58 protein-coding genes and 3 tRNA genes (2 of these 61 only partly in view) are annotated in these 55300 nt (G+C 71.4%); 38 read left to right on the top strand and 23 right to left on the bottom strand.

Features of this window, described 5'->3' with window-relative positions; translation table 11 throughout:
• The 4 genes from AOA12_RS16635 to AOA12_RS16620 all read right to left on the bottom strand — a co-directional run.
• Positions 1 to 2779, bottom strand: the 5' portion of a protein-coding gene (locus AOA12_RS16635; RefSeq protein ID WP_054685302.1) for an ATP-binding cassette domain-containing protein. The gene continues 518 nt to the left of window position 1, outside the view; only the first 2779 of its 3297 coding nucleotides appear in the window; the start codon lies at positions 2777 to 2779; its stop codon lies off the left edge, out of view.
• Positions 2776 to 3297 (bottom strand): hypothetical protein, encoded by a 522-nt coding sequence (locus AOA12_RS16630; RefSeq protein ID WP_054685299.1) that lies wholly within the window; start codon positions 3295 to 3297, stop codon positions 2776 to 2778. The genes AOA12_RS16635 and AOA12_RS16630 overlap by 4 nt, the downstream gene beginning before the upstream one ends.
• Positions 3298 to 3389: 92 nt before the next feature.
• Positions 3390 to 3671: a winged helix-turn-helix transcriptional regulator gene (locus AOA12_RS16625; RefSeq protein ID WP_054685296.1), complete on the bottom strand. Its 282-nt coding sequence runs from the start codon at positions 3669 to 3671 to the stop codon at positions 3390 to 3392.
• Positions 3668 to 4072 carry a VOC family protein gene (locus AOA12_RS16620; protein ID WP_054685294.1) on the bottom strand — a complete coding sequence of 135 codons (405 nt, stop codon included), beginning with the start codon at positions 4070 to 4072 and terminating at the stop codon, positions 3668 to 3670. The genes AOA12_RS16625 and AOA12_RS16620 overlap by 4 nt, the downstream gene beginning before the upstream one ends.
• Before the next feature lie 171 nt (positions 4073 to 4243).
• On the opposite strand from AOA12_RS16620, the gene AOA12_RS16615 reads away from it, so the two are divergent.
• The 3 genes from AOA12_RS16615 (at position 4244) to AOA12_RS16605 (ending at position 7599) form a co-directional block, all read left to right on the top strand.
• Positions 4244 to 5143 carry a 1,4-dihydroxy-2-naphthoyl-CoA synthase gene (locus tag AOA12_RS16615; protein WP_054685291.1) on the top strand — a complete coding sequence of 300 codons (900 nt, stop codon included), beginning with the start codon at positions 4244 to 4246 and terminating at the stop codon, positions 5141 to 5143.
• A 102-nt stretch (positions 5144 to 5245) separates the two neighbouring features.
• A complete protein-coding gene (locus AOA12_RS16610) occupies positions 5246 to 6391 on the top strand; it encodes an AMP-binding protein (RefSeq protein ID WP_054685288.1) in 1146 nt (381 codons plus the stop codon).
• A gap of 221 nt (positions 6392 to 6612) precedes the next feature.
• Positions 6613 to 7599: a 1,4-dihydroxy-2-naphthoate polyprenyltransferase gene (locus tag AOA12_RS16605; RefSeq protein WP_054685284.1), complete on the top strand. Its 987-nt coding sequence runs from the start codon at positions 6613 to 6615 to the stop codon at positions 7597 to 7599.
• Between the two features lie 409 nt (positions 7600 to 8008).
• Here AOA12_RS16605 and AOA12_RS16600 read toward each other — a convergent pair whose 3' ends face one another.
• Positions 8009 to 8278, bottom strand: coding sequence for a DUF4229 domain-containing protein (locus tag AOA12_RS16600; RefSeq protein WP_054685281.1), 270 nt, complete (start codon positions 8276 to 8278; stop codon positions 8009 to 8011).
• Between the two features lie 23 nt (positions 8279 to 8301).
• Between AOA12_RS16600 and AOA12_RS16595 the strand changes: the two genes are divergently transcribed.
• The 3 genes from AOA12_RS16595 (at position 8302) to AOA12_RS16585 (ending at position 11570) form a co-directional block, all read left to right on the top strand.
• Positions 8302 to 8697: a PLD nuclease N-terminal domain-containing protein gene (locus AOA12_RS16595; RefSeq protein WP_054685279.1), complete on the top strand. Its 396-nt coding sequence runs from the start codon at positions 8302 to 8304 to the stop codon at positions 8695 to 8697.
• Position 8698: 1 nt separating this feature from the next.
• Positions 8699 to 10603, top strand: coding sequence for a 2-succinyl-5-enolpyruvyl-6-hydroxy-3-cyclohexene-1-carboxylate synthase (gene menD, locus AOA12_RS16590; protein ID WP_054685275.1), 1905 nt, complete (start codon positions 8699 to 8701; stop codon positions 10601 to 10603).
• Positions 10604 to 10706: 103 nt separating this feature from the next.
• Positions 10707 to 11570, top strand: a complete 864-nt coding sequence (locus tag AOA12_RS16585; RefSeq protein ID WP_054685273.1) for a polyphosphate kinase 2 family protein — start codon at positions 10707 to 10709, stop codon at positions 11568 to 11570.
• 452 nt (positions 11571 to 12022) lie between these two features.
• Here AOA12_RS16585 and AOA12_RS16580 read toward each other — a convergent pair whose 3' ends face one another.
• Positions 12023 to 13282 (bottom strand): isochorismate synthase, encoded by a 1260-nt coding sequence (locus AOA12_RS16580; RefSeq protein WP_442922292.1) that lies wholly within the window; start codon positions 13280 to 13282, stop codon positions 12023 to 12025.
• A gap of 92 nt (positions 13283 to 13374) precedes the next feature.
• On the opposite strand from AOA12_RS16580, the gene AOA12_RS16575 reads away from it, so the two are divergent.
• Genes AOA12_RS16575 through AOA12_RS16560 form a run of 4 tightly spaced genes read left to right on the top strand, consistent with a single transcriptional unit; the run spans position 13375 to position 16995 of the window.
• Positions 13375 to 13914, top strand: a complete 540-nt coding sequence (locus AOA12_RS16575; RefSeq protein WP_054685266.1) for a DUF402 domain-containing protein — start codon at positions 13375 to 13377, stop codon at positions 13912 to 13914.
• A complete protein-coding gene (locus tag AOA12_RS16570; RefSeq protein WP_054685264.1) occupies positions 13911 to 14627 on the top strand; it encodes a demethylmenaquinone methyltransferase in 717 nt (238 codons plus the stop codon). The genes AOA12_RS16575 and AOA12_RS16570 overlap by 4 nt, the downstream gene beginning before the upstream one ends.
• Before the next feature lie 38 nt (positions 14628 to 14665).
• The gene (locus AOA12_RS16565) at positions 14666 to 15727 is read left to right on the top strand and encodes a polyprenyl synthetase family protein (RefSeq protein WP_054685261.1); all 1062 of its coding nucleotides are present in this window, start codon (positions 14666 to 14668) and stop codon (positions 15725 to 15727) included.
• A gap of 50 nt (positions 15728 to 15777) precedes the next feature.
• A complete protein-coding gene (locus AOA12_RS16560) occupies positions 15778 to 16995 on the top strand; it encodes an alpha/beta hydrolase (RefSeq protein WP_054685257.1) in 1218 nt (405 codons plus the stop codon).
• Positions 16996 to 17152: 157 nt separating this feature from the next.
• On the opposite strand, the gene AOA12_RS16555 is transcribed toward AOA12_RS16560, so the two are convergent.
• Positions 17153 to 17590, bottom strand: coding sequence for a VOC family protein (locus AOA12_RS16555; protein WP_054685254.1), 438 nt, complete (start codon positions 17588 to 17590; stop codon positions 17153 to 17155).
• Between the two features lie 77 nt (positions 17591 to 17667).
• Here AOA12_RS16555 and AOA12_RS16550 point away from each other — a divergent pair, with 77 nt between their 5' ends.
• Positions 17668 to 18201, top strand: coding sequence for a DUF1697 domain-containing protein (locus tag AOA12_RS16550; RefSeq protein ID WP_197280954.1), 534 nt, complete (start codon positions 17668 to 17670; stop codon positions 18199 to 18201).
• 22 nt (positions 18202 to 18223) lie between these two features.
• Here AOA12_RS16550 and AOA12_RS16545 read toward each other — a convergent pair whose 3' ends face one another.
• Complete coding sequence (locus tag AOA12_RS16545) at positions 18224 to 18712, bottom strand: YajQ family cyclic di-GMP-binding protein (protein ID WP_054685249.1); 489 nt, start codon at positions 18710 to 18712, stop codon at positions 18224 to 18226.
• Between the two features lie 66 nt (positions 18713 to 18778).
• Here AOA12_RS16545 and AOA12_RS16540 point away from each other — a divergent pair, with 66 nt between their 5' ends.
• The 11 genes from AOA12_RS16540 (at position 18779) to AOA12_RS16490 (ending at position 25858) form a co-directional block, all read left to right on the top strand.
• Positions 18779 to 19264 carry an FBP domain-containing protein gene (locus AOA12_RS16540; protein ID WP_054685246.1) on the top strand — a complete coding sequence of 162 codons (486 nt, stop codon included), beginning with the start codon at positions 18779 to 18781 and terminating at the stop codon, positions 19262 to 19264.
• A 90-nt stretch (positions 19265 to 19354) separates the two neighbouring features.
• Positions 19355 to 19436: transfer RNA gene (locus tag AOA12_RS16535), tRNA-Tyr, on the top strand.
• Positions 19437 to 19573: 137 nt separating this feature from the next.
• Complete coding sequence (locus AOA12_RS16530; protein WP_082406533.1) at positions 19574 to 20482, top strand: hypothetical protein; 909 nt, start codon at positions 19574 to 19576, stop codon at positions 20480 to 20482.
• A complete protein-coding gene (locus AOA12_RS16525; protein WP_054685240.1) occupies positions 20479 to 21294 on the top strand; it encodes an inositol monophosphatase family protein in 816 nt (271 codons plus the stop codon). The genes AOA12_RS16530 and AOA12_RS16525 overlap by 4 nt, the downstream gene beginning before the upstream one ends.
• 217 nt (positions 21295 to 21511) lie before the next feature.
• On the top strand, positions 21512 to 22579 hold the full coding sequence (locus AOA12_RS16520; protein WP_054685237.1) for a M23 family metallopeptidase: 1068 nt from the start codon (positions 21512 to 21514) through the stop codon (positions 22577 to 22579).
• Between the two features lie 63 nt (positions 22580 to 22642).
• Positions 22643 to 22714 (top strand) — tRNA-Thr (locus AOA12_RS16515).
• A 45-nt stretch (positions 22715 to 22759) separates the two neighbouring features.
• Positions 22760 to 22833: transfer RNA gene (locus AOA12_RS16510), tRNA-Met, on the top strand.
• 171 nt (positions 22834 to 23004) lie between these two features.
• A complete protein-coding gene (locus AOA12_RS16505; RefSeq protein WP_054685235.1) occupies positions 23005 to 23241 on the top strand; it encodes a helix-turn-helix domain-containing protein in 237 nt (78 codons plus the stop codon).
• Positions 23242 to 23309: 68 nt separating this feature from the next.
• The gene (locus AOA12_RS16500; protein ID WP_197280953.1) at positions 23310 to 24464 is read left to right on the top strand and encodes a tyrosine-type recombinase/integrase; all 1155 of its coding nucleotides are present in this window, start codon (positions 23310 to 23312) and stop codon (positions 24462 to 24464) included.
• Positions 24464 to 24718, top strand: a complete 255-nt coding sequence (locus tag AOA12_RS16495; protein ID WP_054685229.1) for a hypothetical protein — start codon at positions 24464 to 24466, stop codon at positions 24716 to 24718. Before AOA12_RS16500 ends, AOA12_RS16495 begins: the two co-directional genes overlap by 1 nt.
• A gap of 81 nt (positions 24719 to 24799) precedes the next feature.
• The gene (locus AOA12_RS16490; protein WP_054685226.1) at positions 24800 to 25858 is read left to right on the top strand and encodes a hypothetical protein; all 1059 of its coding nucleotides are present in this window, start codon (positions 24800 to 24802) and stop codon (positions 25856 to 25858) included.
• Here the strand turns inward: AOA12_RS16490 and AOA12_RS16485 are convergent.
• A complete protein-coding gene (locus tag AOA12_RS16485; protein WP_054678492.1) occupies positions 25855 to 27102 on the bottom strand; it encodes an IS256 family transposase in 1248 nt (415 codons plus the stop codon). The genes AOA12_RS16490 and AOA12_RS16485 overlap by 4 nt on opposite strands.
• Before the next feature lie 299 nt (positions 27103 to 27401).
• On the opposite strand from AOA12_RS16485, the gene mobF reads away from it, so the two are divergent.
• Both mobF and AOA12_RS16475 read left to right on the top strand, forming a co-directional pair.
• Positions 27402 to 31169 (top strand): MobF family relaxase, encoded by a 3768-nt coding sequence (mobF, locus tag AOA12_RS16480; RefSeq protein ID WP_054685223.1) that lies wholly within the window; start codon positions 27402 to 27404, stop codon positions 31167 to 31169.
• Positions 31170 to 31349: 180 nt separating this feature from the next.
• A complete protein-coding gene (locus AOA12_RS16475) occupies positions 31350 to 31748 on the top strand; it encodes a hypothetical protein (protein ID WP_054685220.1) in 399 nt (132 codons plus the stop codon).
• A 105-nt stretch (positions 31749 to 31853) separates the two neighbouring features.
• Here the strand turns inward: AOA12_RS16475 and AOA12_RS16470 are convergent, their stop codons facing one another.
• From AOA12_RS16470 to AOA12_RS16435, 8 genes are read right to left on the bottom strand one after another with little or no spacing between them, the layout of a single operon-like run.
• Positions 31854 to 32393 (bottom strand): hypothetical protein, encoded by a 540-nt coding sequence (locus AOA12_RS16470; RefSeq protein WP_054685217.1) that lies wholly within the window; start codon positions 32391 to 32393, stop codon positions 31854 to 31856.
• A complete protein-coding gene (locus AOA12_RS16465) occupies positions 32390 to 32788 on the bottom strand; it encodes a single-stranded DNA-binding protein (protein WP_054685214.1) in 399 nt (132 codons plus the stop codon). Before AOA12_RS16465 ends, AOA12_RS16470 begins: the two co-directional genes overlap by 4 nt.
• Before the next feature lie 5 nt (positions 32789 to 32793).
• A complete protein-coding gene (locus tag AOA12_RS16460) occupies positions 32794 to 34605 on the bottom strand; it encodes a type IV secretory system conjugative DNA transfer family protein (RefSeq protein WP_054685211.1) in 1812 nt (603 codons plus the stop codon).
• Complete coding sequence (locus AOA12_RS16455; protein ID WP_054685207.1) at positions 34605 to 35081, bottom strand: hypothetical protein; 477 nt, start codon at positions 35079 to 35081, stop codon at positions 34605 to 34607. Before AOA12_RS16455 ends, AOA12_RS16460 begins: the two co-directional genes overlap by 1 nt.
• Positions 35078 to 36547: an ATP-binding protein gene (locus AOA12_RS16450; RefSeq protein ID WP_442922291.1), complete on the bottom strand. Its 1470-nt coding sequence runs from the start codon at positions 36545 to 36547 to the stop codon at positions 35078 to 35080. Before AOA12_RS16450 ends, AOA12_RS16455 begins: the two co-directional genes overlap by 4 nt.
• The gene (locus AOA12_RS16445) at positions 36532 to 37980 is read right to left on the bottom strand and encodes an SCO6880 family protein (protein WP_054685201.1); all 1449 of its coding nucleotides are present in this window, start codon (positions 37978 to 37980) and stop codon (positions 36532 to 36534) included. Before AOA12_RS16445 ends, AOA12_RS16450 begins: the two co-directional genes overlap by 16 nt.
• Before the next feature lie 18 nt (positions 37981 to 37998).
• Positions 37999 to 39306 carry a conjugal transfer protein TrbL gene (locus AOA12_RS16440; protein WP_054685196.1) on the bottom strand — a complete coding sequence of 436 codons (1308 nt, stop codon included), beginning with the start codon at positions 39304 to 39306 and terminating at the stop codon, positions 37999 to 38001.
• 23 nt (positions 39307 to 39329) lie between these two features.
• Positions 39330 to 39638, bottom strand: coding sequence for a DUF6112 family protein (locus tag AOA12_RS16435; RefSeq protein WP_197280951.1), 309 nt, complete (start codon positions 39636 to 39638; stop codon positions 39330 to 39332).
• A 297-nt stretch (positions 39639 to 39935) separates the two neighbouring features.
• Between AOA12_RS16435 and AOA12_RS23660 the strand changes: the two genes are divergently transcribed.
• Positions 39936 to 40190 carry a ribbon-helix-helix protein, CopG family gene (locus AOA12_RS23660; protein WP_054685191.1) on the top strand — a complete coding sequence of 85 codons (255 nt, stop codon included), beginning with the start codon at positions 39936 to 39938 and terminating at the stop codon, positions 40188 to 40190.
• Entirely contained in the window at positions 40187 to 40474 is a 288-nt protein-coding gene (locus AOA12_RS16425; RefSeq protein ID WP_054685187.1) for a type II toxin-antitoxin system RelE/ParE family toxin, read from the top strand. Before AOA12_RS23660 ends, AOA12_RS16425 begins: the two co-directional genes overlap by 4 nt.
• Positions 40475 to 40663: 189 nt before the next feature.
• Here AOA12_RS16425 and AOA12_RS16420 read toward each other — a convergent pair whose 3' ends face one another.
• From AOA12_RS16420 to AOA12_RS16395, 6 genes are all read right to left on the bottom strand, one after another.
• On the bottom strand, positions 40664 to 40942 hold the full coding sequence (locus AOA12_RS16420) for a DUF6112 family protein (RefSeq protein WP_156366547.1): 279 nt from the start codon (positions 40940 to 40942) through the stop codon (positions 40664 to 40666).
• An 8-nt stretch (positions 40943 to 40950) separates the two neighbouring features.
• Positions 40951 to 42090, bottom strand: a complete 1140-nt coding sequence (locus AOA12_RS16415) for a M23 family metallopeptidase (RefSeq protein WP_054685180.1) — start codon at positions 42088 to 42090, stop codon at positions 40951 to 40953.
• Between the two features lie 8 nt (positions 42091 to 42098).
• A complete protein-coding gene (locus AOA12_RS16410; RefSeq protein ID WP_156366546.1) occupies positions 42099 to 42662 on the bottom strand; it encodes a hypothetical protein in 564 nt (187 codons plus the stop codon).
• A gap of 135 nt (positions 42663 to 42797) precedes the next feature.
• Entirely contained in the window at positions 42798 to 43838 is a 1041-nt protein-coding gene (locus tag AOA12_RS16405; RefSeq protein ID WP_054685174.1) for a ParB/RepB/Spo0J family partition protein, read from the bottom strand.
• The gene (locus AOA12_RS23655; protein WP_054685171.1) at positions 43835 to 44650 is read right to left on the bottom strand and encodes a hypothetical protein; all 816 of its coding nucleotides are present in this window, start codon (positions 44648 to 44650) and stop codon (positions 43835 to 43837) included. The genes AOA12_RS16405 and AOA12_RS23655 overlap by 4 nt, the downstream gene beginning before the upstream one ends.
• Positions 44647 to 44991: a hypothetical protein gene (locus tag AOA12_RS16395; protein WP_054685168.1), complete on the bottom strand. Its 345-nt coding sequence runs from the start codon at positions 44989 to 44991 to the stop codon at positions 44647 to 44649. The genes AOA12_RS23655 and AOA12_RS16395 overlap by 4 nt, the downstream gene beginning before the upstream one ends.
• Positions 44992 to 45280: 289 nt before the next feature.
• On the opposite strand from AOA12_RS16395, the gene AOA12_RS16390 reads away from it, so the two are divergent.
• The 12 genes from AOA12_RS16390 to AOA12_RS16335 form a co-directional block, all read left to right on the top strand.
• Positions 45281 to 46084, top strand: a complete 804-nt coding sequence (locus AOA12_RS16390; protein WP_054685165.1) for a hypothetical protein — start codon at positions 45281 to 45283, stop codon at positions 46082 to 46084.
• Between the two features lie 121 nt (positions 46085 to 46205).
• Positions 46206 to 46883, top strand: coding sequence for a hypothetical protein (locus tag AOA12_RS16385; protein WP_156366545.1), 678 nt, complete (start codon positions 46206 to 46208; stop codon positions 46881 to 46883).
• 6 nt (positions 46884 to 46889) lie between these two features.
• Positions 46890 to 47741, top strand: coding sequence for a hypothetical protein (locus tag AOA12_RS16380; RefSeq protein ID WP_054685160.1), 852 nt, complete (start codon positions 46890 to 46892; stop codon positions 47739 to 47741).
• Positions 47734 to 49323 (top strand): CpaF/VirB11 family protein, encoded by a 1590-nt coding sequence (locus AOA12_RS16375; protein ID WP_054685157.1) that lies wholly within the window; start codon positions 47734 to 47736, stop codon positions 49321 to 49323. Before AOA12_RS16380 ends, AOA12_RS16375 begins: the two co-directional genes overlap by 8 nt.
• Entirely contained in the window at positions 49320 to 50198 is an 879-nt protein-coding gene (locus AOA12_RS16370; protein ID WP_054685154.1) for a type II secretion system F family protein, read from the top strand. Before AOA12_RS16375 ends, AOA12_RS16370 begins: the two co-directional genes overlap by 4 nt.
• Positions 50199 to 50206: 8 nt before the next feature.
• The gene (locus AOA12_RS16365; protein ID WP_156366544.1) at positions 50207 to 51079 is read left to right on the top strand and encodes a hypothetical protein; all 873 of its coding nucleotides are present in this window, start codon (positions 50207 to 50209) and stop codon (positions 51077 to 51079) included.
• Between the two features lie 178 nt (positions 51080 to 51257).
• On the top strand, positions 51258 to 51680 hold the full coding sequence (locus AOA12_RS16360) for a TadE/TadG family type IV pilus assembly protein (protein WP_054685147.1): 423 nt from the start codon (positions 51258 to 51260) through the stop codon (positions 51678 to 51680).
• Positions 51681 to 51730: 50 nt separating this feature from the next.
• On the top strand, positions 51731 to 52129 hold the full coding sequence (locus AOA12_RS16355) for a TadE/TadG family type IV pilus assembly protein (protein WP_156366543.1): 399 nt from the start codon (positions 51731 to 51733) through the stop codon (positions 52127 to 52129).
• Positions 52126 to 52500 carry a pilus assembly protein TadG-related protein gene (locus AOA12_RS16350; protein ID WP_054685141.1) on the top strand — a complete coding sequence of 125 codons (375 nt, stop codon included), beginning with the start codon at positions 52126 to 52128 and terminating at the stop codon, positions 52498 to 52500. The genes AOA12_RS16355 and AOA12_RS16350 overlap by 4 nt, the downstream gene beginning before the upstream one ends.
• 170 nt (positions 52501 to 52670) lie before the next feature.
• Entirely contained in the window at positions 52671 to 53123 is a 453-nt protein-coding gene (locus tag AOA12_RS16345) for a hypothetical protein (RefSeq protein ID WP_054685137.1), read from the top strand.
• Positions 53117 to 54064 (top strand): hypothetical protein, encoded by a 948-nt coding sequence (locus tag AOA12_RS16340; protein WP_156366541.1) that lies wholly within the window; start codon positions 53117 to 53119, stop codon positions 54062 to 54064. Before AOA12_RS16345 ends, AOA12_RS16340 begins: the two co-directional genes overlap by 7 nt.
• Before the next feature lie 28 nt (positions 54065 to 54092).
• Positions 54093 to 55300, top strand: the 5' end (the start) of a protein-coding gene (locus AOA12_RS16335; RefSeq protein ID WP_054685130.1) for a hypothetical protein. 1618 nt of this gene lie beyond the right edge of the window; 1208 of the gene's 2826 nt are visible here — the first part of the coding sequence; its start codon is at positions 54093 to 54095; its stop codon lies beyond the right edge, outside the window.

Here is a 55300-nt window from a genome sequence, read left to right as displayed (position 1 = left end):
CGATGCGGATGGCCGCGCCGATCGCCGCGAGCACCGCGAGCAGGGCGAGCGTGTGCGCCGATCGCACCGATCGGTCGAGCGCCGCGATCACCAGCACGGCGGCCATCGGCGCGAGCGACAGCGCGATGTACGGCACGGCGGCCTGCGCCTGTGCCGGCACCGCCGAGGCGACGAGCGGCCACAGGAACGCCGCGGCGGCCGCGAGGTTCGCCGCGACGAGGGCGAGGGAGCGGGACAGCGTGGCGCCGCGGGGCGTGCTCCTGCTCGCGGTGCGGACCGCGCGCGAGGGTGCACGCCGCACGTCGGCGCCCGGAGCGGTCGCCGTGCGCGTGCCGGCATCGCGCTCCGGTGTCCGCTCGAGCGCCGGAGCGGGGCGCGTCGGCACGGGAAGCGCCGATGCGGGAAGGACGGATGCCGGGAGCGCGGCCGGCGACGTCGAGGGCTCTGCGGCGGGCGGCCGCGATGCCGACGGGTCGGCCGCGCACAGGCGTCCGGCATGCATCGGCAGCTCGCGGTCGCAGAGGGCCGCGGCGAACGTCCTGTCGTGCGTCGCGAGCAGCACGGCCGTGCCCTCCGCCGCCTGCGCGGCGATCGCTCCGGCGACGAGGGCACGCGCGCGGGGGTCGAGGCCGCGCGTCGGCTCGTCGATCAGCAGCGCGCGCGGGCGGTGCGCCGTCTGCAGCGCGATCGCGAGGCAGCGCCGCTCGCCCGCCGACAGATCGCGGGGATGCCGCGTGAGCAGCGCACGCGCGGCATCCCCGCCCGGGACGAGGCCGACGAGGGCGGCGAACCGGTCGGCCGTGCGAGCGGTCTCGGGCGAGGCGCCGTACGGCTGGGCGCGGCCGGCGGCGGCCGGCAGGGGCGCGCCCGGACGGGCCGCAGCGGCGTTCGTCGCCGCGGGGGTCACGGCATCCGGCATCCTGACATCCGGTGTCGCGGCGTCCGGCAGGTTCGCGCCCCGATGGGCCGCTGGGACGGCATCCGGCACGGTCGTATCCGCGCCTTCCGTCGCGCCGGCCTCCCGGCGGTCGTCGTGCCGCGCGCGGTCTTTCGCGGCTCGACGGTCGGCGGCGCGGCACTCGGCGGCCACGGTGTCGCGCACGAAGAGGTCGTCGGAGACGTCGGGCACGAGCGCGACGGCGCGCCGTCCTCCGTCGCGCGCGAGCGTCGTGAGCAGCGTCGACTTGCCCGCGCCGTTCGGGCCGGTCAGCGCCACGATCTCGCCCGCCGACAGACGCAGCTCGGCGTCGTCGACCGCGACGCGGTCGCCGTGCCGCACCGTGACGCCGGATGCCGCCAGCGCCGGCCCGCCCATAGGCACGGGCCCGTTCGCCCATCCGCCCGCCGCCCGGCTCTCCCGCACCGCCTCGAGGAGCAGGTCGTCACCCGAGCCCGGCTCCGCAGCGCTGTCGCCCGCCGCACGCCCGCCGGTCACAGCCCCGTCCGCGACGCGCACCACGACGTCGGCGACGGGGGCGAACTCGGCGATGCGGTGCTCCGCGACCACGACGCACGCGCCGCCCTGTGCGAGCTCCGCGAGCAGCGCGACGATGCGACGGCGGGCCGCGACGTCGAGGTCGGCGAGCGGCTCGTCCACGAGCAGCAGCGCGGGGCCGTCGACGATCGCGGCGGCGATCGCGACGAGCACGGCCTCGCCCGCCGACAGCTCCCGGATGCGCCGGTCGACGAGGTGCGCGATGCCCACCCGCTGGGCGACCGCGCGCACGCGATCGTGCCGGACGGATGCCGCGAGCCCGCGCAGCTCGAGGGCGAGGCCGATCTCGTGCGCGACGGTCTCGGCGACGAACGCCTCGCGCGGCTGCTGCAGCACGACGCCGACGGTGCGGGCCGTCTCACGCGGCGGCGTCGTCGCGCGGTCTCGTCCGGCGACGCGCACGAGACCATCGAGACGGCCGCCGTCCACGTGCGAGTGCAGGCCGCTGAGGGCGCGCAGCACCGTCGTCTTGCCCGAGCCGGTCGCGCCCGCGAGCAGCACGAGGGTCCCGGCATCCAGTCGCAGCGCGTCGATCCGCAGCGCCGCACCCGCGAACCCCACGCGCGCCCCGTCGCACACCACGATGCCCCCCGCGCCGAGCCAACCTCCGCTCGCCGAGTCAATCCCCGGGCGGCGCGTATCGAGGATTGACTCGGCGAACGGGGATTGGCTCGCCGGTGCCGGTGCCGGTGCCGGTGCCGGTGCCGGTGCCGGTGCGGGTGCGGGTGCGGGTGCGGGTGGGGATGCGGGTGGGTGCGGGCTGGCGGGGGAGTGCGCGGCGCCGTACCCGCGCACCTCCAGCGAGGCGGCGACGGCGGTGGCGCGCTCCAGGGTGCGCTCGAGCACGGGGGCGAGCACGCGCACGCCCGCGCGCTCGCCGCGCAGGTGCCGGGCGAGGCGCGCGGCGCGCACGGCGTCCGCGAGCGCGGGCAGCGTCGCCCAGGCGACCGAAAGTGCGCGGGCGACGCCCTGCAGCGGCCCGCGTCCCGCGGCGCGCGCGAGCAGCGCCGGCAGATCGAGCACGGCGTTCAGCAGCCCGAACGCGAGGATCGTCAGGGCGATCGGCAGCGCGCTGAGCGCGGCCGCCCACAGCCCGTCGAGCGTCGCGGGCCCGAGCATCCGCACGTGCCCGAACGGCGGCGGCAGGCGCAACAGGGGCAGCGGCAGCACCACGGCGCCCGCGCCGTCGGCGCCGTGGAAGAGGACGCGGTAGACGACCCGGACCGCGATGAAGCCGACGGCGAGCGCCGCCGCCGACCTCAGCGGCCCGGGCCGGAGCCTCACGAGGCGGGCGCGGCGGGCTCGCCGTTCAGCGAGAAGAGCAGCTCGAGGCTGTCACCGGGGTCGAGGTCGAGCGTCGAGAGCCCCTCCTGGGCGTAGTCCCACTCGCCGCCCGCCGGCTTGACCCACAGCGACCAGTAGGCGAACGCGGCCGGCATGGCGGCGCACTCCTCGACGTAGTCGCCGCCCTCGGGGTTCGGCAGCTTCTGGTCGGCGGCGGGCACGCCGTCGACGCGGCAGACGACCTGGTCGCCGTACTCCTCGGTGCCCTCCGTCGTCACGCCCGCGAGGCTGAGCACGTCGGATGCCGCGATCGTGTCGTCCGTGGGGATGCACCACTGCTCGGGCGCGGCGTCGATCGCCGAGGCGTCGACCGAGAGGGTCACGCCCTCGGCGTCGGCGCACGCGCCCTCGCTCACGCCGCTGCCGGCCGTGTCGTCGGCGGGCGCCTCCGAGGGGCTGCACGCGGTGAGCGAGAGGAGCAGGGCCGCCGCGGCGGCCAGGGGGAGGAGTCGCGTCATGGTCACGGTTCCAGGGTAGGGGGTCGCCGGGAGCGGGCCGGCGGGGTCGGGTAGCGTGAACGCGTGGTGAAGAAGCGAGTGACGCTGCCAGGCTAGACGTCGCCCTCGCCCCAGCGCCCGAGCGCGACGATCGCCTCGCGCAGGGCGAGCCCGCGATCGGTCAGCGCGTAGGCCCGGGTGTTGTGCCGGAGGGGCAGACGCGACAGCACGCCGGCCGCCTCGAGCTCGCGCAGGCGGGTCGCGAGGATGTTCGTCGGCACCCCGAGGTCGCGCTGCAGATCGCCGTACCGCTGGGGCCCGTCGAGCAGACGCTCCACGATGAGCAGGGCCCACCGCGCCCCGACGACGTCGAGGGCCGCGGGGAGGCCGCTCACGCGGTCGTGTCGGCGTCCGGCTTCATCCAGAACGGCGAGTAGTGATAGCCGTCGGGATCGTCGAACTGGCGCTGATACATGAAGGGGTAGTCGTCGGTGTCGCCGATCCGCCCGCCGGCGGCGCCGGCGCGCTCGACGAGATCGTCGACCGCCTCGCGGCTGCCGAGGTCGAACGAGACCGTGACCTTCGAAGGGGTGTCGGGCCCGCCGACCAGCTCTTCGACGCCGCCGACGCTCGCGTACATCTCGCGGCTGCCGAGCATGACGTACTGCTCGGGCGCGATCGCGAAGCAGGACACGTTCTGGTCGGACATCTCGGCGTTGAGCGTCCAGCCGAGAGCGGTGTAGAAGGCGGTCGCGCGCTCGACGCTCTCGACGGGGCAGGTGATGAAGAGGCTCATGCGGGCAATGCTTGCAAAATACAAGTGCGGTGTCAACGATCCGGCTGCGCCTCGGCCGCGCCGTGCCGACAGAGAGCTGTCGTCTTCGGATCGGCAAGCGGCGGGCGGCATCCCTCCCCGGCATCCTCTCGCCCGTCGGCCCGCCCGGCCGGTTCGCCCTAGGCTGGCGGCATGGTCTCTGAACTGTTCGATCCCGCCGAATGGATGCCGGCGCCGGGCGCCGACGCCTACACCGACATCACGGCGCACGTCTCGACCGACGGGCGGATCGCCCGCATCGCCTTCGACCGTCCGGAGGTGCGCAACGCGTTCCGGCCGCACACCGTCGACGAGCTGTACCGTGCGCTCGACACGGCGCGGCAGGACCCGCGCATCGGCGTCGTGCTGCTCACGGGCAACGGGCCGAGCCCCAAGGACGGCGGCTGGGCGTTCTGCTCGGGCGGCGACCAGCGCATCCGCGGCCGCGACGGCTACAAGTACAGTGAGTCGGAGACGACGGTCGAGAACCCGGCGCGTGCGGGGCGCCTGCACATCCTCGAGGTACAGCGGCTCATCCGGTTCATGCCGAAGGTCGTCATCGCGGTCGTGCCGGGCTGGGCGGCCGGCGGCGGGCACTCGCTGCACGTCGTGTGCGACCTGACCATCGCCTCGGTCGAGCACGGCCGGTTCAAGCAGACCGACGCCGACGTCGGCTCGTTCGACGCCGGGTACGGCTCGGCGTACATGGCGCGGCAGGTAGGGCAGAAGCTCGCGCGCGAGGTGTTCTTCCTGGCCGAGGAGTACTCCGCGCAGCGCGGCTACGAGATGGGCACGGTCAACCGGGCCGTGCCGCACGCCGAGCTCGAGCGCGAGGCGATCGCGATGGCCCGCACGATCCTCGGCAAGTCGCCCACGGCGATCCGCATGCTGAAGTTCGCGTTCAACGCGATCGACGACGGGCTCGTGGGCCAGCAGATCTTCGCGGGCGAGGCGACCCGCCTCGCCTACGGCACCGACGAGGCCGTCGAGGGGCGCGACTCGTTCCTGCAGAAGCGCGATCCCGACTGGTCGTCGTTCCCGTATCACTACTGACCCGGCGCAGCGGCGCCCGAACTCCTCCAATTCGAGCGCCGCGCACCGCGAAACGCCCGTTTCGGCCTGGTTTGCTGAGAAAAGTGAGGAGTTCGGGAGGCGATGAGGCTCGAACCCGTCGACGGCGGCGACGCGCGCGCCGTGCTGCGCGCGCTCCGGGGCGCCGTGCTCGGCGCCGGCCCCGCGATCGCGCTGGGTGCGGCATCCGGTCCGCGTGTCGCACTGCCCGCGGAGATGCCCGCGGGCACGGCGCTCGTCGTCACGACGTCGGGCTCGACGGGCTACCCCAAGTCGGTCGTGCTGAGCCGCTCGGCGCTCACCTCGTCGGCGCTTGCGACGGCCGCGCGCCTCGGCGAGGGCGCATGGCTGCTCGCCCTGCCGGCGCACTACATCGCCGGCGCCCAGGTGCTCGTGCGCTCGCTCATCGCGGGACGCGAGCCCGCGATGCTGTCGGGCTCGTTCTCGGCGCAGGCGTTCGCCGCGGCCGCGCACGGCATGGCGTCGAGCGTGGGCGGCACCCGCGTGCCGACCTACACGTCGCTCGTGCCGGCGCAGGTGCAGATGCTGCTGGATGCCGGGGAGCACGCCGCGCTCGCCTCGTTCGAGGCCGTGCTCGTGGGCGGCCAGGCGCTCGCGCCCGCGCTCGCCGAGCGAGCCGCCGCGGCGGGCGCCCGGCTCGTCCGCACGTACGGATCGAGCGAGACCGCGGGCGGCTGCGTCTACGACGGCGTGCCGCTCGACGGCGTCCGTGTGCGCGTCGTCGACGGCGAGGTGCAGCTGTCGGGGCCCATGCTCGCGGAGGGATACCTCGCGGAGCCGGAGCGCACGGCATCCGTCTTCGTCGACGACGGGGGAGCCCGCTGGTACCGCACGGGGGACGGCGGCAGCTTCGACGGCATCCTGCGCATCACGGGACGGCTCGACAACGTGATCGTGTCGGGCGGCATCAACGTGTCGCTCGACCGCGTCGAGCAGACGGTGCGCGCCGTGGCGGGGTTCGAGAGCGCGGTCGTCGTGCCCGTGGCCGACGAGCGCTGGGGCGAGGCGTCGGTCGTCGTCGCGCCGCGCGCGGGGGTGCCTGACGCCGATGCCGCGCTGGCCGCCCTGCGCGACGCCGTCGGGGCCGCGCTGGGCGCTCCCGCCCGGCCCGCCCGCCTCGTGCTCGTGGAGGCCGTCCCGCTGCTGCCGAGCGGCAAGCCCGACCGGCAGGCTCTGCGAGCCCGCGTACGCGGCGAGGGCGGGGCGTAGGGGCGGGACGACGGGCCGGCGCGGTGGCTTGGCGTTTGTCCGGCGCGGCCAGGGTCCGGTGCGTCCCGCGGGGTGGCGAAGCGCGGACTCGCCGCGGCGCGCACCGTTCACAACTCAGGAGAACAGCACGCCGGATGCCGGACTCCGTGGCATCCGCCCGGTTCTTCCTGAGTCGTGCACGCTTCCTGAGCTGTGCGCGGTCGCTCGGCTAGCATCGGGGCGTGGCAGCCACCCGACCCAAGAAGCGCAAGTCCCCGAGCGGAAAGCCTCAGAGCGGCAAGTCCGGCCGCCCGCGCGGCAATCCGCAGAAGCGTCCCGCCGCCGCGCCGCCCGAGCCCGCGCGGCTCGGCGACTGGATCGGCGCCGCGCGCCTGCGCACGCTGCCGCTGGCGATCGCGCCCGTGCTCATCGGCACCGGTGCGGCGCTGCTCGTCGACCGGGCGCTGCACTGGGTCATCGCCCTCGCGTGCCTCGTGGTGGCCCTCGCGCTGCAGATCGGGGTGAACTTCGCGAACGACTACTCCGACGGCATCCGCGGCACCGACGACTTCCGCGTGGGCCCGCAGCGCCTCACCGCCTCGCGCAAGGCGTCGCCGCGCGCCGTGCTCACGGCGGCGCTCGTGTTCTTCGGCGTCGCCGCGGTCGCGGGCCTCGCGATCGTCGTCCGCACGCAGCACTGGTGGATGCTGGCGGTCGGTACCGCGTGCATCGTCGCCGCGTGGTTCTACACGGGCGGCAAGCGTCCCTATGGCTACGCGGGCCTCGGCGAGCTGTTCGTGTTCGTCTTCTTCGGGCTCGTCGCGACGGTCGGCACGACGTTCGTGCAGGTCGGCTACGTGCCGCAGGAGTCGTGGTTCGGCGGCGTCGCCGTGGGCCTGCTCGCGGTCGCCGTGCTGCTCGCGAACAACCTGCGCGACGTCGAGCAGGACCGCGCGGCCGGCAAGCGCACGCTCTCCGTGCGCATCGGCGCGCGCGGCACCCAGGTGCTGTTCACGGTGATCGTGCTCGTGCCGTTCGTGATCCTCGCGCTGTTCGCGCTGTTCTATCCGCGGGCGTGGGTCGGCATGCTCACGCTCATCCCGCTCGCCGCCGCGACGCTCATCGTGTGGACGTTCCGCCAGCCGCGCGAGCTGGTCGTCGCCCTGAGCCTCACGTCGCTGTCGGCCCTCGCCTACGCCGCGTTCGTGTTCTGGGCCTTCGCCGCGTAGGAGCGGGCGACCGGCTGGATGCCGGTGACGCCGCCGGCCGCGGCATCCTCAGGCAGTGGGCGGTTGTGGCCGCCTCGGCCGCCGGCATCCGGCATCCACTGTCCACGACTTCGGGGCGCGCGAAAGCAGTGGGCGCTCGTCGTCGGGTCGCGCGTCGCGAGGCGACGAGAACTGCCCACGATCGTGGGGGCGGGATCGATCGGGCACGGGGCAACCGGGCGCATACCCACCGGCCGCCGGACCCACCGGCCGCCGGACCCACCGGGCGCCGGACCGGCCGGGCATGAACTGACCGATCGGGTGACGATGGCGTGCGGGATCGCCCAGGTATGGGGTGGCCGCGCGCCGCCACCGACGGCGGTGCTCAGCCGATCCTGCCGGCGAACTGCCGGCGGCCTCTGCCGGTGCCTCAGCTGCCGTCGGCGAGGGCGTCCTCGACGTCCTCGTCGGTGACCTCGCCGGCGCGCTTGGCGTCGCGGCGCGATGCGAGCCCGGCCGAGACCTCGCCGAGCGGCTTGCTCAGGAAGAGCACCGACAGGCTCAGCCCGATGAGGGCGGCGAAGACGGCGGCCAGCCAGAAGAACTCGCGCATCACGGGAAACAGCATCATGATGCCGAACGGCACGAGAAAGACGAGCAGGCGCAGCACCGAGTAGACAACGATCGACCGCGTGCGCATGGCATCCAGCTTAAACTGGATTGATGGTTCGCGTTCTGATCCCGGTGGCTTTGCTGCTGCTCGCCTTCTGGGTCTACAGCATCGTCGACTGCGCACTGCAGCCGCCGGTGCGGCACCGCGGCGTCAGCAAGCCGTCGTGGATGCTCATCGTGATCCTCATCCCCGTGCTCGGCGGCGTGCTGTGGTTCGCGCTCGGACGAGTGCGGGCGAGCGAGCTCGCCGCACCGCGCGCGCCCGACGACGACCCCGAGTTCCTGGGACGCATCGGCCACATCAGCGATCAGGACGAGCGCATCCGACGCCTCGAGGCGGAGCTCGCCGCCCTCGACGCCGAAGACCAGGAGAACCTCGATCGTCCCGGCGGCCGCGACGCCACCGAGGGCGACGACGACGCCGACCGGCACGACTCGACGCGCTGACATGACCGTCTCCCGCGCTCCGGCGACGGACGCCGCCGTCGCCCTGCTCGCCCGCCTCGTCGCGCGCGGCGTCTCGCACCTCGTCGTGAGCCCCGGCTCCCGCTCGCAGGCCCTCGCCCTCGTCGCCGCCGAGCTCGAGGCGCGCGGGGCCGTGCGCGTGCACGTGCGGATCGACGAGCGCGTCGCGGGTTTCACGGCGCTCGGCATCGCCCGCGAGACCGGCACGCCCGCGGCCGTGATCTGCACCTCGGGGACGGCCGTCGCCAACCTCCTGCCCGCCGTGCTGGAGGCGCACCACTCGGGCGTGCCGCTGCTGCTGCTCACGGCCGACCGGCCGCCCGAGCTGCGGGGCGTCGGCGCCAACCAGACCACGCGGCAGCCGGGGCTGTTCGCGCCGTTCGTGCGGTTCGACGCGGACCTGCCCGTCCCCGACGCGCTCGACGACGGCGAGGGACCGCAGTCGACCATCGTGACGGATGCCGCGGATGCCGCGTTCGACGCCGCGAGCGGCACGAGCGGCACGGCGGGACCGGCCCACCTCAACCTCCCCTACCGCGAGCCGCTCGCCGGCGCTCTGCCGCCGTGGCTCGCCGCCGCGGCCGGTGAAGGCACCGTCGCGGTGACAGGCAGCACCGTGGCGGTGACAACGGGCACCGTCGCGGGAACAACTGGCACCGTCGCGGGGACACGTGGCACCGTCGCGGGAACGAAGAGCACCGTCGCGGGGAGAGCAAGCACTCTCGCGGGAACAAAGAGCACCTTCGTGGGGAGAACAGGCACTCTCGCGGGGTCAACTGGCACCCTCGCGGGAACAACTGGCACCGCGGAGCGCGCGGACGGTGAGGGCGCGCCGCCGGTGCGGCTGGCGCGGGGGCCGCGCACCATCGTCGTCGCAGGCGCCGATGCGGGACCGGCCGCGGAGCAGGTCGCGCACGACGGCGGCTGGCCGCTGGTCGCCGAGATCGTCAGCGGTGCGCGGTTCGGCCGTCAGGTCGTGCACGGCTACCGCGAGCTGCTCGACCGCCCCGAGCTGGGGGGCCGCGTCGAGCGCGTCGTCGTGCTCGGGCATCCCACGCTCAGCCGCGAGGTCGCGGCGCTGCTCGCGCGCGCCGACGTCGAGGTGATCGCGCTGCACGGCCCCGGCGAGCCGCTCGACCTCAACGGGCGCACCCGCCACGCGCGCGCCGTCGACATCGCACCGGGCGCCGCCGACCGCGAATGGCTGGGCGCATGGATGCGCGCGTCGCGCGCGGCATCCGTCGACCTCAGCCCCGCCGCGCCCGACGGCCGTGCGCTCGCCTCGGCCGTGCCCGCCGAGCGGCTCGGGGCGATCAGCGCCGAGCTGGAGGCCGTGCGCGCTCCCGTCGACCGCGAGGCCCTCGTCGACGCCGTGTGGCGGGCGACGTGGCCGCACGACCGGCTGTTCTTCGCGTCGTCGCGGCTCGTGCGGGTCGCCGACCGGGTGCTCGGCGGCAAGAAGGTGCCCGTGCACTCCAACCGCGGGCTCGCGGGCATCGACGGCACGATCGCGACGGCGACGGGCATCGCCCTGGCCAGCCAGGCCGCCGGCGCTCCGGGGGTCACGCGCGTGCTCGCGGGGGACCTCGCGTTCCTGCACGACATCGGGGCGCTGCTGCTGGCGCCGGGCGAGCACGAGCCGCGCATGCAGGTGATCGTCGGCAACGACGGCGGCGGATCGATCTTCGACGGGCTCGAGGTGGCGTCCGTCGCGGGACGCGCCGCGATGGACCGTGTGCTCTACACGCCGCACGCCGCGCGGCTCGCCGACCTCGCCGCCGCCTACGGCTGGGACTACCGGCGCGAGACGACCCGTGCGGGCCTCGACCAGGCGCTAACGTCGCCGGTCGCGGGTCGCCAGATCATCGAGGTCCCGCTCGACCGCTGACGGGAGTCCGCCGACGGATGCCGCCGACGGGCCGCCGACGGATGCGGCGAACGGGCCGCCGCGGGATCCGGCGTGCCCGCCGTGGTCACGGCATGATGAGAGCATGACTGCGAAGAGCCAGAAGGGCTGGGACGGCGAGCCCGGCGAGCTGCTGCGCGTGCGCGAGGGCTTCCGCCTGAGCGACGTGGATCCCGACGCGACGCCCGGATACGACGGACGCAAGAAGCACGGTCAGGCCGACCTCGAGGCCGGCGAGGCGCAGTTCGACGAGCTGCAGGAGCGGCTGTACGCGCAGAGCCGCGTGGTGCCCGGCTCGCCGTCGGTGCTGCTCGTGCTGCAGGCGATGGACACGGCGGGCAAGGGCGGCATCGTGCGGCACGTGATCGGTGCGACCGATCCGCAGGGCATCCGCCTGACGGCGTTCAAGAAGCCGACGCCGGAGGAGCTGCAGCACGACTTCCTGTGGCGCATCGAGCGCGCGCTGCCCGGGCCGGGATACATCGGCGTCTTCGACCGCTCGCACTACGAGGACGTGCTCATCGGGCGCGTGCGCGCGCTCGCCCCGCCCGAGGAGATCGAGCGCCGCTACGACGCGATCAACGACTTCGAGAAGCGCGTGACGGATGCCGGGACCCGCATCGTCAAGGTCATGCTGCACATCTCGTACGAGGAGCAGAAGACGCGGCTCATGGAGCGGCTCGAGCGCCCCGAGAAGCACTGGAAGTACAACCCCGGCGACGTCGACGAGCGCGAGCTGTGGCCCGCCTACATGGATGCCTACCAGACGGTGTTCGAACGCACGTCGACCGCGCACGCCCCGTGGCACGTCGTGCCCGCGAACGCGAAATGGTACGCGCGCCTCGCGGTGCAGGAGCTGCTGCTCGAGGCGCTGGAGGCCATCGACCCGCAGTGGCCCGCCGCCGACTTCGACGTCGAGACCGAGAAGGCCCGCCTCGCCGCCACCTGAGCGTGCCGCCCCACCCGCCCACCCCGCTGGTTGAGTAGCCGCCGCGCAGCGGTGGCGTATCGAAACCCGTCCCACGGTCCGTTACACGGGTTTCGATACGCCCGCTTCGCGGGCTACTCAACCAGCGGGGGTGGGGGCGGGGTGGGGGCTTCGGGGGTTCGTCGGCGAGTCGGCGGGCGTCCGGTGGCGTATGACCCGTGCTCCGACTCCCGCTGATCGAGTGCTCGCGGCGGAGCCGCGGGTGTATCGAGATCCTTGTAGCGGGCCGTGGGAAGGGTTTCGATACGCGGCCTGCGGCCGCTACTCAACCAGCGGGGGTCAACCAGCGGGGGTCAACCAGCGGGGGTCGACCGGCGGGGGTCAACCAGCGGGGGTCGACCGGCGGGGTTCGACCGGCGGGGTTCGACCGCCGGGGGGCGACCAGCGGGGTGGTGCAGCGGGGTGGGCGGGGATCAGGCGATGGCGTCGACGATGGGGCGGAACTTCACGCGGGTCTCCAGCAGCTCGGCCTCGGGGTCGCTGCCGGCGACGATGCCGGCGCCCGCGTGCGCGACGACCGGCACGGTGTCGCTGTAGGCCGCGAACTTCCGTGCGGGACCCGTGCCGACCTGCACGCAGCGCAGCGCGATCGCCCACTCGCCGTCGCCGCGATGGTCGACCCAGCCGACCGGTCCGGCGTAGCGGCCGCGGTCGAACGGCTCGACGCGGCGGATCACGTCCATCGCGGCCGCGGTCGGCGTGCCCGCCACCGCCGCCGTCGGATGCAGCGCCGCGACGAGGTCGAGCGCCGACGCGTGATCGAGCAGCGCGCCCGCCACGTCGGTCGCGAGGTGCCACAGGTTCGGCAGCTCCAGCGTGAACGGCTCGGCGTCGGCGCGCACGTCGCGGGCGAACGGCGCGAGGGCGTCGAGCACGCTGCGCACCGCGTAGCGGTGCTCGTCGAGATCCTTCGCGCTGTGCGCGAGCGCGTCGCGAGCCGTGGCGTCGGCCGCGGCATCCGTTCCCCGCGCCACGGTTCCCGCCAGCACGCGCGCCGTGACGCGGCCGCCCGACACGGTCACGAGGGTCTCAGGGCTCGCGCCGATGAGCCCGTCGACCGCGAACGTCCACGTGTCGGGGTAGTCGGCGGCGAGCACGCGCACGAGCCGTCGCAGGTCGGCGCCGACGGGGATCGTGCCGACGACGTCGCGCGCGAGCACGACCTTGCGCACCTCGCCGGCGTCGATCGCGGCGAGGCCGGCGCGCACGGCATCCTGATACCCCTCGTGCGACAGCGTGCCGGGGCCGAGCGTCGCGGGCCAGTAGGGCCCGTACGGCTCGGGCGCGAGCTCGGCGCGGGGCGACGGGCGCGTCAGGTTCTCGATGCGCGTGACCCACGCGCGGCCGCCTCTCCGGCCGACGACGAGCGACGGCACCGTGAGCACGCTCGTGCGCGCCGAGCGCGGGTCGAACGTGAACGCGCCCAGAGCGACGATGCCGGTGCCGGGCAGGTCCACGTCGTCGTCGACCTCGGCATCCTCGACGATGAGACGCCACAGCTCCGCGATCGGGATGCCGGATGCCGGGTTGCCGCCGCCGAGCTCGAGCGGCAGCAGGGGGCGGCCCGCGCCGACGATCCCGTCGCCGCGTCGCAGCCACACGAGCGGGTCGGTCGCGGAGGCGAACACCAGCGGATCGTCGTCGGGATGGATCTCGCGGGTCACCGCGCGCAGCCTCGGGCGATGCGACGGCGGAAGATGCACGTCCCCAGGGTAGTCCGCCGCCGCTGCCGCACGTGCCCGGTGCCGGGGCGTAGGCTCGCAGCGTGACCGATCGGCCTGCACCCGGGACCCGGCTGACCTTTCGCTGGCGCAAGTGGAACGGCGCGCCGCACTGGGAGCACGACTGCGTGTACCTCGGCGGCGACCGTTGGGGCGACTGGTTCGGCCAGAGCGCGGGGTGGCGCAGCCACCGGCCCGGACGCGACATGCGCGCCGAGACCGCGAACGTGACGCTGCTGCCGCCCAGCGGCGACTACGCGCTCACCCTGAACCGTGATCATCCGCGCCGGGTGTTCGTGTACATCGATCTCGCGTGGGACCTGCGCTGGGCCGAGAACGGGGAGCCCGAGGGCGTCGACATGGACCTCGACGTCGTGCGCGCCGACGACGGCCGCGGCATCTGGATCGACGACCGCGACGAGTGGGACGAGCATCGCGTCGCCTACGGCTATCCGCCGCACGTCGTCGCGCACCTCGAGGCGCTCGCCGTCGACCTGGAGGCCCGCGTGCGCGCCGCCGAGGCGCCCTTCGACGAGACCACCGCCGGTGCCTGGCTCGCGGTGCTGTCTAGACTCGAACCGTGACCGATCAGCCTCGCCGTGCCGACCTCGCCAAAGAACCCGCGCGCGTCAGCGGGATGTTCGACGAGGTGGCCGCCGGCTATGACCGCACGAACACGGTGCTCAGCCTCGGCAACGACCGGCTGTGGCGGATCGCCACCACGCGCGCCGTGGCGCCGCGGCCGGGGCAGCGCATCCTCGACCTCGCGGCCGGCACCGGCGCGAGCTCGGTGAGCCTCGCGCGCAGCGGCGCCGAGGTCGTCGCCGCCGACTTCTCGCCCGGCATGATCGCCGAGGGGCGGCGCCGTCACGGGCACGTGCCGAACCTGAGCTTCGTCGAGGCCGACGCCACGGCGCTCCCGTTCGACGACGCGGAGTTCGACGCCGTGACGATCTCGTTCGGCCTGCGCAACGTCAACGAGCCGAAGAGGGCGCTCGCCGAGATGCTGCGCGTCACGGCCCCCGGCGGGCGGCTCGTGATCTGCGAGTTCTCGCACCCGCCGGCGCCCGCGTTCGCCGCCCTCTACCGGTTCTACAACGACCGCGTCCTGCCGGTCGTCGCCAAGGCCGTCAGCTCGAACGCCGACGCGTACGAGTACCTCGACGAGTCGATCCGCGACTGGCCCGACCAGCGCACGCTGGCCGCGTGGATCCGCGAGGCGGGCTGGGCCGAGGTCGCCCACCGCAACCTGTCGATGGGCATCGTCGCGCTGCACCGCGCACGCAAGCCGAACTGACGGGCGCACCCCGTGCGGTGCCCAGGTAGGGTGGGAGCGTGATCTCCCGACCCCCCGCGACCGGCCCTCGGCTGGTGAGTCGCCTCGGTCTCACCGAGCGCGTGTTCGCCGGCCCTCGCGCTCGCCGCCTGGCGGACGAGATCGAGGCGGGGCTCGAGCGGGTCGAGCAGAACCTCGCGGTGGAGCTGCGCGTCGCCGACGTGCTCGCCGACACCGCGACGCGCTATCTCTACGAGGCGGGCGGCAAGCGCATCCGCCCCATGCTCGCGCTGCTCACCGCCCAGCTCGGCGACGGGACGACGGATGCCGTCATCGCCGGCGCGACCGCCCTCGAGATCACCCACCTTGGATCGCTGTACCACGACGACGTCATGGACGGCGCCGACATGCGCCGCGGCGTGCCGAGCGCGCACGCCGTGTGGGGCAACAACGTCGCGATCCTCGCCGGCGACCTGCTCTTCTCGCGCGCGAGCCAGATCATGGCGACCCTGGGCACCCGCGCGATCGCGGTGCAGGCCGACACGTTCGAGCGTCTCGTGCTCGGGCAGATGCACGAGACGGTCGGCGCGCAGGCGGGCGACGACCCCGTCGAGTTCTATCTGCAGGTGCTCGCCGACAAGACGGGCTCGCTCATCGCGGCATCCGCGCGCTTCGGCGTGATCTTCTCCGACGCGCCCGCCGAGTTCGAGACGCCCCTCGTGGAGTACGGCGAGCAGGTCGGCGTCGCGTTCCAGCTGCTCGACGACGTCATCGACCTGTCCGCCGATCCCGAGGAGACCGGCAAGGTCCCCGGCACCGATCTGCGCGCGGGCGTGCCGACCATGCCCTATCTGCTGCTCGCCCGTGCCGGCGACCCGGCGTCGCGGGCGCTCAAGGCCGCGATCGACGACGGCGTCGCGCGCATCGCCGACGGCGCCGACCCCGGCATCCTCGACGACGAGCTGACGCGCCTGCGCGAGCACCCCGTCACCGAGGCGACGCGCGCCCTCGCCGTGGAGTGGTCGGACCGCGCGATCGAGCGGCTCGAGGTGCTGCCGCACGGCGTCGTGCGCGAGGCGCTGGAGCGCTTCGCGCAGTTCGTGGTCGACCGCTCGCAGTAGGCCGCCGCGGGCACGCCGGCACTGTCGGCGATGACCGGTAGCCTGCCGGTATGGAGTGGATGCCGGACGTTCTGGGCGACGAGTTCGAGCAGCTGACGCTCCCGCTGGGGGAGGACGACGAGGGCGAGGTCGTCGCGACGCTCGTGCGCGCGCTGCCGCCCGAGCACCAGTGGTGGCAGCAGCTGAAGGGCGAGCGTCCCGAGCTCGACGACGTCGACGTGCTCTACGTGCACGGATGGTCGGACTACTTCTTCCAGAAGCGGCTGGCCCGCGTGTTCACGGGGCGCGGGGCGCGCTTCCACGCCCTCGACCTGCGCAAGTACGGGCGCAGTCTGCGGCCCGGGCAGACGCCCGGCTACATCACCGATCTCGCGGAGTACGACGCCGACATCGCGGCGGCGCTCGCCGCGATGGGGCAGCCCGAGCCGGCGCTGCGCGACGACGGCGGTGCCGACGTGCTGCACGAGGCGCGCGAGCGGCTCGCGGCGGAGGAGAACGCGGCCGCGGGCGGGCTCGCGGGGGCGTCGGCCGAGGGCGGAGCGCCGGAGCCGCACGAGGAGTCGTGGATCCGCACGTGGCCGCTCTGGCGCTGGGCGTCGCAGGAGCGCACCGAGCAGGGGCACGCCGGGCAGAGGCGCCGCCGCCGGCTGATCCTCGTGGCGCACTCGACCGGCGGGCTCATCCTGAGCCTGTGGGCGCACCGGCATCCCGACGCGGCGGATGCCGTGATCCTCAACTCGCCGTGGCTGGAGTTCCAGCTGCCGCGGCGGGGCCGCGAGGCGTTCGCGCCGCTCGTCGAGCTGAGCGCGCGGTACCGTCCGTACGACCGGGCGCCGCAGATCGACCTCGGCTTCTACACGCGCGCGCAGCAGGCCGTCGCCGATCCCGACGATCCGGTCGAGGTGAACCTCGAGTGGCGTCCCGAGCAGACGATGGCCGTGCACGCCGGGTGGCTGCACGCGGTGCTCGCCGGGCACGCGGCGGTCGCGGGCGGGCTCGACATCCCGGCATCCGTCTGCGTGCTGCTCTCGTCGCGCTTCGCGCCGCCGACGGCGTGGTCGGACGAGCTCACGCGCGTCGACAGCGTGCTCGTCGTCGACGACATCGCCCGCGCCGCGCTGAAGCTCGGCCCGGTCGTGACGGTCGTGCGCGTCGACGGCGCCCTGCACGACGTCTTCCTGTCGCGGCACGAGGCGCGGGAGGAGGCCTACCGTCGCCTCGGCGACTGGCTCACCGGCTGGGCCGCCACGAACCCCGCGCCGGAGTAGGGGCGGTCGGCCCCGCCGCACGTCGCCCACGCGCGATCCACGCGGATCGTGGGCGCTCGTCGTCGCCATGCGGCGACGGAGGCGGCAAAGAGCGCCCACGATTCGCCGTCGCCGTCGCCGTCGGTGTTGGCGGACGGTGATCCCGGCCGACGGGCCGTCAGCCGACGGCCTGCGCGAGGCCGACGAGGATGCCTTCGGGGCCGCGCAGATAGCAGAGCCGGTAGGCGTCCTCGTAGCGCACGACCTCGGCGCTGACCAGCTCGGCACCGAGCGGTGCGAGCCGCGCGAGGGTCGCGTCGATGTCGTCGACGGCGAACATGACGCGCAGGTAGCCCAGGGCGTTCACGGGCGCCGTGCGATGGTCGGCGATCACGTCCGGCGCGAGGAAGCGCGAGAGCTCGAGGCGGCCCTGGCCGTCGGGCGTGCGCATCATCGCGATCTCGACGCTCTGGTCGCCCAGGCCCGTGACGCGTCCCGCCCACTCGCCCTCGACCATCGCCCGCCCCTCGAGCTCGAGGCCGAGCGCACGGAAGAACTCGATCGCGGCGCCGAGGTCCTCGACGACGATCCCGACGTTGTCCATTCTGACCGTCATGTCGCGATCGTAGTGCGGCGGGTGCCTCGTGAGAACGGGGCTGCGAGAATGGGGGCACTCGATCCGCGGGGATGGCCATGCACGTCGCGTTCTACCGAAACCTGAACCTGGGGCATCCCGGGTCGCCCACCCGTGCGCAGCTCGAGGGAGCGCTGCGGGATGCCGGGGCCGACGGGGTGCGGTCGTTCCAGACCAACGGAACGGTGCTGATCGTGGCATCCGATCCCCTCGCCGTCGTGCGCGCGGCCGCCGACGGCCTCGCCGCCGCGTGCGGCTACGGCGACGCGGTGCAGGTGCGCACCGTCGCCGGGCTCGAGGCGCTGCTCCATGCCGGGCACTTCGACGGCCACGTCGACGAGCGCACCTACCGCGAGACGTTCACGTTCTTCGAGGGCGGCCGCACACCCGAATGGCCGCTGCCGTGGACGAACCCGCGCGGCGACGTCGACATCGTGCACATCGGCGACGGCACGGCGCTGGCCGTGGTCCGCAAGCCCGGGAACACCGCCGGCAACCCCACGGCCATGCTGGAGCGCGAGACGGGCGGCGTCGCCACGACGCGCACGCGCGGATCCATCGAGCGGCTGCTCGCCGCGGCCGCGTCGTGGTGACCGGCGGCGCGCGGGGACCGTCCTACCGGTAGTTGACGAACTGCAGGTCGACGTCGAGGTCGGCGGCCTTGAGCAGGCGCTGCACCTCCTGCAGGTCGTCGCGGCTCTTCGACGTGACGCGCAGCTCGTCGCCCTGGATCTGCGACTTCACCGACTTGGGGCCCTCGTCGCGGATGATCTTGCCGATCTTCTTCGCGCTCTCCTGCGAGATGCCCTCCTTCAGCGTCGACGTGATGCGGTACTCCTTGCCGCTCGCGACGGGCTCGCCCGACTCGAGCGACTTGAGGGAGATGCCGCGCTTGATGAGCTTCGACTGGAACACGTCGAGCACCGCCGCGGCGCGCTCCTCGCTGTTCGCCTTGATGAGGATCGCCTCGCCGCTCCAGGCGATCGAGGCGTCGGTGCCCTTGAAGTCGTAGCGCTGCTCGATCTCCTTGCGCGCCTGGTTCAGGGCGTTGTCGGCTTCCTGCCGGTCGATCTTGGAGACGATGTCAAAAGAGGAGTCGGCCATGACGACAGCCTAGCTCGGGGCCGCTCGGCGGCGCCGCCCGCGGCGGCGCGAACGTAAACTGACCGGATGCAGCCGCTGACAGAGGACCGCGTCCGCGACGTCCTGGTCAACGCGAAGCACGACGAGCGCGAGCGCCTGGCGGTGCCGCTGGAGTTCGTGCTCGCCGACTGGGACCATCTCGACTTCTTCGCCTGGCGCGACCCGCGCACCCGCAGCCGCGGGTACATCGTCGCCGAGCTGAGCGGCGAGCCGGTCGGCATCGTGCTGCGCGCGGGCTCGGGGTCGGGCGGCGGGCGCCCGGCGATGTGCAACCTGTGCCACACGATGCAGCCCGGCGATCAGGTCGCCCTGTTCACCGCGCAGCGGGCGGGGGATGCCGGTGTGCGCGGCGACTCGGTCGGCACGTACGTCTGCGCCGACCTGTCGTGTCACGAGAACGTGCGGCTCGCCGCACCGCTCGCCCCGAACGAGGTGCGCGCCAGCGTCGATCGTCGTATCGACGGCACGCGGCGCCGCGTGGAGGCGTTCGTCGAACGCGTCGCGGGCGGGTGAGGCACGCCTGGTTTTTCGTGTGGGCGGAACGAGGGTAAGATAGACAATCGCGCCTCTGGTCGACTGTACAAGCCGGGCGGGTGCGCACTCGGCGAGTTACCCAAGCGGCCAAAGGGATCTGACTGTAAATCAGCCGTCTTCGACTTCGGGGGTTCGAATCCCTCACTCGCCACCCGTCGTGAAAGGGCCCCGCGCAAGCGGGGCCCTTTCGTTTCGCGGCGTCGTATTGCGGCGAAGGATCCGGGCATCCGCGGCGCGGGCGTGTGAGGATGGAGGCAGGCGACCGGCACCCCGACGGGAAGGATGCTCATGAGCGAGCCCATCACTGCACCGAAGTCCGCACGACTGCTGCGTGCGGCCATCTGGGTCGCGATCGGGGCGCTGATCGCGGCCGCGCTCGTCAGCGTGTTCTGGGTGCTCTTCGACGACGACAACGGCGTGGTCGGCCGGGCGTTCACGACGATCCTGCTGCTCGCCGGCTTCGCGGGCATCGCGATCCTCGAGTCGAGCCTCGCCGATCGCCGACCGGCCTGGCTGGCGCTCGCCAGCATGGTGACGTGGGTCGTCGCCCTGCTGGTCGGCGCGTTCCTGATCTGGATGCCGTCCGACGGCGCCTACCGAGCGGTGGAGCGCACCTTCGACTTCGTGCTCATCGTGCTCATCCTGCAGGGCGCCCTGCTGCATGTGCGCCTCTTCACGAGGGCGTACCTGCGGCATCGCACGACGTTCACGAGCATCGTCACCTACGTGACGATCGCGCTCGTCACGATCCTCGCCCTCATGCTCATCGTGCCGCTCATCATCGACGAGTTCGTCGACTTCCGCGACATGTACTGGCGCGTCGTCGTCGCCCTCGCGATCCTCGCCGCCGTGGGCACCGCGCTCGTGCCGCTCGTCAACGCGCTGTTCGCGCCGCGCAGGCCGCGTCCCGTCGCGGCGGCGCCCGCGGTGCCGCAGGCCTGGCCGACCTACGCCGACGGCCGCACGCCGCTGCCCGTGCTCCCCGACGGCACGCCCGACTGGAACGCCTACTACACGGGTCAGCCCACCTACGCGCAGGCCCTTCCGCCCGTGCCCCCGGCTCCGCCGGCCGCCCAGCTCCCGCCGCAGCCGCCGCTTCCGCCGGCCCCGCCCGCGGCGCCCGTGCCCCCGGCATCCGCGCCGCAGCCCCCGGCACCCGGCACGATGCCCGGCTATCCTCCGGCGCCGCCGCAGTGAGCGCCGCCGCGGGGGCCGGCGACGCCGAGACGGCCGAGCTGCTGCGCCTGGCCCGCGAGATCGCGCTCGAGGCGGGCGCTCTCGCGCGCCGCCGCCGCGAGCAGGGCGTGTCGATCGCGGCGACCAAGTCGGCGATCGCCGACATCGTCACCGAGGCCGATCGCGAGGTCGAGACCCTGATCCGCGCGCGACTGGCCGCGGCACGTCCCGATGACGGGTTCCTCGGCGAGGAGTCGGGCGCCGAGCGCGGCACGAGCGACATCACGTGGGTCGTCGATCCGATCGACGGCACCGTCAACTATGCGTACGGCATGCCGCACTACGCCGTGTCGATCGCGGCCGTCTCCGGCGATCCGCGACCGGCATCCTGGCGCGCGCTGGCCGGCGTCGTCTACAACCCCGCCGTCGGCGAGCTGTTCGCCGCGTCGGCGGGCGGCGGCGCATGGCTCGACGCGCGGCGTCTCGCCGTGAGCCGGCCGACGGATGCCGGAGCCCTCGTCGCGACGGGATTCGGCTACGACCCTGCGACCCACGCCGCCGACCTCGACCGCGTGCGGCGGGTCATGCCGCTCGCGCGCGACCTGCGGCGCGGGGGAGCGGCATCCCTCGACCTCGCGTACGTCGCGGCGGGACGCCTGGACGGCTACTTCGAGCGCGGCCTGCACCCATGGGACCACGCGGCCGGCGCGCTGCTCGTCGTCGAGGCGGGCGGGCGGATCGGCGGCGCGCCCGACGGGGCGCCCGGGCGGACGATGACCGTCGCCTCGGGGCCCGAGCTCTTCGACCGTCTCGTCGAGGCGTCGGGAGTGTGACGTCCCGGGTCCGGCTTTCGTCATTCTCCCAGCGAGCGATACGTTAAGGTTTACTCATTCGTTACCTTCGGCCCCCGAACGAAGGTGACGGCGGAGCCTTGATCATCGCCGCGTCCCGAGCGGCCAAACGAGAGCGTGCAGTTTGACCCTCGAGACGACCGTGGCTGGTGCCGCGCGCGCAACGCGCGCCGACAGCCCCGCTGGTGCCGGTGCGGGCATGACGCGCGCCGAGTACCGCCGGTTCCTCGCAGCGCAGGCCGAGGCGTCCGCCGTCGTCGACGTGGCCGCCGTGGGTGAGGCGTCCCCCGCTCCCGGGACCGCTGCTCCCGCGGCATCCGTCGTTCCCGACGTCGCCCCGCCGAACGACGCCGCGCCCCGCCGCGAGACACCCGCCGCGAGCGGGATGCCGCCGACCGCCCGCAGCGGCGGCACCGACCTCTTCGAGGCCGCGACCCGGCTGTTCGCCGCGGCCGCCGAGCTGCCCTCGGTGGCACCGCGGCCCGTCGCAGCATCCAGCGCGGCGCCCGCCGTCGCTCCTGTCGCGGCTCCGCGTCGCGGCCATTTCTCCCGCCAGTTCGCGACCGGCTCGCTGTCGGTCGGCGCCATGTCGGTCGTGGGCCTGCTCGCGTTCTCGACCATGGTGCCGATGTCGGCCGTCGCCTCGGCCACGCAGACCGACATCGGCGTCGTCGCGCCGGCCGCCAAGAAGGCGCCCACCGAGATCCAGGCCTTCGTGTCGTCGGCGGTCGAGACGGATGCCGCCCTCGACCGTCCCGAGCAGTACGGCGTCGCGTCGATGACCGACCTCGCGCGGGAGTCGGGCATCACGAGCTTCTCCGGCACGTGGGTCAACAACCCCTCGGCCGAGGTGCAGTGGCCGTTCCCCGTCGGCGTGCCGATCTCGGCATCCTTCGCCGACCCGTCGTACGCGCAGGAGTTCGGGACCTTCCACAAGGCCACCGACCTGACGCCCGGCAACGGCGCGGAGGTGCACGCCGTCGCCGGCGGCACGGTGCGCATCGCGACGGAGTCGGGCGGCGAGTTCGGCGTGACCGTGCTGATCGACCACGTCATCGACGGCGAGCTCGTCTCGACGCGCTACGCGCACATGCAGTACGGCTCGCTGCAGGTGTCGCAGGGCGACACGGTCAAGGCCGGCCAGGTGCTCGGCAAGGTCGGATCGACGGGCAAGTCGACCGGTCCCCACCTGCACCTCGAGGTGCTGCTGAACGGAACCACGCCGACCGATCCGATGGTCTGGATCGCGGAGCACACGACCGGCTGACCTCGATTTGTGAGATGCCGCGTGGATGGTATTCTCTTCTAGTTGCCCGCGTGCGGGCAGCACGCCCCGATAGCTCAGTGGCAGAGCACTTCCATGGTAAGGAAGGGGTCGTCAGTTCAATCCTGACTCGGGGCTCGCAGCATCTCGCGTGAGTCTCTCGCGTGAGTCGTCATGCGACGCGGCGGAGTAGCTCAGTTGGTGAGAGCGCACGACTCATAATCGTGAGGTCGCGGGTTCAAGCCCCGCTCCTGCTACAGAAAAGCCTGATCAGGAGCGTTTCTTCGATCCCGAACAAGGGACGAAGAATGATCAACTCGGCGCAGACTCGGCGCATTGCTGCCCGTCCGCGGATCCGCGCACTCCGGCTCCGCCGGGGACTCGCGGCATCTCGACGCGGCTGGGACCGGCTCGCACACCCGGTGTGCATGGACACCACCACCACCCTGACCGGCCTGGAGCCGGTGCTGACCACCTCGCAACTGGCCGCCCACCTCGACGTGCCGGTGCAGACCCTGCACGACCTGCGCCACGCTGGCCGCGGTCCCCGCGGCTTCCGCGTCGGCAAGGAGCTGCACTACCGGCTGTCCGAGATCGAACGCTGGATCACGACTCTCGAGGACGCCTCCGACACACCCGCCGTCCAGAACGGCACCGACCGATGACCGGGCGGAGCCGACTGGAGATCGGCACCTACGGCGACATCCACACCACGCGCACGCGCGTCGGCACGATGCGCGCCGAGGCCCGCTACCGCGACGGCGACGGCATCATCCGCAAGGTCACCGCCACCGCGGCGACCGACCACGCCGCCCGTCAGGCGCTGCGGAATAGGATCAAGCAGCGCAGCACCGCGACGGGATTCGGGGCGGCGCTGTCACCGGAGAGCACCGTCACGCAGCTCGCGGAGGCCTGGCTGGAGGATATGCAGATCCGCCTCGACCTCGCCCCCGGGACGAAGGACACCTACCGGCGCGAACTGAACAGCCTGGTCCTGCCGACCTTCCGCGCTTTCCTGCTGCGGGAGGTCACCGTCGGCCGGGTCGACCAGTTCCTGAAGCGTCAGGCCACGATCTCCTACGCCCGCGCAAAGCACAGCCGGGTCGTGCTAAGCCTGATGTTCGGCTACGCGCTCCGTCACGACGCGATCCACCGCAATCCGGTGATCGGGACATCCCGGCTGCGTCAGCCCAAGCGCGCACCCCGCGCGCTCACGCTCGATCAGCTCGAGCGAGTGCGACACGCGGCCGCGACGTGGCGCACGGGCGAGCACGTCCTGGGTCGGCGGCCGGACGGTCAGGTGAAGGACCTCATCGAGGTGATGGTTGGCACCAGCGACCGCATCGGCGAGGCGCTCGCGCTGCGGGCGTGCGACATCGACGACACCGTCACGCCCATGCGGGTGACGGTGTCGGGCACCATCGTCGTCATCAAGGGCACGGGCGTGTACCGCCAGGACTACCCGAAGACGTCCTCGTCGCGGCGCACCCTGGAGGTCCCGGTGTTCACCGCCGAGGTGCTCCGTGCCCGGCTGGCACTCATCCCGGGCGACGAACCGGACATGCTGCTGTTCCGCACCCGTCACGACACCCCGCTGGCTCCCTACAATGTGCGCCGCACGCTGCGCAGCATGCTCGCTGCAGCCGGGCTGCAGGATCTCAAAGTGACACCGCACACGTTCCGACGCACAGCGGGGACGGTGATCGCTCGCGCCACGGACGTGAAGACCGCCGCCGACGTGCTCGGCAACAGCCCTGACATCGCGCAGAAGCACTACATCGAACCCGAGCAGCCGGTGCCGAATCCCGTCCCGGCCCGTCACCTGCAAGCCCTTGCTCCGCGTTCGCCGGAATCGGATGGGCAGCAGTCCGAAACGGAGGAACCGTGATGATAGACCGCGACAGTGTCGACGACGCGCTGCAACGCGTCGCCCTCGCGGCGTTCATCTACTATCCCGATGTGCGTCTCGACGAGCCGAGCTACGACATCGGGCGGGACGTCGCCTGGTGTCTGCAGCCCCTCGCCGACCTGCCCCGCGAGGAGCGCGAGCGGTTCGGGGACCTCGTCGGCTGGGCGATCACGGATCCGACCGCGCACCGGCAGGAGACCATCGCGGCGCTCAGCGCGCTGGCCACCCCGTAACTAGCACACGCAGCCGACGCTTCCTCGTCGCGTCTGGCCTTCCGCACCTAGTGGGCAGGCCGGACACGGTGAGGAGCGGGTGTGGATCAGACGCCTGAGCAGCACGGCAGAGATCGGCATGCAGCGAGGCGGCGCCTCTCTCCGGAGGAGCGCAAGGCGCGGGACAGCGCGGCGAGGAAAGCGTGGAACGAGGCTCACCCGGACTACTACCGCGACTATCGGGAGCGGAACCGGGAGAGCATCCGCGCGAAGGGCCGCGAACGTGAGCGGCAGCGGCGCGTGCGGATGAAGGCTGAAGCTGAGCAACGACTTCTGAAGATGGAGCAGGACGCCGAACGACGACGTCGCGACATTGAGCGCGCACGCGAGTGGGCACGACGCAACCCCGACAAGAAGCGGGCGCAGCGGCAGCGCTATGTCGAGAACAATCGGGACCGCATCCGTGCAATGCAACTCGCGTACTACTACCGCAATCGGGAACAGATTCTGCAGAAGACTCGCGAGCGCAGGCTGGCCGATCCGCAGAAGCGACGCGAACAGCAGCGACGGTGGCAGCAGGCTAACCCGGAGAAGGTCCGAGAGAACCAGCGGAACTACCGCTCCAATCCGGAGACCGCCGAGAAGGCCCGTGCGTACAACCGGGAGTGGAAGCGACGGGAGCGACGCCGGCAGCTGGCCGGTCTCCCGCCACGACGGCTTCACCTAGTTTCCGAGTCCGAGCGGGCGGCGAATCTCGCCGCCGCGACCGATTTCTTCACCCGTCGGCGTCGCGTTGCTGAACGGCGGCGACTGATGGAGCACTTCGAGAGGACTCCGCGGCCGGTTCTCGAAGAGTGGATGCGGGAGTCTGCCCTCGCGCGGCGGCGGCAGATCGTCCCCGACTACCTCGTAGAGCACGGCGATCGGCTGCGCGACGAGGTGACTCTGGACTCTCGAGCACGGCAGGCGCGTGGCGCCGCGCCGTACGACGTCGAGTCAGAGGTGCGCAGGCGCGCCGTTGACGCGGTGCGGCGGGCGCTGGAGGACGTTCGGTTGGCACGTTCGGGCGGCACCATCTGGCGGCCGGGCGCGGTGGCACAGGGTCAAGCCCCGGGACGTGGTGTAGCGGACGGTGATCCTTCTGTTGTTGATTTCGGTTAGGCGCTGAGCTCGAGGACGGTGTCGGTGTTCACCTCCTCTCCGGTGTCGGCGACGAGGGTGAGGCGGGACTTGGCAAGGATCTCGAGGCCGAGGTAGCGGCGGCCCTCGACCCATTCGTCAGTCTGCTCGGCGAGGACCGCGCCGACGAGGCGGATGATCGCGTCGCGATTGGGGAAGATGCCCACGGAATCGGTGCGGCGGCGGATCTCCCGGTTGAGGCGCTCGTTCGGATTGTTCGACCAAATCTGCTGCCAGAGCCCGTCGGGGAACCCGGTGAACGCGAGGATGTCCGCCCTCGCGGCGTCGAGGTGCTCGAACGCGTCGGGGAGTTTCCCGTCGACGTAGTCCAGCAGCCGGTCGAACTGGGCGTGCACGGCGTCCTTGTCGGGCTGGTCGTAGACGGAGTGCAGCATCGCTTTCACCGCCGGCCACATGGCCTTCGGTGTCACGCTCATCAGGTTCGCCGCGTAGTGGGTTCTGCATCTCTGCCAGACAGCTCCGGGCAGGTTCGCCGAGATCGCTTCCACCAGCCCGGCGTGCGCGTCGGAGGTGACCAGGCGGACCCCGCCGAGGCCGCGGGCGACGAGGTCGGCGAAGAACGAGTTCCAGGCCGCCCCGGTCTCGCTGGTCGCCACGCGCAGGCCGAGGACTTCGCGATGCCCGTCCCCATTCACGCCGGTCGCGATGAGCACGACCGCGTTGATCACGCGGCCGCCTTCGCGGACCTTCATGGTGAGCGCGTCGGCGGCGACGAACGTGAACGGGCCTGCATCATCGAGCGGGCGGTGACGGAACTGGTCGACGTGCTCGTCGAGGTCCGCCGCCATCCGCGAGACCTGCGACTTCGACAGCGAGTGGATCCCGAGAGTCTTCACGAGCTTGTCCATCCGTCGGGTGGAGACGCCGGCGAGGTAGCAGTCCGCGACCACGGTGATCAGCGCCGTCTCGGCCCGCTTACGGCGCTCCAGCAACCACTCCGGGAAGTAGGTTCCGGTGCGCAGCTTCGGGATCTGAACGTCGATCGTGCCGACACGAGTGTCCAGGTCGCGGTGCCGGTAGCCGTTGCGTTGGGCGGTGCGGTCGGGGCTGGGCTTGCCCCATTCGGCGCCGACAACAGCGTCCGCGTCGGCGGACAGCAGCGCGTTGATCATCGTCTGCAGCAACTGCCGCATCAGATCGGGAGATCCGTCGGCAAGGGCTTCACCGAGCAGGCGGGCAGGGTCGACAATATGAGGTGCGGTCATCGTGATGATGCCTTTCGAGTGGGATGTGAGAGTTTCCTCGAAGGATCACACGGTGACCGCGCCCACGTCCAAGACAGGACCGGCAGCCACCGCGCGCTACACCACGTTAAGGGGCACTACTTGGCACAGTCGGAGAAGGTTGAGATACGGAAGCCCGAGAGGTCGGTGCGGCGGGCCTGATGAAGGGCCGCTCGTCCTCAGGGATCTTCTCGGGCTGGTGAGAGTCTTGCTGGTTGATGCAGCGATGGGCGGACGTCGGCGGGGGCAGTACGTGGTGTGATCGGGCGCACCTACCTTGTATGACCGTCTCGATGCGGGTGATGAGCGCCGGTCAGGGCTATCGCTACCTGTTGCGCACTGTCGCGGCTGGCGACGGTGACCGCGACGTCACCGAGCCGCTGACTCGCTACTACCAGGAGAAGGGCACTCCGCCGGGCCGGTGGACGGGCTCCGGCCTCGCGGGTCTTCCCTCCGGGACGACCCGTGCCGGGGACCCGGTGACCGAGGAGCAACTCCGGCTGTTCCTTGGGGCCGGACAGGATCCGAACATCGGCACGCAGTTGGGGCGGCCCTACCGGTCGTTTGCCGGGGTGCGGGACCGGGTGCGCGGCCGTGTCGGAAAGTTGCCTGCGTCGCTGTCACCCGAGGACCGTTCCGCCGCGTTGGTCGCGATAGAAGAGGAGGAAGCCGCTCGGGCGATGCGTCGTGCGGTCGCCGGGTTCGACTTCACCTTCTCCGTTCCCAAGAGCGTCAGCACGCTCTGGGCGGTCGCCGACGCGGGGATCCAGGCGCTCATCGCCCAGGCACATCACGATGCGGTCCGGGATGTGCTGGATCTCATCGAGGCGCAGGTTGCCATGACGCGGATTGGCGCGCGAGGGCCGCGCGGCGCGGTCGCGCAGGTCGAGGTGCGCGGCGTGATCGCGGTCGCGTTCGACCACTACGACTCGCGTTCCTCCGACCCGCAGATGCACACCCACGTTGTCATCGGCAACCGAGCCCAGGCCAAACACGACGGGAAGTGGCGCAGCCTTGACGGCCGGCCCCTTCACGCATCCGTCGTCGCCCTGTCGGAGACATATAATGCGCTGCTCGCTGATCGGCTGACCTCCGTTCTCGGGGTTGGGTGGGAACCGCGGGACCGTGGCCGGGATCGCAATTCTGGATGGGAGATCAGCGGGGTCCCGGAAGATCTGATGCGCGACTTCAGCACCCGCAGCATCGACATCGACGAGCGACAGGAGCAGCTCCGCGCGGAGTTCGTCGCCGCGCACGGCCGACAGCCGACTCGAGTGCAGATCATCAAACTGCGACAACAGGCGACGCTGGAGACCCGCCCCCTGAAGAACCCGCACTCGCTGGAGGAGCTCACCACCCGCTGGCGGGAGCGTGCTACGCAAATCCTCCGCACGGACGCCACGAAGTGGACGAGGCGGCTGATCGCCGCCCAAGGATCCACGCGACTCCTGCACGCGGACGACGTTACGTCGGCCGACCTGGATACCGCCGCAGCCGAGGTGCTCGCCGGTGTCGGGGAACGTCGCTCCACGTGGCGACGCTGGAACCTCTGGGCGGAAGCTGCCCGCGTGACTCTGCCGGTGCGGTTCGCCACCGCAGCAGACCGCACCGCAGTCCTGGAAGGGGTCGTCACCCGGGCCGAGTCGCAGTCGCTGCGGCTGACACCCCCAGAGCTCGCCTCCAGCCCCACCCCGTTCCGACGCCCTGACGGAGGCAGTGTGTTCCGAGAGAAGGCCGGCACCGTGTACTCGTCCGTGGCTCTCCTCGCCGCCGAGGACACTCTGCGGGAATGGGCCGCAGACACCGACGGCCCGACCGCGCCTCCCGCGGTGCTCGATGCGTCCGCGACCCGCACCGCAGTGGCCTCCTTCTCGCCGGAGCAGCGCTCCGCGATCACCGCGATCGCGACGTCCGGACGAGTGCTGGACGTGCTGGTAGGCCCCGCCGGAACCGGGAAAACCACCACACTCGGCGGGCTCCGCCATGCGTGGGAGCAACACCACGGACCCGGCACCGTGGTCGGAGTCGCGCCGTCCTCGGTCGCGGCCGAGGTGCTCGCCGAAGACCTCGGAGTTCCCACCGACAACACCGCGAAGTGGCTGCACGAGCACCGGCAGACCACGGCCCGCACCGCCGAGCGCGACCGGCTCCTCGCCTGGGTCGACGCGCTCTGCGCGCGTCCGTGGATGGCACGCAGTTGGCAGGGCCGCACCGCGACGATATCCCCGGCCCTCGCGCGAACCCTCGAGGATCGCACGCGCTGGGACCGGCCGAACCTCGCCCCTCAGCTGGTCACCGCCGCCCGCCGGCGGATCACCACCCTGGACGAGCAGATCCGCGCCTGGACGCTGCGGGAGGGAGACCTGATGATCGTGGACGAGGCGTCCCTAGTCGGCACCATGGCGCTGCAGGCGATCACAGGGCACGCCCGCGACGTAGGAGCGAAGGTGCTGCTGGCCGGCGACTGGGGCCAGCTCTCGGCGATCGAGTCCGGGGGTGCGTTCGGGATGCTGGTGCGCGACCGTACCGCGCCCCCCGAACTGACCACCGTGCGCAGGTTCGCGCAGGCCTGGGAGCGGGACGCGTCCCTCGGCCTGCGGCTCGGAGACGTGGACGTTCTGCCCACCTATGCCGCCCACGATCGCGTGCGCGGCGGTGACTTCGAGGACATGCTGGAAGCCGCCTACCGGGCCTGGCACGCCGACCGGGTCGCCGGCGTCACGACCGCGCTCATCGCCGAAACGGGCGAGATCGTCGCTGCGCTCAACGAGCGCGCCCGCGCGGACCGGATCCTCGCAGATGAGGTCTCCGCCGACGGGCTCACCCTCGCCGACGGAAGCCGTGCCGGCCGCGGAGATGAGATCCTCACCCGACGCAACGACCGGCGCCTGCGCACCGGTCGATCAGGCTGGGTCAAGAATGGCGACCGCTGGGTGGTGCTGCGACACCGCTCCGACGACTCCCTCACGGTGCGCCGGGCCGGCGTCGACCGCGGTAGCGCAGTCACCCTCCCCGGCGACTATGTGGCCGAGCACGTCGAGCTCGCGTACGCAATCACCGCCCACCGCGCCCAGGGCATCACCCTGGACACCGCGCACTGCGTGGTGCACTCCACCGCGATGACCCGGGAGACCTTCTACGTATCCATGAGCCGCGGCAGCGCGCGGAACACCTGCTACGTCGCCACCGACCAGCCCCACCTGGAGGACCACCAGAAGCGCGAGGGCACGTTGACGGCGCTGGACGTGCTGACCGGCGTGCTGCGCCACGTCGGCGCGGAGAGATCCGCGTACGAAACGATCATCGAGGAACAGGAAGCCGCCGGATCGATCGCCCAGCTCGCCGCCGAATACGAGACCATCGCGCAGCAGTCGCAACGCGACCGGTGGATTGCGCTGCTGTACCGTTGCGGGATCCCCGAGACCGCCGTCGCCCAGATGATCGACTCGGAATCCTTCGGGGTGCTGACCGCGGCCCTGTGGCGTGCCGAAGCCAGCGGGCACAACATCGAAGACGTGCTCGGCGAGGCGATACGTGCCCGCGCGCTGACGGACGCCGAAGACGTTGGAGCGGTGCTCACCTCAAGATTCCGCGAGGCACTGCACCGCCCTGGGCGGGTGCACCACCGTGGCCGGCGATGGATCGCCGGACTGATTCCCGACGTCGCGGGCGAGGTGGACGCGGAGATGCGGCTCGCACTCGACGAACGCCGCACGCTGATCACGGCACGCGCGCGTGCGCTCGTGGACCGGGCGCTACGCATTCGAGAGCCATGGATCCGCGACCTCGGTGCACCCCCGACCGACCCGCGCACACGGCGCGCCTGGTTCACGCAAGCATCCGTGGTTGCCGCCTACCGCGACCGACACGGCGTCAATACGGCCGAACCGATCGACGCCGACGGCAGCGGCGACTGGACGCGGCTGGCAGACCGTGAGCACGCACGCAGCGCTCGCGACCGGGCACAAGGTCTTGCCCGGTCGCGACCGTCCGCGCACGAGCCGGCCTACTCCACGAGCCTTGATGTGCCGGGCACAGCCTGGTCGTGACCCAACTGTGTGCCGCGCGTCCCCCTGTCGCGTGTCCGGGTGGGCGAGTACTCTTGATGCAGTGCGAGCAACCCGGGCACGTTGGTCCGGGTCTGGGCTTTGTCGGCCCCGTGATGATGAGAAGCTCCGAGTGGGCGTGGCGCACCGAACGCAACCGTCAGGTTGCCCGGGAGAGCCCACATGTTCGTTTTCATCGTCGCTGTCATCGCCATCGTCGCAAAGATCGCCACCACGCTGCACCGAGTCACTCCCAGCAACTTCGTGATCCGGCGCGTCCTCACCCGGACCGGGTACCGCTGGGCGTTCCCGGTCGGAGCGGCCGGTGTCATCCTTTACGGGGTCATTGCGGCGTTGGCGGGGACTCTCGCCGCGCACGACGGCCTGAGCGCTTGGCATCTGGTCCTCCTCGTGGCGATCTACAACACGGTGAGGTTCGTGATGCTGGTGCCGTGGGCGACCAGTCGCCTCATCGTCGCTCGATGGAGGGAGCACCGCGCCGCTCGGAGGGGCGAAGCGGTAGGGGCCGGCGGGGCCGGCGGCCATGTGGCGCGTGCGGAGAGCACGCTGTCCGCGGGGTAGGCCGCCGGTCGCATTCGCACGCGACGCGACACCGCACCCGATGGTCTACTTGGGACACGTGAGCCTCCCGGCCGACGACCGGCCCGTTGACGGGGACGGAATGGATCAGCCGCGGGGGTCGCTGACAATGTGGGTGCGTTGGGCGATATCGTCTCGCACGTGCGCGCGGAAGCTCGCGCCCCGATCTGCGATGGTCTCGTCGACGATGTCCGGTTGGCGTGGTTCGCCGGGCCAGCTGGTCTGGCGGGTGCGGCGGTGCCGGTCGAGCTTGCACCCGGCGGTCGTCGTCCACTCGCGCAGACGGTCCCGCGCCTCGGCATAGAGCCGATGCCAGGACAGTGGGCCGTCGGCGTTGTGCTGCGGATCGTAATTGGTCAGCCAGGCGCGCTGCAGGGCGGACAGCTCCCACACCAGTTCTGGGTGCAGGTGCCAGCACGGTGGGATGGTCCCAGCGGGGAGACCGTACTCGTGGCGAAGCCAGTCGACCCAGCTGTCCAGGTCTTCCCATGCGTCGGCGGCTTCGTCGGCGGTGAGGGTGAGCCAGTTCACGGGACGGAACGCCCCGCCCAGCAGGTCACTGATCTCGCTATCCAGGTCGTCGAACCCGTCAAGAGGTTCCTGCCCGGATCGCGGTGGGGCGCTCATTCGCGGGTGGCTGAGCTCGCCAGGCGCTCGGGGGCGCTCGGCGGGTCCGCACTGGCTGCGTCACGGGCTGCGGCCGGGCTATGCAGGACACGGATGTGGTGGTTCTGACCGTTCACGCCGATGCTGCCGGCGATGAACTGGGACCTACCGGTCTCGTCGGTGCGCACCCTTCCCTCCGCGGTGAACCTGTCCCCCTTTCGGAGATGTTCGTACGCGGATTCCGCCGCGGAGCCGAACAGAACCATGTCGCCGTAGTCGTACTCGCGTTCCGCGGCGGGGCTGCCGGGCCGTTCCTGCCCGAACCGGAAGTACAGTCGTGCGCGCTGCAGGGTGTGGGTGAGCAGCGGGTCGGAGACGACGAACCCGCGGATCCCGGTCGATGTGCGTAGGGCCATTCTCCTCACGATCCTTCCGTCGGCGGCATCTGGCTGGTGTGCGAGGTCAGTCGCGAGCTCTCGCCGGCGGGACGGCGAAGGACCGCTTCGGTGGTGGCACGGTCCTGGTGCAGCTGCTTCGCGTCGGGGCGAGACATCCAGGGCCGCAGTGTGGCGACGATGGCGGGGACGGTGCGCAGCAGCACCACTCCGACCCCGGCGGGCATGGTGCGCAGCACGTTCGGAGGCAGGATCCGCGCTCTTCTGGTGGAGCGGCTCACTGTTCGTCCGCCGTGGCGGTCGCTGCTGATCGAGTCGGTGGTCTCGTCGTGTTCCCCGACCAGCGCGGACACGTCCTCGAGGTCCCGGGGCGAGGAGGCGCCGCCGAGCAGGATCTTGACGATCGCGGCGTCCCAGATCGCCGCGGCCTGATGCTCGCCCCATTTGCTGCGGGCTTGGGCGAGGGATTGCAGCACTGGCATCGTCGTGATGCCGGTGCCGCCGCCGTCGGCCATCAGGGTAGGCAGCGACGGCAGGGGTGCGAGGTTGCCGATCTCGTCCAGGGCGAGTAGCAGCGGCGGGTCGAGTCGTGCCCCGGGGGACGCCGCCGCCTTCTTGCGGGCGACTTCGACGAGGTCTTCGATGAACGCTGCGACCAGCGGCGCGGCAGTTCCGGCGCTCGCGCCGCTTGCGAGGATATACAGGGTGCCGTGTTGGTCCAGGAACCGGGCGGGGTCGAACTCGTCCTCGGGGGTGGGGGTGACGGTGCGCAGCACCCGGGGGTCGGCGAACGCGGCGAACGCTAGGGCGACGCCTTGCCAGATGGAGTCGCGCGTGCGTGGGTCCGACTGCAGCATGGAGTCCAGCCCGTCCGCCCATCCCTCGGCAGCGGACGGGTGGGCTTGCAGGATGCGCACCGCGTCCTGGGCGGCGGCAGGGCTGAGCGCCCACGACTGCAGATGGGACGCGTCGCGGCCGTCGAGCGCGGCGGCATGCAACAGGCTCTGGATGGCTACGCGCGCCTTGCCTTCCCAGAAGTCACCGTTGTCGACGCCGCCGAACCCGGTGGATGCGGCCAGCCCGCGTGCGCGAGTCATCGCGGTGAGCGGGTCCTGGCAGCCCCGGACCGGAGACCAGCGCAGTCCGGCGGGGAGTCCGGGCGCGAGTTGCTGCGGGTCGAACACTGCCACCGGTCCGTGTCGGCGGCGGGACGGGAGGGTAGTGGTCAGATTGTCGGGGCGGGTGGAGGTGGTGATCACTGAGCCGGGTGCGTCCAGGATGGCGTTGATGACGATGTTGACCCCTTTCCCGGACCGGGGCGGGCCGAGCACCAGGATCGAATCTTCGACGCTCGCCCACAGCGGCAGGCCGTGGGCATGCCCGATCAGGTACCCGACGTCCCGGGCACTCGGGCGGTGCAAGGAGGGGCGCAGCGTGCGGCTGCGGGCGCGCAGCGCCTGCGCGGAGGCGGCAGTCGCCACGTCGCGGCGGGTGGCTGTCCCGGGCCGGCTGCGCGGGTCCGGTCGGGATGGCGCCTGGAGCAGCCGCGCCGCGCCGTAGCCGACCCCGGCTACAGCGGCGAGGAGCGCGGCGACGATCGTCCAGTAGAGGGCCGGGTTCAGCCCTACCACGCCGATCGCCGCGCCCGGGTCTCCGGGGGTGCGGAGGACCGCTGTCACTGCTGCCATCCCAGCGGGGGAGTCGGGAAGCTGCTGGATCCCGCAGCTGATCGTGACGGCGACGCGGAGCACTCCCGCGCCGACGACGAGGATGCCCACCAGTCCGAGAGCGAGGTTGGTCAGGGTCTCCCCGCCGGGCGGGGCGCTGCCCTGGCTCATCAGATCCGCTCGGGGTCGCGGACGACGGTGCCGGAGATGGCGCCGTACAGGAGTGCGACGTTCTGGCCGTGCGCGGCGCCCGCGGTGGCGTGCCCGTCGGCGTCTGCGCGGGTTGCGGAGACGAGGGCCAGCAGTTGCACCTCCTCGCCTGGCAGGAATCCGTCCCCGTGCAGGGGTGGCTGTCCGGGCGTTGTGGTGCTCGGCGACGTGCCGATCTCCGCGACGGGTGGATGCAGGGTGTCGGTGTGGCGGGTCCCGTCCGGTTCAATGATCACCACCGAGGTCGGGGCGGCTTCGGCGGAGACCAGGTCTGACAGGCGCCTCGGGATTTGCGCGCGGGTGACGTATCCGCCGGGCACAGTGATGTTGTCCCTGCGCACCACGGCGAGATCGTCGCCGAGCATGACGACGTCGATCTGTGTCGGGTCCGCGCGCCCGGAAGAGACAGGCATGTGGGTGCGGCGGCGGTGCTTCATGGGGACTCCTGACGGTGCGATGGTGCAGGGAGATCGGGGTTGGGGGCTGGGTCCGGCTCGGCCATCCGGGTGGAGGTATCGAAGGCTCGTCTTTCGGTGGGGTGCAGGCGGTTCTCGATAAGCCGCGCATGTCCCTTGATCCGCCACAGCCCTTGCCCGACCCCGAGGGTGGGCAGCAGCTGTCGTTCGGTTCTGGTCAGTCCGAGGGCGAGGGCGGTGGGGCCGACCTGATCGGCTCCTTGCCGGTAGATAATCTGAGTCTCGGTGTTGGCGAGCAGACTGGCTGCGACAGCGCGTAGCGCTGACCCGGCGTCGCCGACGGTGTCCAGGTCGGTGAGCTTGTGGAACAGGAGGGCGTTGGCGATGCCGAAGTGCCGGGCGAGCCGCCACTGCGCATCCATGCGGCGCAGCAGCGCCGGCTGTGACATCAGCCGCCACGCCTCGTCGTAGATCACCCACCGGTGCCCTCCGGCGGCGTCGGACAGCGCCGCCTCCATCCAGGCGCTGGCGCAGGTCATCAGCACCGACACCAGCGCGTCGCTGTTCGCCACCCGCGAGAGGTCCAGGGAGAGCATCGGCAGCGACGGGTCGAACGCCACGGTGGAGGGGCCGTCGAACAGACCCTGCAGATCCCCGGAGACCAGGCGGCGCAGTGCATGCCCGACCATGCGCCCGTCCTCGACCAGGCTCGAGTCTTGCCCGGGGTCGGGCTCGAGGATGCGCTCGACGACAATCGGCAGGATCGGTGTCTGAGTCTGCGCTACAGCCTGGTTGAGCGCTCGGTCGACGACGGTGTGCTCGATGGGGGTGAGCGGGCGGGTGAGCATGGTCTCGGCGAGGGCGCCGACCAGGTCGAGGCGGCGGGCGTTGACCATCGCCTTCCATTCCGCGTCGGCGACGTCGGCGGGGCGGGGGCCGGCGTCCAGCGGATTGAGCCGGGTGCGCAGCCCGTGGCCGAGAATGATGGCCTTCCCGCCGACGGCTTCGGCGATCGCGGAGTGCTCCCCCTTCGGGTCTCCGGGGACGTAGACCTTCCGTCCGAACGGGATGCTGCGAGTGTAGAGCGACTTGATCAGCGCGGACTTGCCGGCGCCGACGATCCCGGCAATCACTAGGTTCGGTGCCGTGATGACCCCGGCTGCGTACAGCACCCACGGGTCGTACACGAACGCGCCACCGGAGTACATGTCCTGACCGACATATACCCCGCCGTTGGGCAGGTTCCCCTCGGCGAGGAAGGGGTACACGCCTCGGACCCGCGCCGACGTGTCCTGGTGCGCGGGCACCCGGAATCGCCGCCACATTCGCAGGGCGTGTGGTCCGGGCTTGCCGCCGCGCGGCACGACCATAGCGTCGAGATCGTCCGCCTCGCCTGAACGGGAGCGGCCGGCAGTCTGTGCGGTCATGTGTCGCCTTTCATCGCAGGAGGGGAGCCGCGGTCGGTGTGCTTCTAGAGGCCACGGCAGAAGGGCAAAGCGGCGGCGGTGAATGCCTGCGCCTGCTGTCCGACGAGTCGGCGCAGCTCGCAGGAGGACTGCAATGCGGCCTGCTCGATCACGGCACAGGCGGCCTCGAGATCCTGCGGTGTAGGGCCGGAGACGGCGACCAGGCCGGTGTAGCGCAGCGCCCCGTGTCCCTGGATGAGTTCCGCCTCCTGCTGCAGGGTGTCGGCGTACTCGGCGGCGGCGCCGGCGTCTTCGATCTGCCCGATGCGGGCGCGCTGGGCGGCGTCGGCGAGGTGTCCGGTCTTGCGCTTGCGGATTTGTCGTGCAGCGATGTGCGCGGGGACCGGGTCGACTAGAAGTGTGAAGCTGCGCCGAACCCCGCTGGTGAGGATCAGTGGGCTCAGGAACCCGGGGTAGGTATGTGCGCGGGGCCACTCCGAGATCCAGTAGACGGCATGGAAGGCCGAGTCGCTGCGGAAGTGGTCCCACTCCTCGTCGATTGCGAGCGGCCCGGCCGTGGCCAGGTCGCGCCCGAGGGGATGCTGATCCAGGGTCGCGGCCGCTGCCGGGTCGTACGCGGTGCGGATGATCTCGGCGACCTCGCCCGGAGTGCACCATGGTCCCGGCTGCAGGTCAGCGACCCGCAATGCGGTGGAGAGCGCCGACATCTCCTGCCGCAGCACGGCCGCTGCCCCTCGCATCCCGCCGCCGGCGGCTCGGATCGACCGGGCCGCGGCGCGAAGGTTCACCGACAGTGAGATCGTGGTGACGTGTCGTTCGCCGGCCGGGCCGGCGTCGGCGACCAGATCCCGGTACACGCCGGCGACCCAGGAGCCGTCGTCGATGCCGTGCTCGGCCCACCATGCGGCAAGCCCGGACCCGGTGTCGGGCACGGTCCGCTCCATCACCTGCAGACGGGCGATGCGCGGCGAGCGGCAGCAGCCGGCGAGCACTCGGCCCCATCCGTGCACCCGCCGCTCCTGATCTGCGGGGTCCAGCAGCGCAAAGCTCGGATACGAGACGAGCAGTGTCGCGGTCAGCGTCGACTCGTACGGGTCGTGGACCATCGCACACCCGGTCACCGGATCCTGAAGGTGCCGCAGTCGGGCGGCGTCTCCGGGCAGCGCCAGCTGACCCGCTCGGTGGGGCGGGGTGGCCTGCCGGCGGAACCGGGTCTGCCCGGCGGCCCGTCGTAGCGCCCAATGGGACACCACCGGCGCCCACTCGACGGCGGGCTGCCCCGCGACAGGCGTGTAGGCGAGAGCCAGCCCGAGCGCCCAGGCCGGTGATGTCCAGGCGACGCCGATACTGCCGGCGATGTAGAGCGCGATCAGCAGCACCGTCCCGCTCGTGGCCAACACGGCGACCTGACCGGCCGACAGCCCGAGGATGACGCTGCGCCGCCGCAGCCGAGACATGCTCACCGGGGACAGCCCCGGAGTCTCGTCGCTCATCGGCGTCGCTCCTGCCGACTACCCACCGCTGACCCCCTCCCGCGGCGGAACGGCGCCTGACGGTCGAGTCGCAGCATCGGCGTGACCGGTCACGTCCGCCCCGACCGTCGCGCCTACGGCGCGGCCCGCCCCCGCGGTGGCACGCGCCACCTCGACCGCCGCGACCACGCCTGCGGCCACCGGAACTGCCGCGCCCGCACCGCCAGCCGCTCCCGTGCTGCCGGTCGCGGGCGCCGCCGCCCCGGAACCGCCGCCCTGTGCCGCCCCGGCTCCTGCCGCCGGGGTCCCCACCCCCGCGGCAGCTGTCCCCTCCGCCGAGGCGGCAGGGGCCGGTGTCGGCGCGGGGGACCCGCCAGATCCGCGAGGCGGGAGGCTCTGCGGCAGGTGCGGGATCGGGATGGGCCGGTTCACCGCCTGCTTCGCCTCCTGCTCGGTGGAGGTGGCCGCGTACAAGTCGAAGCCGACGAAAGAGACCAGTTTGTAGACCAGGTAGGGCGCGAACCCGGCGATCAGCATCAACACGATCCCCGAGACCGGCTCCGCCAGCGATGCCAGATCCAGATCGATCGGCGCGCTCATCTGTCCCACCGCTATCAGGAACACGACCGCCATCACGAGCTTGGAGAAAATCAGCGCGACCACCAGCAGCGCCCACTTCGACACCCATCCGCGGGTGAACTCCCACGCTCCGCCAGACAGCGCCAGCGGCGCCAGGACGATCGCCACCAGCAGCAGGCACTTGCGGATCAGCAGCGAGAACCACACGATCCCCGCAGCGGCAACCGCCATCGAGGCCAGGAAGATGGTCACGATGATCGCCGCGCCCGGCGCCGGGAGGCTCAGCGCGCCGAGCCCTGCCAGCAGCAGCGCGATGCGTCCCCCCATCTCCTCGACGGTGTGGCCGCTGGCCTGAATGATCCCGATGGTCAGCTGGTCGACGATCTCCAGCAGGGTCGCCGTTAGCGTCAGCACCAGGAAGCTTCCCAGCACGGATCGCGCCAAACCCAACGCGGCACGAACCAGCGCTCCGGGCTCTCTGCGCACCATCCCGGTGATCAGTTGGAACAGGAAGAAGATGATCATCACCAGCACGGCGATGCCGAACAGGATGTTGTAGATGCGGACGTAGTGCGGTGCGGTGACATCGACCAGCGTCGTGGTCTCGAACAGCACCCACACCGCTTCGAACATCCACGCCGCCGCTGCGCCGGTGGCAGCGGCCACCCACGCGAACGTGCCCTCGACCACCGAACCGCCGACCGCGCCGGCCGTCGCTGCGGCCGCATCGCACACGGAGGAGATGAGGGGGGCATCGCACACTGACATCCGTCAGACCAATCCCATTCCGGTCAGATCGCCTGGCCGACGTTCCACGCGAAAGTGACGAACGTCACCGACGCGCCGGTCACCAGTGCCGCGATGCAGGCGACGAGAACCCCCGTCTTGCCCCGCGCCGCCAGATGCGGGTTGGAGCTGAACGAGCCGAGCCCCCACACGATCGCCGCGCAGATCAATGCGAGCACGGACAGCACGAGCCCGATCGTCATGACCGCCCCCACGATCGTGCGCAGCTGGGCGATGCCCGGCAGGCCGCTGTCATTTGGAGTGACGCCGATATCGGCGGGAACAGCCAGCAGGACCTGCAGCAGATCAGGCAACACCGTGACCCTTTCGGAGACGACAAGACTCAGACGCGAACGCGTCCCACAAGCACGGTGGGGATGCTCGTCCCCTCAACAGGACGGGCGAGCGCACCGCAGGCTCGAGCCGGAGGTCTGCTTGTCCTCTTCGGTGCCGGGATCCGCGATCTGGGCCTGCACCGGCACAGTGCCCCATCTTCGGACGCGCGAGCGTCCTCACCGGGCTCGTTGCCGCGGGGAGTCGTCCGCGAGGTGGCCCCACGCCGGGACCGGGCGGTATGCTTTTGTCATACCGGCAAGGGTTTGGAGGGGCTGATGGCTGTTCGCAAAGTAGCGGTCACGCTGCCGGAGGAGCTATTCGAGATCGTGGAGCGTGCCCGGGCGGTTGAGCATCGTACCCGGTCGGAGGTTATCCAGGAGGCCTTGCGGACGCACTTCGGTGAGGCCGTCTACATGCCAAGCGATGATGAGCGGCAGTTGCTCATCGCTGCGCTCGATGAGGTTGCGCAGAATCCTCAGCGGATTCGCGACTGGGACCGCGTTCGCGCTGACTTGCGCGCCGAGCGGTGACGGTCCGGCTCACCGATCTCGCGGTCCGCGATCTGACTGAGGCTCGAGACCACTACCGTGCAATCGGCGAAGGTCTCGAGAGTCAGCTTCTCGACCAGCTCGACCGCGTCGTAGATCGGCTGATCACGTTCCCGAAGGGGGCGCCCCCGGTCGACGGGTTCCCTGGCGTCAGACGCGCGCGGATGCGCCAGTTTCCGTACGGCGTCTTCTACCGCCTTGACGGAGACGACATCCTGATTCTCCGAGTGGTGCACACGCGCCGTGACGCCCCCGAGCTCGGCTGATCAACCAGAAACAGCCGGACCTGCTCAGACTGGCGGTCGGCGGTGTGCGCTTCGTCGCACCGCGCGTACTACTGAACCTCTTCGAACCAGCCGAGCAATATCTCAAGACTTCAGTCGGGTCCGGGTGGGCATGACATCGCGCGCGTTTTCGAGCGCCACGCCAGGGCATCGGCGGCCGCGGGTTTGCCCTCAGAAAGAGGCGCCTACCGCGAGCAGGTAGTTCACCCACGTGTTCGTCGCGCCGGCCAACGCGGCCGCGCCGACGCTGATCAGCACTCCGGTCCTGGCTCGCATCGCGCCGCGCACGTTCCCAGCCCAGTGGGTCAGCCCCCATCCGGCCGCGCAGATGACCAGCATGAGGCAGGACGCCACCAGGACGATGGTGAGCAGCGCACCGGCGACATCGAGCAGCGCGCCCCGGCCGCCGAGTGCCCCCAGATCGGGGTAGACGTTGACGGGATGCCGCACCGCAGGAGTCACGACCCGCATCGCGTCCCCCGGGACGGGGCCGCTGCGTGGGACACCGCGCCATGCGCGGCCAGCCACGGGATGGGGTCCACCGTGTCGGACGGCCATCCGTCCGGCCGGATCTCGAGGTGCAGGTGCGCGCCTTTCGACCGGCCCTCGTCGCCAACGTCGGCGATGTGATCTCCGGCGCGTACATGCTCGCCGGATCGGACGTGGATGCCCCAGTCCCACATGTGCAGGTAGACGCTCGCAACCCGCTGACCTCCGATGGTGTGCTCGATGATGATGATGTTGTTCCATCCGGCCAGGTACCCGGCGTGCCGGACGATCCCGTCGGCGATCGCGACGATCGGGTTGCCTTCGGCGGCGGCCATATCGCTGCCGGCGTGAAACCGTCGCTCGCCGGTGAACGGGTCGGTGCGCCACCCGTATGGGCTGCTGTGCGTGAAGCTGCCCTCCTCGAGCGGCATCACCACCCGGGTGGTCTCGGGGATCGTTGAGTCCGGGGAGGCGGAGCCGGGCGCAGGTTGCGCTGTCCACTCCATTGCTCGGTCGGTGACGGTGCGCACATAGGCGCGTACCGTGGCGCTGACCTCGGGCCACCATTCCAGTGCGCCAGGGCCGGCGTTGTGAGCGAGAGCGAGCGCTTCCAGCTCGGTGAGTTGGGTCGCCGCCGGCCAATCGGGGTGTGTGTCCCGGAGTTGCCGCACTTGGCGGAGCAGGTCGCACAGGTATCGTGCGCCGGTCCCGGCGTGGATCAGCGGCTCCCGCACGTCCCAGGTGCCGTTGCCGTTGCGGTCCGCACTCCACGGCGCCCCGTACGTTGCCGTCCAGACGCTGCTGTTGATCTGGAACAGCCCCCAGGTGCCGCCGTTGATATCGTCGGCGTACGCGTCCGGATCGAAGTTGGATTCCTGGGCCATCACCGCGGCGAACCATGCCTCGGGGATGTCGGCGCAGGCCGCCGCCGCGACCCGCACCCAGGTGCGCGCATTCGGCAGGACGGGGGCGTCTGTGGCGAGCGCGCCGGGGCCAGGCCCGGGCGCGCAGCCGGCGAGGGACACCGCGACCACCGTGGCGACCGCGGTCAGGGTCACGCCGGGGAGCAGCAGCACCGCGGCGAGCAGGCCGGCGAGGATCTTCTTCATCACGCCCCTCAGGGCAGCGGGTCGTTCAGCCGGGAGACGCGGAGGGCGACGCAGCGCCCTCCGTCGGGCGGGCAGGTCAGGAAGATGGTGAAGGACACCGGGTGCTCGGTGCGGATGTCGGCGCCGAACGTGTGGCCGTGTCGCACGCGGATGCCTTCCACCGTGCGCGCATGAATGCCCTGAGGGAGGATCGACGTGTCGACCGCACTCCACGTCGTGGGCGGGAAGACCCGTTGCACGATCAGCTCCTGGCGGGTGCCGTACTCGCGCAATTGAGCCCACGCGTCCGCCGTGGGCAGGTAGTAGGCCAGGTCCCGCTCCAGCCCGGCAGCCTCCTCCACGGGCGGGTCGGCCACGGCCATCAGCCGCTGAACGGCATCGCCCGGCTCACTGTCCATGGTGGTGTCCCAGCCGAACAGCGCTTCGGCCACCCTGACTGCCAGACGGTCGGCGGGCGACGCCGCGGCGACCGGGCTCGCGGCGGCCGGGGAGGGACGCTCTGCGGGAAGGGTCGAGGTGCGAAACCCCAGACCGTACACACCGACGATGGTCGCGGCCAGCAGCCCTGCCACGGCCACCGCGACAACTGCGAGCACGACGGGGCGGCGTCGTCGGCGCGTCGCGCCCACCCTGTGCTGAGGAGTCATACCCGTCAGGTGGTCGCGGCGATCCCGGCAGGAACGGTGACTCCGGCCCAGACTGGCAGTTCAACTGGCGGCCGCGTCCTGTCCCGCCGCCACCGTGTCGGAGGGTAGGGGACCGGGGCTGGTGAGGATAGCCGTGGTGAACGCAGCCACCTGGTCACCGAACGCGGCCACCCGTCGGCGGTCCTCCGCGGTCAGCACCGCGGCGACCAGGGCTGCGTCGATCCGTTCCAGCCGGGCACTGTGGTCGTCGACGAGGGCGAGCAGGCGTTCCCTGGCGAACAGGGAGCGGGCGTCGGGGTCCACATCTGCCCACCCGGCCCTTTGACGGCGCTCCAAACGGCGGATGGTGCTGGCCGCCGCTGACAGCGCCTTGGTCTTCGGCTGCAGGGACTGCCGCACGGTGTTGGCTTCGGCGCGCACCGGCGGTGGCGCGGTCGGGTCGGAAGCGAGGACGCGCAGCGCGTGCCCGGCTTGTGCACGGCGCACCTCAAGGTAGGGACCGTGCACCTTGCGATGCCGGTCGATCTCGATCAGCGCCTGCTGGGCTTGATCGCGCAACCAGTCCGGGGTGCTCTCGTTGGTGGCCAGCGACTGCAGCTCGAGCACTTGTTCGTGCTGATGGTAGGAGTTGCGTCCGGTGATCGCCCGCGCCGCCTGTTCGCGTGCCTTGCCACGGCGCGGTGGTGGCGAATCGCCACCACCGCCGACGGTGGGGAGCGCGCCGAACCGGGTCGCTGTTTGCCGGATCCGGGCCTCGGCGGCGCCGAGCGCACGCAGCTCGGCGTACAGCTCGGCCTGCTCGGTCGGGGTGAGTTCTTTGCGGTGTTCGAACGATTCCTTCACGGCGAGGATGTGGCTGAGCTTGTCGGAGACCCCCCGCGCGATCCAGCAGGGCACGCTCTGGTGGCCGAGGGTCGTGGCGGCGGCCAGCCGGCGGGCGCCGAACACCAGGACGAAGTCGGAGGTGATCGTGAGCGGCTCGAGGATGCCTCGTTCGCGGATCGAGGCGCACAGCCCGGTGAGATCCCCCAGATCGTGGCGTGCCTGGTACCCGCGCACGATCTGGGCCGGGGGAACTTCGACGAACTCGGTACCGGTCACGGCCTGCTCCCGGGCAGGGTCTGCCTGGCCAGGTCCCGCAGACGCTCGTCGGCGAGCAGCTCGGCGAGGCTCTCCCCGGACAGCACGCGCACCAGCAGTCCCGGCCGGGCCGGCGATGCCGTGGTCGGTTTGGACCCGACCAGAAGCCGCACCAGTGCCGCCCACTCCGGCTTGGACAGTTGCAGGAACTGCCGGAAGGCGTGATCACGGCGCAGCACGTCGACCGCGGACTCCTGCGATCCGAGGTCGGAGATCCTCTGACAGACGTACTCGGCCACCCCTGCCGCGTCGGCTGCGGGCCAGCCGGCGACGGCGAGGTAGGCGGCCGCGCACTGCACGATCCGGTCGATCCCCCGGGGGACCGCTGCCTGGTCCTCAACCGCGACTTCCATGAGCGTCTGGTCGTCTCCGGCGCGGACGGGCATCGCGTCGGGATGGTTCTTCAGACGCCGGGCGTGGTCGGGGCTCTGCAAGTGGCGTTCCCCCTGCGTCTCGGCCATCAGATGCCGGGCGACCGCCTTGCGCACGACCGCCCACGGGCTCTCCGCGTTGAGGATGCCCGGCTCACGCATGGTCAGGAACGCGGCGTACGCGGCGTCTTCGGCGGGTCGATGCCAGGAGCGCGCCAGGCTCGCGAACCGGGACTGCGCATAGGTGAGCAGGTCAGTGGCGACGGGGAGAGTGCGCCATGCGCCGGGGCCGGCCGCGTGGATCGTTTCCAGGACTCTGCGGACCGCTTCCGCGGACCCGAACAGCTTGTCGAGCTCATCCTCCGGGCCGGTTCGCGGATCGCTGGCGATCGCGACACTCATCGCCCCACCCCAGCGCGCTGCCCGGTCATGCCCACAGTGTGCGAGGGGTCGCCGGGTCCGTTCACGCGGCTGCGACGTGCCGACAATGCCGAGCGCAGCCGGCCGTTCGCGTCGATCCTCCGCGCCATCAACGCGGTCCGCAGCCGTCGTTCCAGACCCACACCGTTGCGGGCGAGCATCCCGGCCATCCGGGTGCCCAGATCGGTGGGGCGGACCCATTCCACCCAGATGCCGTCCCGCGCCGGCGTACTCCTCGGCGCGGCCGCACGTGTCATCCGGGCCTGCTCCACCTGGTGCGGCGTCCGCCCCGTGCGATCGCCGATATCGTCGTCCTCGCCCATCGGAGCCCACCGTCCCTTCCAGGTTTCGCTCCTGCCCTGACCGGTCGGCCGGGTTCCTGCTACTCCTACTAAGTGCCGATCAGGCACTCGAGGGGACCGTACGAACGCAAATCGACGCGCATCCGGGCAGGCCGGACGAAGAAGCACCTGACCGGGTATTTTCCACACGGCGTTCGGTTGAGTCCACGGGATCGTCCACAGCCGTTCCCCATGGCGGACGCCGCGTTCCACACCGCGTTCCACCGGCGTCAGGCAGGGTTTCCCCATCTCGACGAGAGAGGAGCGAGACATGCCGCAAACGCGACGCCGCACCACAGCACTGACCGCGCAACTAGACAGGGAATGGGACGAGTGCTATTCACGAGCGCGCATCGATCTGGGCGAGCTGGGGGTCGGCACCGGCGGCGAGTGGGTGGCGCGGATGCGTGCCCCGTCCGCGGACGGAGACCACACGGTTCTGCGTGCACTGCTCGAGCGCGCCGGCACCGGCGACGCACACGCGCAGCGCACGGTGCTGGCATTGATGATGCCAAAGGTAATGGTGTTCGCCCGCACCAGCGTGCGCAGCGTCACCGGCGCCGACGCCGTCGCGGTCGCGGTCGGAGCGGCGTGGGAGACGATCCGCACGTTTCGCGTCACCTCTGGACTGCGTAACGCGCGCGGATCGCTCGTGCTGGCGATCCTGCGGACCATCCTCGCCGCCGAGCCGCCCGCCCGGGAGATCCCGTGCGACCCAGCCCTGCTGCCCGAACCCGCCGAGATCACCAGCGAGGAAGTCGTCGACGCGGATGTTCAGGTGGCAGGCGTACTGCAGTGGGCGATGACCGCCGGGGTGTTGGATGCCGAGCAGGTCCGGCTGCTCGTCCGCCTCGACCTGCTTGGCCTGGACTGCCGGGAGCTGGCCGAGCAGATGTCCGTCGCCTACGACACGGTCCGCAAGCGCGCTTTCCGGGCACGCCGCCGGCTGGCGACCGCGGCCCGCGACCAGATCGGCCGAGCAGAGCAGCCGCTCCCGGCGGCACCACCCGGACTCCGCCAGGGACCCGCACCGTTCGAGGTGCGGGCTGTTGACTTATCGGTCGGGTGGTCGTGACAATGGGCGCAGGCAGACGTTCCTTGTGTGGGGTATGCGGGCGCACTCCCCACGGCTGGCGTGAGCCTCCTGTTCTCGCCCCGTCGACGCGTCTGACCGGACGGGTGTGCGGGAGGAGCCGATGACACAGGCAACCGAGGCGTCCGCGCCGACGCTACCGCCTGCCCACGCGGACCGCCCCGCGCCCTCGCCGCCGGTGCGTACGCGGCGGCGGGCGCCGGTGATCGCGGCGGGCGTCGTCCTGGTCGCGGTGGGCACGCTTGCGTCTGCCGTGCTGCTGAATTCGGCGGGCAACTCCGTCAGCGTCTTCGTCACCGGCAGCGAGATCCTCCGCGGTGAACCCATCGACGCGTCCGAGCTCCGCGAGATCCAGCTCGCCGGAGACGAGCCGGTCGATGCGTTTACCATCGATGACGCCTCCCGCCTCGTCGACCGGTATGCGGCGGTCGACCTTCCCGCGGGGAGCCTGCTGACCAGCGCGAACACGGCCGAGCAGGTCGGAGTGCCGGACGGTCAGTCGATGGTGGGGGTGCCGCTGGGTCCGGGGCAGATGCCGGCGAGCCGAATCGTCGCCGGCGATCACGTCCGCCTCGTCGCCACTCAGTTGCTGGATGCCACCGGCCGCCCCGCCTCCGAAACGGTCGCGCTGCCCGTGGAGGCGGTCGTCGCCGCGGTCACCCGCGACGAGACCGACACGGTCACGATCGTCGACGTCCTTGTCCCCACCACCGAGGCCGCGTCGCTGGCCAGCCGCGCCGCGGCGGGAACGCTCGCCCTGATCCTGGACCCGATGGGGTGAAAAGCCATGGCCATCATCGGATTCGCCTCCGTCGCGGGGTCGCCCGGCGTCACCACTGCCGCCGTCGCGGCAGCCCTGCTCTGGCCGCGACCGGTGCTGTTCATCGAGGCCGACACCTCTAATGTGAGCGCGGTGCTGCCCGGGCTGCTGCGCGGGCGGCTGGACTATTCCCGCAGCCTCAGCCAGGCGATGCTGCTGCACACTCGCGGGGAATTGACCGCGGACGCGTTTCTGGATCCGTCGCTTCCGCTGTCCGTGCCGATCCATGACCTTCCCCGGGACCCGTACCTGCCGCATCCCTCCACACGCGACGGACATCGGCTCTGGGTCGTTCCGGGGTTCGACAACCTGAACGCCGCCGTCGGCACGAGTTCGCTGTGGAGCGCGCTCACCGCTGTGGCCGGTCAGCTCGCTGACTCCGGTGCCGACATGATCGTCGACTTCGGTCGGCTGCACCGTGCCGAGCCGCGGCAAGCGCTGCTGGAAGCCTGCGACCGCGTCGTCATCGTCGCTCGCGCCACGCTCCCCGACCTCTTCCGGGTGATCGGCCGCATGTCAGAACTCACGGCAGGCTTGGCCCCGTTGGGCCGGGAGTCGCACTTGAGGCTGCTGCTGATCTCTCCGCCCACCCGGCACGACACCGACGCCCACGATTTCCAGACACGCGTCGGCGTAGACGTGATCGCCACCCTGCCGTTCTCTCCCCGCGGCGCAGCCGGATACTCGGCAGGCATCTCTGAACGGAACCCGCGAAACCCCTACCAGCGCGCGGTCCGCAAGTTCGTCCACGACCTCGCCCACCCGCTGATCACCGCGCAACGGCGTCATCCCGCGCGGGTCGGAGCATCCGATGGCTGACACTCGGAACCGGGGACCTGCGCCCGCCGACCTCGGATCGCTGCCGCTGTTCGACGACGCACCGCTGCGGGATCTGCCGCCTGCGGCACGACACCTACTGGCCGCGGCGCAGCCCGCCCCCGCCCCGCTCGAGACCGCCTCGACGACGCAGGCCGCCGACCCAGCTCTCTCATCGCCGGCGACCGAGGCATCCCGATCGGCGGTGGAAAGCACCCCTCCGACCGGCGCGCAGGCCGCCGTCGATTGGGATCTGGTCGATCTGCTGCAGAAAGCCGCCAGCGATCTTCTCCCGCAGGTCGACGCGGTCCGGCTGGGCGAGACCGTCTACCTCGACACCGCCACCACCTCCCCGGACCTCAGCGAACGGGACCTGGAGAACCGGGACATCATCCTCCGCGTGGTCAACGACTACGTCACCCGCCACGTCCTGTTGGAGCGCGGGCAAGACGCCGACTGGGCACCACAGGAGCGGGCTCGCTACGTCGACGCGGTGTTCAACGAGATCTTCCGCTGGGGCAGGCTGCAACCGCTGCTCACCGAACCGGGAGCGAAGAGTATCAACATCCTCGGCCACGACCGGGTGATCGTCCGCTATCAGGACGGCAGTTATGCGCTCAAACCTCCGATCGCCCGCAGCGACGCCGAGCTGATGCGGCTGCTGCAGAACCTCGCCAAGAAGCGTCACCGCGAGTTCTCCGACGTGAAGGCGTCAGTCGGGATCGACCTGGACGGCGCGCGGCTGAACCTGCTCGCCTCGTCGGTTGCCACCCAACCCTCCGCCGGGATCCGCATCCACAATCACGTTGACGTCGACCTGGACGACATGGTCCGGCTGCGCACACTCACCAAGCCCGCCGCGCGGCTGCTCGCCGCCGCAGTCGCTGCAGAACGGAACATCCTCATCTCCGGCGAACCCGGCGCCGGCAAGACCACCCTGCTGCGCGCGTGCGCCGCCGCGATCCCCCGCGATGAGCTCATCGCGACAGTCGAGACCGAGTACGAGTTGTATCTGCACAAGCTTCCCCACCGGCACATGGCGGTGCTGCCATTGCAGATGCGTGAGGGCACCGGGGAGGGAACGCACGGGGAGTACTCGCTGCGTCAGGCGATCAAGGACGCCCTGCGACACAACCTGAAGCGAGTACTGGTCGGTGAGGTCCGTGGCGCGGAGGTGAAAGCGATGATGGAGTCCATGCAGATCGGCGGCGGGTCGCTGGCCACCATCCACGCCGAGAGCCCCGCCGACGCGATCTTCCGCCTTGCCAACCTCATCATCGAGGAAGGCAACCTCACCAACGATTACTATCCGCTACGGCTCATCCAGCAGCACATCCGCCTGATCGTGCAGGTGCGAGAGGTCACCGCCCCGGGGACCGCGCCGCGGCACATCGTCACCGAGATCGCTGAAGTCACCGCCCCCACCACGGACAAGGGTCCGCCTTTGGCCCAGCCGCTGATGCGCTACGACCCCGACGCCAGCGAACTCACCTTCACCGGTACGCAACCCACCCCGACCCTCCGAACGCAGCTCGAACGTGTCGGCCTTCCCGACGGGTTCTTCCACACCGGGGGGAGACGATGACACACCTGCTCACCGTGCTCGCCATCTCTGTCGCTCTCACCGGCACCGCCGTCATCCTTTACGGGGCGCTGACCGTCCCCGCGCCCCGCAGCCTGTCCACCCCCGCCCGCACCTCCCTGCGCGATCGCGTCCGGGCAGGGATCCGCCGGCTGGGCCGACGGCGCGGACGACTGCTCGCCGGAGTCGGCGCCGGCATCGTAACCTGGCTGATCTCCGGCTGGCCGGTCGCGCTGATCGCCGTCCCCGCAGGGTTCCTGTTCCTCCCCGAGGTGCTCGCCAAACCGAGCACCCGCGGACTGACCCTGACCGAGGCTCTCGCGGCCTGGACGCGGAACATCGCCGCGCTCGTGCAGACCGGCACCCTCGGCGTGGAAGACGTCATCCAGCTGTCCCTTCCGGCCACCGCAGAGACCATCCGCCCGCAAGTCGCCACGCTGGTGTCCCGGTTCCGCGGCGGATGGGACACCCAGGAAGCGCTGCGCGCATTCGCCGACGACTTCGCCGACCCTGCCGCAGATAAAGTCACCGCGCACCTCATCCAGGCCGCCCGCAAACGCGCCGGCGACCTGCCACGCGCGCTCGACGCGCTCGCCGACGAGATGGCTGCCGAGGTCCGCGTGCGACGAGCGATCGAGGCAGACCGCGCCAAGCCGCGGCAGAGCCTGCGCATCGTAACCCTCATCACCGTCGGGGTGGTCCTCGTGCTGCCCCTATTCGGACGGTCCGGCCAGTTCGCCGCCTATGCGACCCCGGTCGGGCAGGCGATGCTCGCACTGTGGATCGCCTGCTACATCGGGTTGCTGCTGTGGGTGCGCGCGATCCTGCGGGAGAAGCCCGCGCCGCGCCTGTTCACACCGTCCGGGGACCGACCATGACCGGGTGGATGCTCGCCCTGCCCGGCCTGCTCATCGGCGCCGGCGCAGCCGTGCTGCTCGGCGCATTCGCGCCCCGCCACGTCCACATCGGCTCCGCGCTGGCACGGCTGGGAACCACCACAACTCCCGACCAGCGCGGTGGACGCGCCGCACCGCGCGTCATCGGCGAATGGGCGCACCAGCACCTGCCCGACGCACCCGGTTTCCGCATCCCGACCGCCGACCTGACCCTGGTGGGCATGTCGCCGGCGGCATTCCACTACCGCAGAGTCGTCGGTGCCGGAGTCGGCCTGCTCGCCCCGCTGTTGGTGGGGACGGTGATGACCATGCTGCTTCCTGTGCTGCCGGTGTGGATGTGGCTTGGGGTCGCCGCGGTCTGCGCCGTCGTGGGGTGGGCATCCCCCGGGGGCGAGGTCCGCACCCGCGCGGCCCGCGCCCGTGCCGAGTTCACCCAGGCGATGGCGGTGTATGTCGGACTGGTCGCCGTCGAACTGAGCGACGGTGCGACGGGACCGGCCCGTGCGATGGCCAACGCCGCCGGGATCGCGGACTCTTGGGTCTTCCGGCGGCTGCGCGAGGAGCTCACTCTCGCCGAGTACACCGGGCAGACCCAGTGGGACGCGCTCGAGCACCTGGCCTCACAGATCCAGGTTCCCGCCCTGCAAGACGCGTCCCGGATCATGCGGCTCGCCGGCGACGGCGCCCGCGTCACCGACTCGCTCCGCGGCGCCGGCGACGCGCTGCGCAATGCCATCGTCACCCAGGCGCATGCCGAGGCCAACGCGCAGAGCGTGAAGATCGGCCCCCCTCTGGCTCTGACCGTCTTCGTCCTTGCCGGACTGTTCATCACCCCGGCCGTGATGGCGATCATCGCCCGCTGACCCGATGCGCCACGACCTCGTGACGCATCTAGAAAGAGAGAAAGAAGAGGAACACATCATGGATGAGATCCCCACCCGCGCGGTGCTGCTCGTCGGCGGTATCCTGCTGGCCGGTGTCGTCGTGGCGCTGATCACCGCGTTCGCCACCGGAACCTTGAACCCGGTGATCGGCTGACGCATGCGCCCGCCGACACGCCGCCCTCCGCCGGGGCGCAGGCTCGCGCGGCTGCTCGCCCCCGATCGACGTCAGCGCGGCGTCGCGGAAGCCGCGATCCTGTACCCGTTCCTGCTGCTGCTGACCTTCACCGGCCTGCAGCTGGGGTTCTACTTCCACGCCGCGCAGGTCGCCCAGGCCGCCGCCGCGGTCGCGTTCAACGGCGCCCACGGCCTGAATGCCACCCCGACCGACGGGCACGCCGCCGCAACCGCGTTCCTGGCCGTTCGCGGCGGCGAGCTGCTGCAGGCCAGCACCGACATCCAGAACACTGGCACCGAGCTGACCGTGACCGTGACCGGGCGGGCGCCCGGGATCATCCCCGGCTGGGTATGGCTGGACGTCCGCGGCACCTACACGGGACCGGTGGAACGATGGGCGGGGTGACGCTCCGTCGCCTCCTCGCCCCACACCGCCGGCAGCGAGGGGAGATGGACATGTCCGCCGAGACCGCCGTCCTCGCCCTCGGCGTGATCGTCCTGCTCGGCTTCACGATCTCCTTCGGCTGGGTCGCCCACGCCGATACCAGCCTGCACGCGGCAGCGGCCACCGCGGCCCGCGAGATCTCATTGCTGCGCGATGCCGCCACCGCAGACACCGCAGCCGCTACCGCCGCCCGACGCGCCGTCGAAGCACAGGGCGTCTCTTGTCAGCACCTCACCGTCATCGTGGATTCCTCCGGACTGGACGCGCCGCTCGGAGAGATCGGCATCGTCCGCGTCACGATCACCTGCACCATTGCGCTCGTCGACCTGCCGTTCGCAGGAACCCCTTTGACCACGTCTCTCACCGCGACCGGCATTAACCCGGTCGACCGCTACCGGGAGCGATCTTGAAAGCCAGCAGCTACGTCGCCGTTGCCGTCCTCGCCCTGATCGTGGTGATCGGCTGGGTCGTCGATGGTGGCGGCCAGATCCTCGCTCATCAGCGCGCCACTACTCTCGCCCAAGACGCGGCACGGGTCGGCGCGAACGCCGTCTCCGGTCACATCGTCGCCACCGGGTCCGTCGCTATCGACCCCACCGCGGCTCGCGCTGCCGCCGAGGACTACGTCCACGCCGCCGGCGCGACCGCTGAAGCGACCGTCACAGCAGACACCGTCACCGTCACCGTCACGACGAGCTACGACACGATCTTCTCCGTTGTCCTCGGCCTGGACGTCCTGTACGCCGAGGCGACCGCCTCTGCACAATTGGTCAGCCGTTAGGAGCACGCATGCCCATCTCTCGAGCCTTCTCCATCGCCGTGCTAGCCCTCGCTGTCGTCCTGCTCCCTGGATGCGCGCCGACCGTCCCTCCCACCCCGACCCCGTCCGGCACCGCAGCCACCCCCACGACCACGCCCACCCCGAGACCAACCCCCACCACCCCGGAGCCTGTGGACCCGCCTGCGTCCGCCGACGAAGCGATCGCGCAGGCGATCGACACCATCGATCAGTACATGCTGCTGCGTTCCGAGGTCTACGCCGACCCGTCCGGACAGCACGACGTCGCCGCCCTGGCCGGCGGAGCCGCCGAAATCCGGCTGCGCGACGAGGCCTCGCAGCTGGCCGCGCAGGGCATCCATGCCGAAGGGCAGTTCCGCTTCGAAACAACATCCGGGCAGGCATCCGAAGCCGTCGTCGACGGCACCGCCATCCCATTCGGAACCGTCACCCTCGACGGATGCTACGACTCCAGCGAAGTCGAGTTGCTGTACACGGATGGCGGCCCTGTTCCGGTTGCTGAGGATCGCCGCGTGCGCTTCCAGCCCGTCCTGGTCTACCGGCCGACCACCCAATCCTGGATCGTATTCGACACTCCATCACCAACTGAGCCAGAGTCATGCTGAGACTTCGTCGCAACTCGCTCGCTCTTCTGGCTGTGCTCGCTCTGCTGGGCGCGATCGCACCGCTGCCGGCTCGCGCGGACGTTCAAGAACCCGAATGCGACGCGATCGCTTTGGCATGCACGATCCAGCTGGATCGGCCGCCGACGGATCCAGCACCGGACCCTCACACCGGGGTGACGCCGGGGCCGGCGCAATGCCTCGCCGATGTCGGCAGCGGGTACGTGGAGGTGCCGTGCGTGTCTGAGCATGGGCATTGGAGCAACGCGAGCCAGTGCTACTGGGAGCTGCGCGATCCGGCCGTCCTCGGCGAGCACCCGCCCCCGCCGGGTGCTGACTCGTCTGGGGCATGGTATCTGTGCACGCCCTATGCGCCGGGTGCCATGTATGTCGTTGCCACCGGTCACTGGCTCACCCAGCCGCCACCCGGCTTGGGACTCACCCCCGGTCAAGCCGCAGCGCGCATCATCCAGACCATGAACTTCTACGGAATCGACATCGGTATGGCACCCGAAGTGAACGCCGAGTGGGGTCATCGCCGCGGGCACGTCGGCATCCCGATCTGGCTGTGGGCGCAGAACCGCACGACGCAGAACTGGGGACCCTATACGGTCACCGCGACGCTCGGGGGGCAGACGATCGCCGTCACCGCGCAAGTCACCGGCGTGGTGTGGGTCATGGGCGACGGTGCGACCGTCGCCTGCGCTGGACCGGGGACCCCGTACCAGGAAGCGCGCGGACTGGAGCCCTCGCCGGACTGCGGTCACCTGTACACCCGCACCAGTAAGCAGCAGCCGCAGGGCTACTACACCGTCACCGCCCGCAGCCAATGGGACATCGACTGGGCAGGTGGGGGGCAGAGCGGAACCATCCCGCTCACCGCGGACAGCACCGTGGCCTTGCAGATCCAGGAGCTCCAGTCCGTGAACGTCCCCAACGGCTGACATGACACCGGAAAGGATGGCCCACGGAATGAGACGCATCATCGCAAGCACCGCCTCGGTACTTGCCGTGGCCGCCCTCGTGGTCGGCGCCCCCGCCATCCTGGTGGTGCTGGCCGGGAACCCGTTCCCCTCCTGGGACAGACTCACGGAGGCACTGAGCAGTCCCGACTATGGGGGCCGGTTCTTCCTGGGCACCGTTCTCCCGCTGGTCGGGTGGGTCGCGTGGGCGTTCTTCACCCTGCCGTTCCTCGCAGCCATCCCCGATGCGGTCCGCCATGTGCGCCACGGCGCCACGGCCCGTCGCGCCCCCGCAGTGTTCCGAGTACAGCAGGCCGCCGCGGCCGCGCTCGTCAGCGCCGTGGTGGTACTTCTCGGCGCGGTCTCTGCCCCCGCCTCTTCCGCCGGCGCCGCCTCAGCCCCCGCGGTCGCCGCTGCAACGGACGCCGTCGCAGCGCCGTCCACCAGTTCCCGCTCTCTCTCCACCCCGTCGATGACAGGATCTGTGGCGGTGGCTGCGGTATCCGCCGGGCAGCGCCCGTCATCGCTCGAATTCCATCAGCGGGTGATCGTGTCCGGCGACACGCTGTGGGACATCGCCGCCGAAGAGCTCGGCGCCGGGCAGCGTTACCCGGAGATCTTCGACGCGTCCACCCGCATCGTCCAGCCCGACGGCCGCCGTCTCGCCGATCCCGACCTGATCCTGCCCGGGTGGACCGTGCACATCCCCGGCCCCGGCGCCCCCACGGAGCGCACCGCCCCCGTCCAGAACCCCGCCCCGGCCGAGCCCACAGTCCCGCTCCCCGCGGACGAGACGATCGAGCCCTTCCCCGCCGAGCTCGACGAGCAGTCCTTGCTCGGGGTCGACCGCGCCGACCCGACTGCCGAGCCGACGCAGGATTCGGCATACGTGGCCGACTCCGGTACTGACCTCGAGGGGGACGAGCTTGCCGGCGTGGTGCGGACCGCGGGCGGGATCTCCGGGGTGCTGGCCGCTGGCTTGCTGGCCGTGCTCGCCGCGCTGCGTCTGCACCAACGTCACCGGCGCCGGGCGGGGCAGCGCCTTCAGCTCCCCGACGAGCAGGCCAGCCACCTCGAGCGACAGCTCCGCGACGCCGGCGACGACGCGGGCAGCGCGGACGTCGACCGGGCCGTGCGGGCCATCGCCGCGTGGGCCTCCCGTACCGGCACTCCGCTGCCGGGCCTGTATGCGGTCCGGCTGGCAGCTGCGGGGCCGGC

This window comes from Microbacterium sp. No. 7 (assembly GCF_001314225.1).
Classification (GTDB): Bacteria; Actinomycetota; Actinomycetes; order Actinomycetales; family Microbacteriaceae; genus Microbacterium.
Note: the sequence above shows the minus strand (reverse complement) of the source record. Positions and strands in the feature narration are given on the sequence as shown.

What these genes read in the sequence shown, in the direction of transcription:
- AOA12_RS16380 (WP_054685160.1), top strand. Translation starts at nt 46,890, where the DNA reads ATGGCCATCATCGGATTCGCCTCCGTCGCGGGGTCGCCCGGCGTCACC.
- AOA12_RS16375 (WP_054685157.1), top strand. Translation starts at nt 47,734, where the DNA reads ATGGCTGACACTCGGAACCGGGGACCTGCGCCCGCCGACCTCGGATCG.
- AOA12_RS16585 (WP_054685273.1), top strand. Translation starts at nt 10,707, where the DNA reads ATGACTGCGAAGAGCCAGAAGGGCTGGGACGGCGAGCCCGGCGAGCTG.
- AOA12_RS16465 (WP_054685214.1), bottom strand. Translation starts at nt 32,788, where the DNA reads ATGGCCCTACGCACATCGACCGGGATCCGCGGGTTCGTCGTCTCCGAC.
- AOA12_RS16460 (WP_054685211.1), bottom strand. Translation starts at nt 34,605, where the DNA reads ATGAGCCAGGGCAGCGCCCCGCCCGGCGGGGAGACCCTGACCAACCTC.
- AOA12_RS16475 (WP_054685220.1), top strand. Translation starts at nt 31,350, where the DNA reads ATGTTCGTTTTCATCGTCGCTGTCATCGCCATCGTCGCAAAGATCGCC.
- AOA12_RS16615 (WP_054685291.1), top strand. Translation starts at nt 4,244, where the DNA reads ATGGTCTCTGAACTGTTCGATCCCGCCGAATGGATGCCGGCGCCGGGC.
- AOA12_RS16360 (WP_054685147.1), top strand. Translation starts at nt 51,258, where the DNA reads ATGCGCCCGCCGACACGCCGCCCTCCGCCGGGGCGCAGGCTCGCGCGG.
- AOA12_RS16600 (WP_054685281.1), bottom strand. Translation starts at nt 8,278, where the DNA reads ATGCGCACGCGGTCGATCGTTGTCTACTCGGTGCTGCGCCTGCTCGTC.
- AOA12_RS16630 (WP_054685299.1), bottom strand. Translation starts at nt 3,297, where the DNA reads ATGACGCGACTCCTCCCCCTGGCCGCCGCGGCGGCCCTGCTCCTCTCG.
- AOA12_RS16440 (WP_054685196.1), bottom strand. Translation starts at nt 39,306, where the DNA reads ATGTCAGTGTGCGATGCCCCCCTCATCTCCTCCGTGTGCGATGCGGCC.
- AOA12_RS16545 (WP_054685249.1), bottom strand. Translation starts at nt 18,712, where the DNA reads ATGGCCGACTCCTCTTTTGACATCGTCTCCAAGATCGACCGGCAGGAA.
- AOA12_RS16505 (WP_054685235.1), top strand. Translation starts at nt 23,005, where the DNA reads ATGGACACCACCACCACCCTGACCGGCCTGGAGCCGGTGCTGACCACC.
- AOA12_RS16390 (WP_054685165.1), top strand. Translation starts at nt 45,281, where the DNA reads ATGCCGCAAACGCGACGCCGCACCACAGCACTGACCGCGCAACTAGAC.
- AOA12_RS16485 (WP_054678492.1), bottom strand. Translation starts at nt 27,102, where the DNA reads ATGACCGCACCTCATATTGTCGACCCTGCCCGCCTGCTCGGTGAAGCC.
- AOA12_RS16470 (WP_054685217.1), bottom strand. Translation starts at nt 32,393, where the DNA reads ATGAGCGCCCCACCGCGATCCGGGCAGGAACCTCTTGACGGGTTCGAC.
- AOA12_RS16500 (WP_197280953.1), top strand. Translation starts at nt 23,310, where the DNA reads ATGCGCGCCGAGGCCCGCTACCGCGACGGCGACGGCATCATCCGCAAG.
- AOA12_RS16595 (WP_054685279.1), top strand. Translation starts at nt 8,302, where the DNA reads ATGGTTCGCGTTCTGATCCCGGTGGCTTTGCTGCTGCTCGCCTTCTGG.
- AOA12_RS16385 (WP_156366545.1), top strand. Translation starts at nt 46,206, where the DNA reads ATGACACAGGCAACCGAGGCGTCCGCGCCGACGCTACCGCCTGCCCAC.
- AOA12_RS16355 (WP_156366543.1), top strand. Translation starts at nt 51,731, where the DNA reads ATGTCCGCCGAGACCGCCGTCCTCGCCCTCGGCGTGATCGTCCTGCTC.
- AOA12_RS16620 (WP_054685294.1), bottom strand. Translation starts at nt 4,072, where the DNA reads ATGAGCCTCTTCATCACCTGCCCCGTCGAGAGCGTCGAGCGCGCGACC.
- AOA12_RS23655 (WP_054685171.1), bottom strand. Translation starts at nt 44,650, where the DNA reads ATGAGTGTCGCGATCGCCAGCGATCCGCGAACCGGCCCGGAGGATGAG.
- AOA12_RS16495 (WP_054685229.1), top strand. Translation starts at nt 24,464, where the DNA reads ATGATAGACCGCGACAGTGTCGACGACGCGCTGCAACGCGTCGCCCTC.
- AOA12_RS16610 (WP_054685288.1), top strand. Translation starts at nt 5,246, where the DNA reads ATGAGGCTCGAACCCGTCGACGGCGGCGACGCGCGCGCCGTGCTGCGC.
- AOA12_RS16540 (WP_054685246.1), top strand. Translation starts at nt 18,779, where the DNA reads ATGCAGCCGCTGACAGAGGACCGCGTCCGCGACGTCCTGGTCAACGCG.
- AOA12_RS16560 (WP_054685257.1), top strand. Translation starts at nt 15,778, where the DNA reads ATGGAGTGGATGCCGGACGTTCTGGGCGACGAGTTCGAGCAGCTGACG.
- AOA12_RS16370 (WP_054685154.1), top strand. Translation starts at nt 49,320, where the DNA reads ATGACACACCTGCTCACCGTGCTCGCCATCTCTGTCGCTCTCACCGGC.
- AOA12_RS16340 (WP_156366541.1), top strand. Translation starts at nt 53,117, where the DNA reads ATGCTGAGACTTCGTCGCAACTCGCTCGCTCTTCTGGCTGTGCTCGCT.
- mobF (WP_054685223.1), top strand. Translation starts at nt 27,402, where the DNA reads ATGACCGTCTCGATGCGGGTGATGAGCGCCGGTCAGGGCTATCGCTAC.
- AOA12_RS16445 (WP_054685201.1), bottom strand. Translation starts at nt 37,980, where the DNA reads ATGAGCGACGAGACTCCGGGGCTGTCCCCGGTGAGCATGTCTCGGCTG.
- AOA12_RS16455 (WP_054685207.1), bottom strand. Translation starts at nt 35,081, where the DNA reads ATGAAGCACCGCCGCCGCACCCACATGCCTGTCTCTTCCGGGCGCGCG.
- AOA12_RS16395 (WP_054685168.1), bottom strand. Translation starts at nt 44,991, where the DNA reads ATGGGCGAGGACGACGATATCGGCGATCGCACGGGGCGGACGCCGCAC.
- AOA12_RS23660 (WP_054685191.1), top strand. Translation starts at nt 39,936, where the DNA reads ATGGCTGTTCGCAAAGTAGCGGTCACGCTGCCGGAGGAGCTATTCGAG.
- menD (WP_054685275.1), top strand. Translation starts at nt 8,699, where the DNA reads ATGACCGTCTCCCGCGCTCCGGCGACGGACGCCGCCGTCGCCCTGCTC.
- AOA12_RS16555 (WP_054685254.1), bottom strand. Translation starts at nt 17,590, where the DNA reads ATGACGGTCAGAATGGACAACGTCGGGATCGTCGTCGAGGACCTCGGC.
- AOA12_RS16550 (WP_197280954.1), top strand. Translation starts at nt 17,668, where the DNA reads ATGCACGTCGCGTTCTACCGAAACCTGAACCTGGGGCATCCCGGGTCG.
- AOA12_RS16520 (WP_054685237.1), top strand. Translation starts at nt 21,512, where the DNA reads ATGACGCGCGCCGAGTACCGCCGGTTCCTCGCAGCGCAGGCCGAGGCG.
- AOA12_RS16415 (WP_054685180.1), bottom strand. Translation starts at nt 42,090, where the DNA reads ATGAAGAAGATCCTCGCCGGCCTGCTCGCCGCGGTGCTGCTGCTCCCC.
- AOA12_RS16365 (WP_156366544.1), top strand. Translation starts at nt 50,207, where the DNA reads ATGCTCGCCCTGCCCGGCCTGCTCATCGGCGCCGGCGCAGCCGTGCTG.
- AOA12_RS16530 (WP_082406533.1), top strand. Translation starts at nt 19,574, where the DNA reads ATGAGCGAGCCCATCACTGCACCGAAGTCCGCACGACTGCTGCGTGCG.